At 72.2% G+C, this 55278-nt stretch carries 41 protein-coding genes (1 of these 41 cut by a window edge); 19 read left to right on the forward strand and 22 right to left on the reverse strand.

The genetic code is table 11. The features are described 5' to 3' along the window. The 3 genes from ACFSZT_RS27935 to ACFSZT_RS27945 form a co-directional block, all read left to right on the forward strand. A protein-coding gene (locus ACFSZT_RS27935; protein ID WP_377393009.1) for a Maf family protein crosses the window boundary here: on the forward strand, nucleotides 1-563 show its 3' portion. 58 nt of this gene lie to the left of the window's left edge; 563 of the gene's 621 nt are visible here — the last part of the coding sequence; the start codon falls outside the window, past its left edge; it ends in the stop codon at nucleotides 561-563. A gap of 330 nt (nucleotides 564-893) precedes the next feature. Then, on the forward strand, nucleotides 894-1148 hold the full coding sequence (locus ACFSZT_RS27940; RefSeq protein WP_377393006.1) for a hypothetical protein: 255 nt from the start codon (nucleotides 894-896) through the stop codon (nucleotides 1146-1148). Nucleotides 1149-1386: 238 nt separating this feature from the next. Further along, a complete protein-coding gene (locus ACFSZT_RS27945) occupies nucleotides 1387-2154 on the forward strand; it encodes a 2,3-dihydro-2,3-dihydroxybenzoate dehydrogenase (protein ID WP_377393003.1) in 768 nt (255 codons plus the stop codon). 19 nt (nucleotides 2155-2173) lie between these two features. Here the strand turns inward: ACFSZT_RS27945 and ACFSZT_RS27950 are convergent, their stop codons facing one another. From ACFSZT_RS27950 to ACFSZT_RS28005, 12 genes are all read right to left on the reverse strand, one after another. Continuing rightward, a complete protein-coding gene (locus ACFSZT_RS27950; protein ID WP_377393000.1) occupies nucleotides 2174-3562 on the reverse strand; it encodes a DHA2 family efflux MFS transporter permease subunit in 1389 nt (462 codons plus the stop codon). Next, a complete protein-coding gene (locus tag ACFSZT_RS27955) occupies nucleotides 3559-14124 on the reverse strand; it encodes an amino acid adenylation domain-containing protein (protein ID WP_377392997.1) in 10566 nt (3521 codons plus the stop codon). Before ACFSZT_RS27955 ends, ACFSZT_RS27950 begins: the two co-directional genes overlap by 4 nt. Before the next feature lie 49 nt (nucleotides 14125-14173). After that, complete coding sequence (locus ACFSZT_RS27960; protein ID WP_377392994.1) at nucleotides 14174-14947, reverse strand: ABC transporter ATP-binding protein; 774 nt, start codon at nucleotides 14945-14947, stop codon at nucleotides 14174-14176. Then, the gene (locus tag ACFSZT_RS27965) at nucleotides 14944-15975 is read right to left on the reverse strand and encodes a FecCD family ABC transporter permease (protein WP_377392991.1); all 1032 of its coding nucleotides are present in this window, start codon (nucleotides 15973-15975) and stop codon (nucleotides 14944-14946) included. Before ACFSZT_RS27965 ends, ACFSZT_RS27960 begins: the two co-directional genes overlap by 4 nt. Then, complete coding sequence (locus ACFSZT_RS27970; RefSeq protein WP_377392988.1) at nucleotides 15972-16985, reverse strand: FecCD family ABC transporter permease; 1014 nt, start codon at nucleotides 16983-16985, stop codon at nucleotides 15972-15974. The genes ACFSZT_RS27965 and ACFSZT_RS27970 overlap by 4 nt, the downstream gene beginning before the upstream one ends. Beyond that, complete coding sequence (locus tag ACFSZT_RS27975) at nucleotides 16982-17989, reverse strand: ABC transporter substrate-binding protein (protein ID WP_377392985.1); 1008 nt, start codon at nucleotides 17987-17989, stop codon at nucleotides 16982-16984. Before ACFSZT_RS27975 ends, ACFSZT_RS27970 begins: the two co-directional genes overlap by 4 nt. Nucleotides 17990-18075: 86 nt before the next feature. Continuing rightward, complete coding sequence (locus tag ACFSZT_RS27980; RefSeq protein ID WP_377392982.1) at nucleotides 18076-18942, reverse strand: siderophore-interacting protein; 867 nt, start codon at nucleotides 18940-18942, stop codon at nucleotides 18076-18078. After that, entirely contained in the window at nucleotides 18939-19214 is a 276-nt protein-coding gene (locus ACFSZT_RS27985) for a phosphopantetheine-binding protein (RefSeq protein ID WP_377392979.1), read from the reverse strand. The genes ACFSZT_RS27980 and ACFSZT_RS27985 overlap by 4 nt, the downstream gene beginning before the upstream one ends. Next, nucleotides 19215-19886 carry an isochorismatase family protein gene (locus tag ACFSZT_RS27990; protein ID WP_377392976.1) on the reverse strand — a complete coding sequence of 224 codons (672 nt, stop codon included), beginning with the start codon at nucleotides 19884-19886 and terminating at the stop codon, nucleotides 19215-19217. Next, complete coding sequence (locus ACFSZT_RS27995; protein WP_377392973.1) at nucleotides 19886-21535, reverse strand: (2,3-dihydroxybenzoyl)adenylate synthase; 1650 nt, start codon at nucleotides 21533-21535, stop codon at nucleotides 19886-19888. Before ACFSZT_RS27995 ends, ACFSZT_RS27990 begins: the two co-directional genes overlap by 1 nt. A gap of 73 nt (nucleotides 21536-21608) precedes the next feature. Further along, nucleotides 21609-22823, reverse strand: a complete 1215-nt coding sequence (locus tag ACFSZT_RS28000; protein WP_377392970.1) for an isochorismate synthase — start codon at nucleotides 22821-22823, stop codon at nucleotides 21609-21611. 334 nt (nucleotides 22824-23157) lie between these two features. After that, a complete protein-coding gene (locus ACFSZT_RS28005) occupies nucleotides 23158-23886 on the reverse strand; it encodes a hypothetical protein (protein ID WP_377392967.1) in 729 nt (242 codons plus the stop codon). Nucleotides 23887-23959: 73 nt separating this feature from the next. On the opposite strand from ACFSZT_RS28005, the gene ACFSZT_RS28010 reads away from it, so the two are divergent. From ACFSZT_RS28010 to ACFSZT_RS28030, 5 genes are all read left to right on the forward strand, one after another. Continuing rightward, nucleotides 23960-24250: an SAV_915 family protein gene (locus ACFSZT_RS28010; protein ID WP_377392964.1), complete on the forward strand. Its 291-nt coding sequence runs from the start codon at nucleotides 23960-23962 to the stop codon at nucleotides 24248-24250. Between the two features lie 70 nt (nucleotides 24251-24320). Beyond that, entirely contained in the window at nucleotides 24321-26096 is a 1776-nt protein-coding gene (locus ACFSZT_RS28015; protein ID WP_377392961.1) for an acetyl/propionyl/methylcrotonyl-CoA carboxylase subunit alpha, read from the forward strand. Between the two features lie 88 nt (nucleotides 26097-26184). After that, nucleotides 26185-26604 (forward strand): DUF1707 SHOCT-like domain-containing protein, encoded by a 420-nt coding sequence (locus ACFSZT_RS28020; protein ID WP_377392958.1) that lies wholly within the window; start codon nucleotides 26185-26187, stop codon nucleotides 26602-26604. Between the two features lie 9 nt (nucleotides 26605-26613). After that, a complete protein-coding gene (locus tag ACFSZT_RS28025; protein WP_377392955.1) occupies nucleotides 26614-27141 on the forward strand; it encodes a GNAT family N-acetyltransferase in 528 nt (175 codons plus the stop codon). Beyond that, nucleotides 27138-28583, forward strand: a complete 1446-nt coding sequence (locus tag ACFSZT_RS28030; RefSeq protein ID WP_377392952.1) for a class I adenylate-forming enzyme family protein — start codon at nucleotides 27138-27140, stop codon at nucleotides 28581-28583. The genes ACFSZT_RS28025 and ACFSZT_RS28030 overlap by 4 nt, the downstream gene beginning before the upstream one ends. Here the strand turns inward: ACFSZT_RS28030 and ACFSZT_RS28035 are convergent. Further along, on the reverse strand, nucleotides 28564-30273 hold the full coding sequence (locus ACFSZT_RS28035) for a glycerol-3-phosphate dehydrogenase/oxidase (RefSeq protein WP_377392949.1): 1710 nt from the start codon (nucleotides 30271-30273) through the stop codon (nucleotides 28564-28566). The genes ACFSZT_RS28030 and ACFSZT_RS28035 overlap by 20 nt on opposite strands. Before the next feature lie 199 nt (nucleotides 30274-30472). Here ACFSZT_RS28035 and ACFSZT_RS28040 point away from each other — a divergent pair, with 199 nt between their 5' ends. Together ACFSZT_RS28040 and glpK are read left to right on the forward strand one after the other, a co-directional pair. After that, nucleotides 30473-31480 carry an MIP/aquaporin family protein gene (locus ACFSZT_RS28040; RefSeq protein WP_377392946.1) on the forward strand — a complete coding sequence of 336 codons (1008 nt, stop codon included), beginning with the start codon at nucleotides 30473-30475 and terminating at the stop codon, nucleotides 31478-31480. A 22-nt stretch (nucleotides 31481-31502) separates the two neighbouring features. After that, nucleotides 31503-33014, forward strand: a complete 1512-nt coding sequence (gene glpK, locus ACFSZT_RS28045; protein WP_377392943.1) for a glycerol kinase GlpK — start codon at nucleotides 31503-31505, stop codon at nucleotides 33012-33014. A 49-nt stretch (nucleotides 33015-33063) separates the two neighbouring features. Here glpK and ACFSZT_RS28050 read toward each other — a convergent pair whose 3' ends face one another. Continuing rightward, nucleotides 33064-33831, reverse strand: a complete 768-nt coding sequence (locus ACFSZT_RS28050) for a VOC family protein (protein ID WP_377392940.1) — start codon at nucleotides 33829-33831, stop codon at nucleotides 33064-33066. Between the two features lie 102 nt (nucleotides 33832-33933). Between ACFSZT_RS28050 and ACFSZT_RS28055 the strand changes: the two genes are divergently transcribed. Continuing rightward, on the forward strand, nucleotides 33934-34788 hold the full coding sequence (locus ACFSZT_RS28055) for a phosphotransferase (RefSeq protein WP_377392937.1): 855 nt from the start codon (nucleotides 33934-33936) through the stop codon (nucleotides 34786-34788). 227 nt (nucleotides 34789-35015) lie between these two features. On the opposite strand, the gene ACFSZT_RS28060 is transcribed toward ACFSZT_RS28055, so the two are convergent. Next, a complete protein-coding gene (locus tag ACFSZT_RS28060; RefSeq protein WP_377392934.1) occupies nucleotides 35016-36416 on the reverse strand; it encodes an NAD(P)H-quinone dehydrogenase in 1401 nt (466 codons plus the stop codon). Nucleotides 36417-36513: 97 nt separating this feature from the next. Here ACFSZT_RS28060 and ACFSZT_RS28065 point away from each other — a divergent pair, with 97 nt between their 5' ends. Next, nucleotides 36514-36966 carry a gamma-glutamylcyclotransferase gene (locus ACFSZT_RS28065; RefSeq protein ID WP_377392931.1) on the forward strand — a complete coding sequence of 151 codons (453 nt, stop codon included), beginning with the start codon at nucleotides 36514-36516 and terminating at the stop codon, nucleotides 36964-36966. Nucleotides 36967-36999: 33 nt separating this feature from the next. On the opposite strand, the gene ACFSZT_RS28070 is transcribed toward ACFSZT_RS28065, so the two are convergent. The 6 genes from ACFSZT_RS28070 to ACFSZT_RS28095 all read right to left on the reverse strand — a co-directional run bounded on the left by ACFSZT_RS28070 (nucleotide 37000) and on the right by ACFSZT_RS28095 (nucleotide 45069). Beyond that, entirely contained in the window at nucleotides 37000-37353 is a 354-nt protein-coding gene (locus ACFSZT_RS28070; protein WP_377392928.1) for a DUF559 domain-containing protein, read from the reverse strand. Between the two features lie 822 nt (nucleotides 37354-38175). Beyond that, a complete protein-coding gene (locus ACFSZT_RS28075) occupies nucleotides 38176-39468 on the reverse strand; it encodes an amidohydrolase (protein ID WP_377392925.1) in 1293 nt (430 codons plus the stop codon). Nucleotides 39469-39701: 233 nt separating this feature from the next. Next, nucleotides 39702-39980, reverse strand: a complete 279-nt coding sequence (locus ACFSZT_RS28080) for a hypothetical protein (protein WP_377392922.1) — start codon at nucleotides 39978-39980, stop codon at nucleotides 39702-39704. 32 nt (nucleotides 39981-40012) lie between these two features. Beyond that, on the reverse strand, nucleotides 40013-41014 hold the full coding sequence (gene meaB, locus ACFSZT_RS28085) for a methylmalonyl Co-A mutase-associated GTPase MeaB (RefSeq protein ID WP_377392919.1): 1002 nt from the start codon (nucleotides 41012-41014) through the stop codon (nucleotides 40013-40015). Between the two features lie 12 nt (nucleotides 41015-41026). Further along, nucleotides 41027-43195, reverse strand: coding sequence for a methylmalonyl-CoA mutase (gene scpA / locus ACFSZT_RS28090; RefSeq protein WP_377392916.1), 2169 nt, complete (start codon nucleotides 43193-43195; stop codon nucleotides 41027-41029). Further along, nucleotides 43195-45069, reverse strand: coding sequence for a methylmalonyl-CoA mutase family protein (locus ACFSZT_RS28095; RefSeq protein WP_377392914.1), 1875 nt, complete (start codon nucleotides 45067-45069; stop codon nucleotides 43195-43197). The genes scpA and ACFSZT_RS28095 overlap by 1 nt, the downstream gene beginning before the upstream one ends. Nucleotides 45070-45186: 117 nt before the next feature. Here ACFSZT_RS28095 and ACFSZT_RS28100 point away from each other — a divergent pair, with 117 nt between their 5' ends. Next, complete coding sequence (locus tag ACFSZT_RS28100; protein WP_377392911.1) at nucleotides 45187-46911, forward strand: serine/threonine-protein kinase; 1725 nt, start codon at nucleotides 45187-45189, stop codon at nucleotides 46909-46911. A gap of 40 nt (nucleotides 46912-46951) precedes the next feature. Beyond that, on the forward strand, nucleotides 46952-47761 hold the full coding sequence (locus ACFSZT_RS28105) for a purine-nucleoside phosphorylase (protein WP_377392908.1): 810 nt from the start codon (nucleotides 46952-46954) through the stop codon (nucleotides 47759-47761). A 282-nt stretch (nucleotides 47762-48043) separates the two neighbouring features. Here ACFSZT_RS28105 and ACFSZT_RS28110 read toward each other — a convergent pair whose 3' ends face one another. After that, nucleotides 48044-49267, reverse strand: coding sequence for a helix-turn-helix domain-containing protein (locus ACFSZT_RS28110; RefSeq protein WP_377392905.1), 1224 nt, complete (start codon nucleotides 49265-49267; stop codon nucleotides 48044-48046). Between the two features lie 67 nt (nucleotides 49268-49334). Between ACFSZT_RS28110 and ACFSZT_RS28115 the strand changes: the two genes are divergently transcribed. The 5 genes from ACFSZT_RS28115 to hisS are packed head-to-tail and all read left to right on the forward strand — an operon-like array spanning nucleotide 49335 to nucleotide 55050. Beyond that, entirely contained in the window at nucleotides 49335-50981 is a 1647-nt protein-coding gene (locus tag ACFSZT_RS28115) for a phospho-sugar mutase (protein WP_377392902.1), read from the forward strand. A gap of 42 nt (nucleotides 50982-51023) precedes the next feature. Beyond that, nucleotides 51024-51476, forward strand: coding sequence for a flavodoxin family protein (locus tag ACFSZT_RS28120; RefSeq protein WP_377392899.1), 453 nt, complete (start codon nucleotides 51024-51026; stop codon nucleotides 51474-51476). Nucleotides 51477-51525: 49 nt separating this feature from the next. Beyond that, complete coding sequence (locus tag ACFSZT_RS28125; RefSeq protein ID WP_377392896.1) at nucleotides 51526-52206, forward strand: LppX_LprAFG lipoprotein; 681 nt, start codon at nucleotides 51526-51528, stop codon at nucleotides 52204-52206. Further along, the gene (locus ACFSZT_RS28130) at nucleotides 52203-53723 is read left to right on the forward strand and encodes an MFS transporter (protein WP_377392893.1); all 1521 of its coding nucleotides are present in this window, start codon (nucleotides 52203-52205) and stop codon (nucleotides 53721-53723) included. The genes ACFSZT_RS28125 and ACFSZT_RS28130 overlap by 4 nt, the downstream gene beginning before the upstream one ends. A gap of 34 nt (nucleotides 53724-53757) precedes the next feature. Further along, nucleotides 53758-55050 (forward strand): histidine--tRNA ligase, encoded by a 1293-nt coding sequence (gene hisS, locus ACFSZT_RS28135; protein ID WP_377392890.1) that lies wholly within the window; start codon nucleotides 53758-53760, stop codon nucleotides 55048-55050. Nucleotides 55051-55278 lie beyond the last annotated feature (228 nt).

Raw genomic sequence — 55278 nt, forward strand, 5'->3', positions numbered from 1 at the left:
GGATCGAACCGACGGTCATCGTGTCCGGGGTCGACGAGGACGCGGTCGCGGCGTCGCTCGCCGATCCGGCTCCCGCCGAGCTGGTGACGGCGCTGGCCAGGGCCAAGGCGCAGGCCGTCGCGGCCGACGCCGGCGGCGACGCCGTGGTGGTCGGCTGCGACTCGATGCTCTCGATCGGTGGCGAGATGGTGGGCAAACCCGGCACGGCCGAGGTCGCCCGCAAGCGCTGGGCAGGCATGGCAGGCGGTTCCGGTGAGCTCCTCACCGGACACGCCGTGCTCCGGGTCGAGGGCGGCGCCGTCACCGCCGAGGCCACCGGCGCCCAGGCGACGACGGTGCGCTTCGCGACGCCGAGCCAGCACGAACTCGACACCTACATCGGGACCGGCGAGCCGCTGCAGGTGGCCGGAGCGTTCACCCTGGACGGACTCGGCGGCTGGTTCGTGGAAGGCGTCGACGGTGACCCGTCGAGCGTCGTCGGCATCAGCCTTCCCCTCACGCGCCGGCTGCTCGCCGAGATCGGCATCAGCGTGGTCGACCTCTGGCGGCCCGGGCTCGCGTAAGCCTCCCCGAGGTCTGGTCCATTTCGTCCTTTGTGTACCTGAAATCGGCGTGTCCACAGCGGATAGCGCGGGCGGGTCACGATCACCTCTCCGTAGAACAAGGTCACGGACCGGCGCGCGAACTCAGCCGAAAGGTGACACCCCGCGAGAACCCTCGGTGAGTGCCGTTCACTCGTTATTGGTCACCGTCACCTCGATCGAATTGGTTTACTTCAGCGACTCCGCCGAATGGCGGATTTCCTGGGTACGCGGAGTTAACGCTGACTCGGCGCTCGGAAACACCACGCTGTGGCCGATCGAGGCCGCAGCCGACAAGAGGGAGACGAGAAATTGCGTAAGGCCCTGGCTCGTACCGCCGCCGCGACCGCGATCGTCTTCGGCACCCTGGGTGCCGGCGCCGGCGTCGCCTCCGCCGACCTCGTCACGCCGCCGGAGGTGCCGTCCAACCCGACCGGCGCCGACTACGTCAACGCGTGGAACGAGGCGGGCACCCACCTCGGTGCCGGTGCGGCCGGCCTGATCAGCTCCGCCTGGGCGGGCGCCATCCCGTCGATCGTGCAGGGTGCGCTCAGCCCGCTGGGCTGACCCGAACCCGGCGGGCCGTCCGGCCGGACGTCCCGTCGGGCAGCTCTCGATTGCTGCGCAAGGAACCCCGGGTGAACGCCCGGGGTTCCTTCGTATGTACGGCTTTGCGACGGCACGCTAACGAGGCGTTCGTCTCGACCGGGGTACGGGCGTCGCCCGAAAGGGTAATCTCGACTGGTCCCACCGAACTGACACCGCTCCCGACCACACTCCACGCCAGACCATATCGAGGAGATCTGTGGACCAGCAGGGAATCGCCGGCAAGGTCGCGTTCGTGACCGGTGCCGGACAAGGGATCGGCGAAGCCGTCGTGCGTGCGCTCCGGGCCGGTGGCGTGACAGTGGCCGCGGTGGACCGCTCAGCCGAGGTGCAGGCGAAGTACGCCGACGACCGGGGCATCACCGGATTCGTGGCCGACGTCACCGACTCGGCCCGGGTCGCGGACGTGGTGTCCGAAGTGGAGCATTCGCTGGGCGCGATCGACATTCTCGCCAACGTCGCGGGTGTGCTGCGGACCGGACCGGTGGCTGACTACGCGGACGAGGACTGGGCCCACACCTTCGGCGTCAACACCACCGGGGTGTTCACCGTGTCCCGGGAGGTCACGCGCCGCATGATCCCGCGGCGGCGCGGCTGCGTCGTCACCGTGTCCTCGAACGCGGCCGGTGTGCCACGGCACGGCATGGCTGCCTACGCGGCCTCCAAGGCGGCGGCGACCATGTTCACCAAGTGCCTCGGTCTCGAACTCGCCGGGTACGGCATCCGGTGCAACGTCGTGGCTCCCGGCTCCACCGACACGCCGATGCAGCGTGCGATGTGGACCGATGCCGGCGCCGACCCGGTGCTGCGGGGCGACCTGGACACCTACCGGGTGGGCATCCCGCTCGGCCGGATCGCCGACCCGGAGGACGTCGCGGCTGCGGTCGTGTTCCTCGCCTCCGACCAGGCACGGCACATCACCATGCACGACCTGTACGTCGACGGCGGCGCCACCCTGCGCGCGTGAGCGCCCGCGCCTGCCCGGGCTACCGCGGCGTCCGCCCGGGCAGGCGCAACGCACCCAGCAGGGCCAGCACACACAACCCGAGCACGCACCAGAAGGCGTCACCGAACGCACCGGCCGCCTCCGGCGCACGTGCCGAGAGCCGCGTTTCCAGCAGCACCGCCACCACCGCGGTGCCGATCGCGCCGCCGACGTAGTTCAGCATGCTCAACGCACTGGACGCGCGCGGCAGCAGATCACGGTCGACGCGGCTGTAGACGATGTTCATGACCGGCGAGGCGATCATGGCGGTGCCGAGTCCGCGCACGAGCAGGGCGGCCGCGAGCACGCCGTCCGGCAGCCCGCCGACCTGGGTGAACGGCACCGTGGCGACGATGATGAGCGCGAAGCCAGTGACGACGAGGGTGCGTGGCGCAAGCCGGTCGATCGTGCGGTTGACGATGAACGAGCCGAGCACCGCGCCCACCCCCTGAGGCGCGAGCAGCAGCCCGGCGTCCCACGCCGACAGCCCCCGCCCGGCCTGCAGGTAGAGCGGCAGCAGGAACATCGTGCCGAACACCGACGCGGCCGCCACGAACAACGCGAACGCCGCGGAACTGATCGGTGGTGTCGTGAACAGGCGGGGGTCGAGCAGCGGCACCCGCGCCGTGCGCAGTGCGTGGGCCGCGAACACGCCCAGCATGCCCACTCCCACGACGATCGCGCCGCCCGCGACGACGGCGCCCGCCGGTCCGGACGCCAGCTCGGTGAGTCCGAACACGAGCACGGCGAGCCCCGGCGAGAGCAGCAGCGCACCACGGATGTCGAACGGGGACACGGTGTCCGACGGCGGTACCGGCGGCACGAGCTTGCGGGCCAGCAGCAGGGCGACCAGCCCGACCGGGAGGTTGACGTAGAACAGCCACGGCCAGTCGGCCACGCGCAGCACCATGCCACCGACCAGAGGCCCCAGCACCGGCGCGAGCATGGGCACGATCCCGACGATGCTCATGACCCGTCCGGTGCGGGCACGACCGGCCGCCCGCGCCAGCAGCGCCTGCCCGGTGGGCGGCAGCAACCCGCCGCCGAGTCCCTGGATCACCCGGAACACCGCGAGGGAGGCCGCCGACCAGGCGAGCGCGCAGGCCGCCGACCCGGCGAGGAACAGCAGCACCGCGCCCAGCCACGTCCGTCGCGCGCCGAACCGCTCCGCGAGCCAGCCCGACATCGGTGCGGCGGCCACCACGGCGAGCAGGTAGGCCGTGCTCGTCCACTGCACCTCGGTCACCGAGGCGCCGAACTCGACGGACAGCGTCTCGAGCCCGACGTTGACGATCGTGGAGTCCAGCGACGCCATGAACGTGCCGAGCACCAGCACGAACGCCATGCCGAGCAGCCGGCCGTCGATCCGGTCCGCGGTCTGTTCGCTCATCGGCGCACTGCCGCGCACTCGTCGAGCAGGGTGCTCACCTCGGCGTCCAGCGCGCCGGGACGGCTCAGCACGCACAACGCGCGCTGCAGCGCCGTGGCGAGCTCCTCGGCCTCCTCGCCGGTCACCGCGCCGGGGCGGAAGCCGACGATGCCGCGCCACCCGGCACCCTCGGGCATGACGGTCACGGTCACCGGGTGGTGCGTGAACTCCCGGAACCGGGTTCCCACGACCCGCAGACCCGGTGCCGGCTCGGCCAGCGCTTGCGGATCGACCGGGTAGTTCTCGAACACCAGCAGGCTGTCGAACAGCCGGCGCACGCCGGTCAGCTCGTGCAGCTCGGCGAGCCGGACAGCGTGGTGCCCGGCGAGCGCCTGCTGCCTCGACTGCAGCGTGACCAGCGACTCGGCGACCGTGCCGGAGAGCCGTGCCCGCACCGGAACCGTGTTGGCCAGCAGCCCCAGGATCTCCTCGACACCGTCCACTTCGGGCGGACGACCGGACACCATGGCGCCGAAGCACACGTCGCGGCGCCCGGAGCGGGCCGCCAGCACGGCCGACCACGCACCCTGCACGAGCGTGTTCACCGTGAGCCCCGCCGCCGCGGCGGTCGCGGCCAGCGTGCGCACCAGATCGGGCTCGACGTCGAACAGCACGGGCTCCGGATGGTCGGGCACGACCTCGGGCACCGGCCGGTCGCCGGCGATGTAGCCACCCTCGCCCAGACCCGCGAGCTCCGCGCGCCACGCGGCGAGGTCGGTGTCCCGGTCGCGCCCGGTCAGCCAGCGCAGGTACCGGGTCACCGGGACGGGCGCGGGCAGCACGCGATGCGGATGCTCGCCGCGCACACGCGCGGTGTAGGCGGCGAAGATCTCCCCGAGCATCCGCGGAGCCGACCAGCCGTCGGACAGCACGTGATGGCTGGTCAGCACGAGATCCGCGCGCCCCGCGCCGCGGCGGATCACGGTGAGACGCACCGCGGAGCCCGCCGTGAGGTCGAAGCGCTCGGCGAGGTCGTCGGCCAGCACCCGGTCGACGGCCCGGCGCTGTGCGTCCACATCGGACACCGCGGAGAGGTCGACGTACCGACAGTCCGGTGCGGCGCCGGCGAGCAGCACCTGCACCGCGTCCAGGCCGGGCTCGTCCGGGAACGCCGCGCCCAGGTTGGGGTGGCGCGCCAGCAGGTCACCCGCGGCGGCGTGCAGGGTCGGCACATCGACCTCTCCCGCCAGCGAGAAGGCCGCCTGCACGGTGTACGGGTCCGCTCCACCGGCCGACGCACGGGTGTGCCGCAGCATGATCTCCTGCAGCGGGCTCAGCGGCAGCACGTCGGCCACCCGGTACCGACGTTCCAGTGCGTCCACACCGGACTGTCCGATCCGGACCAGCGGGAAGTCGGACGGCGTGCGGCCCGCTCCGGCGAGCACGTCCGGATCGGCCGCCAGCGCGGCGAGGCAGCCGCGGAACTCGTCGGCGAGCGCGGCGATGTCGGCGTCGGCGAACAGCGCCCTCGGCCACGTGAACCGCACCCGCAACGCGGCACCGTCGCCATCGTCCCAGGCCATCGCGTTCACCATGAGGCTGTGCGGCAACGGCAGGCCGTCCCCGCCCGAGCCGAACGGGCTCGCGCCCGGCGGCGCCTGCCACGGCCGCTCCTCGGCCGGGGCCGCGGCGAACTGGCCGAGGTAGTTCCAGCTGAGCTCCGGCCGGGCCGCCGCCCGCAGGCCGGGCTCGCCGGCCGCGGTGAGGATGCCGTGGCCCAGGCCGTCGCCCTGGGCACGCAACTGCTCCTTGACCGCCTTGAGCGCGGCCGCCGACGAGCCGTCCGGCGCGGTGATGCGGGCGGGATGCACGGCGGTGAACCAGCCCACGGTCTGCGACAGGTCCACCTCGCGGGTCTCGTCCGGGGTGTGCGCGGGCCTGCCGTGGCTCTCCAGCGCCACGTACAACTCCGGTGCCCGGCCGCGCCACCGGCCGATCGCCCGGGCCAGAGCGGTGAGCAGGACGGTGTCCGGTGTGCTGTGGTAGGCCCCGGGCACGGTCGTCAGCAGGGTGCGCGTGAGCTCGGGATCGAGCCGCAGCTCGTGGTGCGCGGCGGTGGCGCCGGTGTCCCGTGCCGGGTCGAACGCGGTCGCCGACAGCGGCTCGGGTGTGGCCTCTACGACCCGTCGCCAATGCGGCAGCTCGGCGCGCCGGTGCTCGGCCGCCGCGCGCAGCGCGCGGGCCCAGCGGAGGAACGGCTCCCCACGCCGCGCCGGTGCGCCCGTGCCGGACGTCGCGGCCTCGTAACCGGCGGCGAGGTCGTCGAGCAGGATGCGCCACGACACACCGTCGACCAGCAGGTGGTGCGCGATCAGGACGAGCCTGCCGAGCGCGTCCGGCCCGCGATCCACCCACACGGCCCGCAGCAGCGGACCGCTCCACAGGTCGAGTCCGGCCCGGGCGGCGGCGATCCGCTCGTCGACGAGCGCGCGCAGGTCGTCGCCGGGTGCCGCGGCCACGCGGGTGAGCACGTCGGTCGCGGTGACCGCACCGGCTTCCGGGATCCGCAGCACCGGCTCGCGCTCGCCGGGAGCCAGGTGCGCACGCAACACGTCGTGCCGGGCGAGCAGGCCGTCCAGCACGGCATGCCACACCTCGAGCGAGCCACCTCCGGGAACGCAGACCTCCGTCCACTGGCAGAAGTCCCGTGCGGCGTCCAGACCGCCGGGCGTGCCCGCGCACCGGTCGAGCAGGTCGAGCATCACCGGCGTCAGCGGTGCGTCACCGGTCGCCGGGACGTCGGCGTCCGCACCCGAGGGGTCGTCCTCGGTGCAGCGGGCGGCGATCCCGGCGATCGTGGCGCCGTCGAGCACGTCGCGGGGGCCGAGGCGCAGACCGTGCCTGCGGGCACGGGACACCACCTGCAGCGACACGATGCTGTCGCCGCCGATCTCGAGGAAATCGTCGTCGAGGTTGACCTCGTCGCTGCCGAGCACCTCGCGGACGATGCCGAGCAGCACCTCCTCGGCGCGCGTAGCCGGCTCCCGCGCCGGGGCGGCCGGACCGAGATCGGGCGCGGGCAGGGCGGCCTCGTCGAGCTTGCCGCCGGGCGTCAGCGGCAGCCGGTCCAGTGGCACGAACGCGGCGGGCACCAGGTGGTCGGGTAGCTCGGCGAGCAGGTCCTCACGCAGCCTCGCCGCGTCGAACGTCACACCCTCGGCGGGGATCACGTACCCCACGAGCCGGCCCTCACGGGCCACGACGGCGCAGCCGCGCACGCCGGGATGCCGGGCGAGCGCCGACTCGATCTCGCCGAGCTCGATGCGGAAGCCGCGGATCTTGACCTGCCGGTCGGCGCGGCCGACGAACACCAGCTGTCCGTCGGGGCGCCAGTACACGAGGTCCCCGGTGCGGTACATCCGCCCGCCCGTCGCTCGGCCATCGGCCCCCGGCTCACCGAACGGGTCGGCCACGAACGCCTGCGCCGTCTGGCCGGACCTGCCCAGGTAGCCGCGGGCGAGCTTCGGTCCCGCGAGGTACAGCTCCCCGACCACTCCCACGCCGACGGGCTGCAGTCCCTCGTCGAGGACATAGGCGCGGACGTTCGGGTCAGGCCGTCCGATGGGGACGGTCCCCGACTCCCCCGATTCGTAGCGCCACGTGACCGAGTTGACGGTGACCTCGGTGGGGCCGTAGGCGTTGAACAGTGCCCGACGGCCCTCACCCCAGCGCCGGGCGAGCTCCGGGTCGAGCCGTTCGGCGCCGACGACGAAGAACACGTCCGGGTCGACGCCGCGATCCTCCGGCACCGCCGCCAGGAACGACGGCAGCAGGTTGACGCCCGTGGGCTTGTGCTCGGTGATGTAGTCGAGCAGCTCGTCGCCGGGCACCCGCACCTCCTCGGGCGCGATGACCAGTGTCCCGCCCGAGGCGAGCGGCACCATCGTCTGCCAGAACGCCACGTCGAAGCTCGTCGACGCGAAGTGCAGGTACCGGTCGTGCTCGGTGACGCCGACGACCTCCTCCTGCAACGAGATGAGGTCGGGGATGCCGCGGTGCGTGACGGCGACGCCCTTGGGCTTACCGGTCGTGCCGGACGTGTAGATGATGTAGGCCAGCGCGTCCTCGGTGAGCCCGGCGCGCGCGGGCGCGGGGTCGTCGTCGCGATCGGTCGGCGCCCCCGGGTCGCCGAGCACGCCCGGGTCGTCCACCCGCAGCACCGCACCGTCCGGGTCGCCGGGCACCGTGCCGCCAAGCGACTCCAGCGCCGCGGCGTCGGTGACGTAGGCGGCCGGGCGGGCGTCGCCGACCATGTAGGCGAGCCGCTCTCGTGGGTAGTTCGGGTCGAGCGGCAGGTAGGCCGCACCGGCCTTGAGCACCCCGAACAGCGCCACGATCATTTCGACGTCCCGGCCGAGCAGCACGCCCACCGGATCCTCCTGCCCGACCCCGGCGGCGAGCAACGCGTGCGCGAGCCGGTTGGCCAGCCGGTCCAGCTCGGCGTAGGTGAGCCGCCGGTCCCGGCACACCACGGCCTCCGCGTCCGGCTTGCGCCGCACCCACGCGGCGAACGTCTCCAGCAGCGAGTCCCGCTGCTGGGCCGGTACCGCCGACGTCCCGAGGTGGAGCAGCCGTGCGCGCTCGTCGGCGTCGAGCATCGGCAGCCGCCCGACCGGGCGCCGGGCGTCGGTGACGAGCTCGGTGAGCAGCGTGCGCAGCCACCGGCCGTAGTCGCGGACGGTGTCCTCGCTGAACACGTGCGGCTGGTAGCCGAGCCCGATGGTGATCTCGTCGTCCGGGATCACCACGACCGTCAGCGGGTAGTGGGTGGCGTCGGTGATCCGCACGCCGGAGAGCTCCAGCCCCGGCGCGACGGGCATCGGCGCGCGCCCGGCGAACGGGAAGTTCTCCATCACCAGCATCGTGTCGAACAGCTCACCGACCCCGGCCGCACGCTGGATCTCGGGCAGCCCGAGGTGGTGGTGTTCGCTCAGGGCGACCGACTCGGCGTGCACGCGGGCGAGCAGGTCCTCCGCGGGCTGGTCGGGGGTGTAGCGCATCCGCACCGGGATGGTGTTGCCGAGCTGGCCGATCATCGACTCCACACCGTCCACTTCGGCCGGTCTGCCGGACACGGGGCAACCGAACACCACGTCACGGCGCCGGGTGAGCCTGCCCAGCAGCAGGCCCCACGCCGTCTGCAGCACGGTCGTCACCGTGATGCCGCGCTCGCGCGCGAACGCACGGAGCCGGTCGGAGAACTCACGGCCGAGGTCGAGGGTGACCCGGCCGGGCCGCTCCACGCGGGGACGGGTGGTGGCCGGAGCGAGCCGGGTGCCCTCGTCGATCCCGGCCAGGGCTTGCCGCCACGCGCGCAGCGCGGCGTCGCGGTCGCGGTCGGCGAGCCAGTGGTGGTAGGCCGACAGCGAGGGTGGAGCGGGCACGGCCGGTCCGCCGCCGAGTTCGGTGTACAGCCCGAGCAGGGTCCGTCCCACAAGCGGCATCGACCAGCCGTCCAGCAGCGCGTGGTGGTTGGTCATCACCAGCCGGTGCTCGCGCGCCCCGAGCCTGCACAGCCGGAACCGGATCAGCGGCGGTGTCTCCGGGTCGAACGGCCGGTCGAGCTCGGCGCGGCAGTGCGCGGCGAAGCTGTCCTCCGGCTCGCCCGCGGAGGTCAGGTCGACCGGTTCCCAGTCCAGGTCCACGTCGGCGGGCACCACCTGCACGACCTCGCCTGCCGCCGTGGTGGCGAGGTGGATCCGCAGTGCCGGGTGACGGCGCAGCAGTTCCCGCGCGGCCTCGGCGAGCCGGTCGGCGTCCAGCTCCCCGACCAGCGACAGCACCGCCTGCACGACGTAGACGTCGGTGTCGCCGGTGCCGCGGGCGAGCGTGTGGAACGACAGGCCCACCTGGAGTGCCGTCGCCGGCAGCACGTCGGCGACCGGCCGCAGGCGTTCCAGCGCGTCGATGTCGGTCTGCTCGAGGCGCACCAGCGGGAGATCGGACGGGGTGAGCCCGCCACCGCCGGGACCGATCCGCGTGGCGTGTGCGGCCAGTGCCGCGAGCGCCTCCTCCCAGGCGCGCTGCAGCTCACGCACCTGCTCGGCCGGAAGGAGCCTGCCCGCGGCGGTCCACTCGACCGCGATGCGCGGCGCGTCGTCCTCGTGCACGAAGCAGTTGAGCGCCAGCACCTGTTCCAGCGCCTTGCCGGGCGGCTCGATGACGGCGAACGGGTCGTCGTCCGGCAGCCGCCAGTCGTCGCCGTCCGGGGAGCTGAACCGGCCGAGGTAGTTCAGCAACACCTCGGGTGCTCCGGCCGTGGCCAGCTCCGGCGCGGTCTCCGGGTCGAGGTGCCGCAGTATTCCGTAGCCGATGCCGCCGTCGGGCACCGCCCGCCGGGCCTCTTTCACCGCGCGCAGCAGCCGCCCCGCGGCCTCGCCGCCGGTGAGGGCGTCGCGCAGGTCGGCGTCGCCGCGCACGGCGTCGGCGGGGACGCGCACCGGGAACTCGCTGGTGAACCAGCCGACCGTACGGGACAGGTCCGCGCCGGGCTCCAGGGTTTCGCGGCCGTGGCTCTCCACCGTGATCGTGAGCGCGCCCTGCCGGGCACGCCACGAGCGCAGTGCCAGCGTGAGCGCGGCGAGCAGCACCTCGTCGGTTCCCGCGCGGTAGGCGGCGGGGAGCGTGGTCAGGACCGCGTCGGACACCTCCGGCCCGGCCACGGTGACCGAACGCAACGCGGTGGCGGCGGTGTCCCGGGCGGGGTCGAGCGCGTCGCAGCGCAACGGGCGGCACTCGGGGTCCAGTGTCTGCCGCCAGTACGGCAGCTCGGCTCGCCGGGCGCCGGTCCGGCCCTGGTCGGCCAGCAGCGTCGCGTGCCTGCGCCACGACGTCCCTGACGGCGGCAGCTCGGCGGGCTTGCCGTCCCGGGCCGCCGTGCAGGCGGCGTGCAGGTCGGGCAGGAGCACCCGCCAGGACACACCGTCGATGACGAGGTGGTGGGCGAGGACGAGCAGCCGGTCGGGCACACCGTCGCCGGTGCGGATCAGCGCGACGCGCAGCACGGCGCCGGTGGCCGGGTCGAGCTCACCGGCGAGCCGCTCGGCGAGCCGTGCGTCATCCACAGTGGACTCGGTGAGCTCGCTGACGATCGCGTCGGCGTCCCCGTTCTCATCGGGCCGTATCTCGAGCTCGGTGCCGGTCAGGCGCAGCCGGAGTGCGGCATGCCGGTCCAGCACGGCCCGCACGCCCGCCACGAGATCGCGCCTCGACAGCGGCGAGGCCACCGACACGACGGTCCACTGGGCGTAGCCCGCGACCATCCGCGGATCGGGATGCGGGTCGAGCAGCCCGCGCACGATGGGCGGGGCAGGCACCGGGCCGACCGGGTCGTCGGTCACCGGCGCGACACCGCTGTCCAGTTCGGACAGCCGAGCGGCGAGGGAGCCGAGATCCCGCCGGGCCAGCAGATCCCGCGGGCGCAGCTCGAACCCGGACGACCGGAGCCTGCTGCTCACACTGATGGCCGAAATGCTGTCGCCGCCGAGGGAGAAGAAGTCGTCGTCGGGGCTGACCTCGTCGAGGCCGAACACCTCGGCGACCGTCGCGCACAGCAGCCGCTCCCGCGCGGTGGCCGGAGCACGGCCCCGGCCGGTGGCGCTCGGCACGGGCAGCGCGGCACGGTCGAGCTTGCCGTTCACGGTCAGGGGCAGCTCGTCGAGCACGACGACGGCCGCGGGCACGAGGTGGTCGGGCAACCGGCCGGCGAGCGCGTGCCGCACCGACTCCGCGGTGAGGGTCGCGTCGCGTTCCGGCACGACGTAACCGACCAGCCGGGGCGAGCCGGTCTCGTGCCGCACGAGTGCGGCCGCCGCGCTCACGCCCGGCAACGCACCGAGTGCCGCCTCGACCTCGCCGACCTCCACCCGGTAGCCGCGGATCTTGACCTGGCCGTCGGCACGGCCGAGGTACTCGAACCCGCGCCCCGGCAGCCAGCGGGCCAGGTCGCCGGTGCGGTACATCCTCGCGCCCGGCTCCCCGAACGGGTCCGCGACGAACCGCTCGGCCGTGCCGCCGGGGCGGCCGAGGTAACCGCGGGCGAGCTGCGGCCCGGCCAGGTACAGCTCACCCACCGCGCCGGGCGGCACCGGGCGCAACGCGTTGTCCAGCAGGTAGACCCGTACGCCGGCCAGCGGGTGGCCGATCACCGGCTCGCCCGCGTCCAACAGCGCACTCGCGCTGTCCACTGTGGCCTCGGTGGGGCCGTACATGTTTCGGGCGGCCACCCCGGATGCGGCGACTCGCCGCCACAGCGCGGGTGGCGCGGCCTCACCGCCGAGCACCAGCAGCGCGGGCCGGTGCGCACTGTCGAGCAGCCCCGCGTCCACCAGCGGGGCCGCCAGCGACGGCGTGGTGTCCACGACGTCGATCCGGTCCCGCCTGCACGCGGCGAGCAGGGCGTCGACGTCCTTGGTGACGTCGGCGTCGTAGAGGTGCAGCTCGTGCCCGCACAGCAGCCACAGCAGCTGGTCGAGGGCGGAGTCGAACGCGAACGAGTACGTGTGCGCGACCCGCAGCCGCCGCCCGGCCGCACGCGCCGTGTCGGCCACGAGCGTCGCCCGGTGGTGGTGCAGCAGGGCGTCCAGGCCGCCGAGGGGCACCTGCACGCCTTTGGGCCTGCCGGTCGAGCCGGAGGTGTAGATGACGTACGCGAGGTGCTCCGGGCGGCGCTCGGTGGCCAGCTCGTGCGGCGCCAGCGGCCCGTCCGCCAGGGCGGCGAGTTCGGCCTGGGTCGCCGGGTCGTCGAGGGCGAGACCCGGCGCCTCGGCGCCCAGGTCGGGCGCGCCGCCGGACGTGAGCACCAGCGCAGGCCGGGCGTCGGCCAGCAGCCCACGCAGTCGCTCGGCCGGATGCTCCAGGTCGAGCGGCAGGAACGCCGCACCGGCGTCGAGCGCGGCGAGCAGCCCGACGACGAGGTCGGCGGACCGGGGCATCGCGAGCGCGACCACGTCCTCGGCGCCCACCCCGCGTGCCCGCAGAGCCCGCGCCAGCCGGTGCACCCGGGCCGCCAGCTCGGCGTAGTCCATCCGGGAGTCCCCGTGCACGAGCGCGGTCTCGCCGCCGTGGGTGTCCACCAGCGAGGCCAGCGTGTCGGTGACCCCGGCGGGTTCCCCGGGAACCGCCGGCGGTGTCCACGCGGCGAGCAGCTCCTCCCGCAGGCCCGGTGCGATCAGCTCGACCTGGCCGACCACGGGCCGCTGCGGTCCGGTCAGCTCGGTGACGAGCCGGCGCACCGCGGCGAGCCGGGCGTCGACGGCATCTTGATCGTGGGTGCGGGCGTCCACCTCGAACCCGAGCAGCAGGCCGCCGTCCCTGGTGGGCAGCACGGAAAGCCCCATGTCCTCGGGCGGCCCGCCGGCGACGTTGCGCATTACGCCGGTCGCCCCCGCGAAGTCGAGGGTGAGGTCGAAGGCCTTGAGGTTCACCCCGCAGCCGTGCAGCAGCGCACCCGCCCCCGGCACGGCCAGGTCGCGGGGCAGGTTCTCGCCGCGGTAGCGCTGGTGCGTCCGCATCTCCCGCATCGCCTCGGCGATCCGGCGCGACAGCACCCTGAGGTCGTCCGAGCCGCGCACCTCGACCCGCATCGGGAGCACGTTCACCGCCATGCCGGGCGTGCGCAGCTCGGCCCCGCTCGTCCGGCACATCAGCGGCAGTGCGAACACCACGTCGGTCCGGCCGAGCACGCGGTGCAGGAACGCGGCATAGCAGGCCAGGAGGGCGTCGCCCCACGTGACGCCCTCCTGGTCCGCGAACGCGCGCAGTGCGGCGACCTCGTCCGAGGGCAGCACCGCCTGCGCGGACACCGTGTCGGTCGGCGCGCCGGACGCCGCGGGGGTGGACTCGCCCAGCTCGGGCAACGGGGTCAGCCGGTCCACCCAGTAGGCCCGATCACGCTCCGGCCGGTCGCTCGCCAAGTACTCCTGGTCGGCGGCGACGAACTCGGCGAACGAGCTGAACGAGCACTTCGGCGGCTCGGTTCCCGTGACCAGCGCCGTGTAGCGGGCCGCGGTCCGGCGGGCGAGCATCGCGGCGCTGTAGCCGTCGAACACCAGGTGGTGGCCGAGCTGGGTGTACCAGACCTCGGTATCGGAGAGCCGGATGATCATCTGCGAGTACAGCGGGCGGTCCACCATGCCGCGGCAGGCCTCGGCGGCGGCGAAGCGCTCGCGCACCACCTGCTGCTCAGCGGCGGCGACGGGATCGGCCGCGCCGGAGACGTCCACCACGGGCGGCGGACTCACCGGGGAGTCGTCCACCACCTGGCGGGGCCCGTCCGGCGTCTCGGTGAACCGCAGCCGCAGCGTCTCGGCGTCATCGACCGTGCCCACCATCGCCTCGGCCAGCAGGCCGACGTCGATCGGCTCGGTGCCGGAGATCTGCACGACGTCGCCGACGAGGTAGTACGGCGATTCGGGCTCCAGACGCTGCGCGTTCCAGATGCCCAGCTGCGCGCTGGTCAGCTCGAAGACCGTGCCGCCCGGCGTGCGTGCCGCCCGGTGCGCCTGCTCTCGGACCGTGCTCAAAACTCTCTCGCTCCCCACTGTTCAGCCTCGCCGGAACCGGGCGGCCCGCCTACTCGGGCACGACCATCGGGGTCCCGGTCACCGGGTCGCCGACGATGACGCTCGGCAGGTCGAAGACCTCCTTCACCAGTGCCGCGTCGACGATGTCGGCCGCCGCGCCTTCGGCGACGATGCGGCCCTCCTTCATCGCGATGAGGTGGTCGGCGAACCGGCAGGCCTGGTTGATGTCGTGCAGCACCGCGATCACCGTCCGGCCCTCCTTGCGCAGCCGCGCGAGCAGCGCGAGCAACCGGTACTGGTGCGTGATGTCCAAAAAGGACGTGGGCTCGTCGAGCAGCAGGTATGGTGTGCGCTGCGCGAGCACCATCGCCACCCAGACCCGCTGCCGTTGGCCGCCGGAGAGCTCGGCCACGGGCCGCTCGGCGAAGTCCTCGACCTCCGCGGTCACCATCGCCTCGGTGACGGCCTCCTCATCCTCCGGCGTCCACAGTGCCAGGAGCGACTGGTGCGGATACCGGCCGCGCGAGACCAGCTGGCGCACCTTGATGCCTTCCGGGGCCAGCGGGTCCTGCGGCAGGAAGGCCAGCTGCCTCGCCAGCTCCTTCGGCGGGTAGGCGCCGATCTCGCGCTCGTCGAACGACACGCTGCCCTGCGCGGGCCGCAGCAGCCGGACGAACGCCCGCAGCAATGTGGACTTGCCGCAGCCGTTCGGGCCGACCACCGCCGTGAAGGCACCGTCGGGCACGTCGAGGCTCAGCCGGGTCGAGACGACCCGCTCGCCATAGCGCAGGGTCACGTCCTGGGCACGCAGCCGGGCGGTCATGTCCGCCTCACCTCCTGGGCCAGCAGCCAGATCAGATAGCACCCGCCGATCGCCGTGGTGACGACACCGACGGGCAGGGACACCGGGGCGAGCAGCATCTGGGCGATCAGGTCCGCGCCCTGCAACAGCACCGCCCCGGTGAGCGCGGCGGGCAGCAGCGGGATGCCGGGCGCGCGCGCGAGCCTGCGCCCGATCTGCGGCGCGGCGAGCGCGATGAACGCGATCGGCCCCGTGACCGCCGTGACCGTCGCCGTGCACCCGACGCCGATCAGCACCATCAGCAACCGCTGCCGTTCCAGCCCGACCCCGGTCGACACCGCGACGGCGTCCCCGAGCGCCGACTGGTGCATCGCCTGCGCGCGCGACGCCATCACGGCCAGCAGCACGGCGATCACCGTGAACGGGATCGACAGGTCCTCCCAGTCGATCCCGTTGAGCGAGCCGGAGTTCCAGCCGATGGCGGCGATCGCGACCTCGAGTTCGGCGCGCAACACGATCCAGTTGTTCAGCGCGGTCACCATGGCGTTCACGGCGATGCCGATGACCACGAGCCGCATGCCGGACAACCCGTTCGACCGCGACAGCATGTACACCACGGCGGCCGCCACCAGGCCGCCCACCACGGAGCTGAGGGCCAGCTGCACCGACGCGCCCGTCAGCACCGTCAACGCGAACAGTGTTCCGGTGTAGGCGCCGGCGTCCAGGCCGATGACGTCCGGGCTACCCATCGGGTTGCGCGTGAGGGTCTGGAAGATCGCGCCGGCCACGCCGAGTGCGGCACCGAAGACGATCGCGGCGGTCACCCGCGACAGGCGCCATTCCAGGATGACGACCGTGGAGTCACCGGTGCCCGCCAGCGCAGCCAGCACCTCGGTGGGAGTGCTCCACGTGGAGCCGTAACACAGCCCGACGAACCCGAGCCCCGCCATGACGACGGCGAGCACGCCCACCAGCACGAGCGTTCGCCGCTCGACGAACCACGCCCGGCCGCGCACACGCAGCGCCACCGTGCTCGCTCCCGCGCTCACAACGACCCCGCCCCGTACCGGCGGACCGCCCAGATCAGCACCGGGCCGCCCAGGAACGCCGTGACGATCGCGACCGGCATCTCCCCGGTCGGCAGCAGCACGCGAGCGAGCGTGTCCGCGATCAGCAACAGGATCGGGCCTGCCACCATCGAGTAGACGACCAGCCAGGGCACCGAGCCCACGGTCAGCCTGCGCAGCAGGTGCGGCACGATCAGGCCGACGAACAGGATCGGCCCGGCCACGGCGGTGGCCGCCCCCGCCAGCACCGTGATGGCGACGAGCGTGAGGGTCCGGACCCGCGCGACGTTGGCGCCCAGGGTGTGCGCGACCGCGTCACCGAGGGCGACCGCGTTGAGCGACCGGGCGAGCAGCACCGCACCGATAAGGGCGAGCACGATCGCGGCCAGCGGCAGTGTCAGCTCCGTCTGCTCCCGGCCCGCCAGCGACCCGACCGCCCAGAATCGGTACCGGTCGAGCGTGTCCGGCGACATCAGCCGGATGCCCAGGGACAGCCCTTGCAGCACGGCACTGAACGCGACCCCGGCCAGCAGCAACCGCAGGGTCGAGCGGCGGCCGACCGAGTACACGAGCACCGTGGCCAGCACCGCACCGAGCACCGCGACGCCGAGTTCCCCGGCGGCCGTTCCCGCCAGGCCGAGCGCCGAGCCGACGGTGAGCGCGAACCCGGCGCCCTGCGTCACGCCGAGCACGCCGGGCTCCGCCAGCGGGTTGCGCGACAACGTCTGGATCAGCGCTCCCGCCACCGCGAGCGCGGCACCCACGGCGATCCCCAGCACCGTGCGGGGCACCCGCACGTCACGAACGATCACGTGGTCACCGGAGCCGTCGAACGCGACCAGGGCACGCACCACCTCGGCGGGCGCCACGGCGTGCGCGCCGACGGCGAAGCTGGCGACGCACGCGAGCGCCAGCACGGCCAGTCCCCCGGCGAGGACGGCCGCGCGAGCCGTCCTCGCCGAGGTCCGGGGAATTCCGGCTACGGTCGTCACTGGTTCAGCAGTGGTGCGAACGTCTCGTCGAGCGCGTCCAGTGCCTTCATCGCCTGCCGGTAGGTCGCGGCCTCGGTGTAGCGGACCGGGAAGGTCTTACCGGCCTTGACCGCGGGCAGGTTCTTCCACAGCTGGGAGTCCATCACGTACTTGACCGGCTCCGGCAGCGAGCCGTCGGCGTTCACGGTGTAGGTGATGGCGTCCGCCTGGCCGAGGGCCGACGGCAGTTCCTCGATGGACGGGTACTCGCTGACCGACTTGGAACCCGGGCCCTTCTCCTTGACCTGGCCGTAGTACCTGGCGCCGATGTCGTTGGCGATGTTGGTGCCCCACGACCCGTCGAACTCGCGCTGGAAGTTGCCGTTCTCGACCTGGCCGTAGCCGCCCACGTGCGCGAACTTCAGCTTCGGCAGCACATTCTTGTACTTCTCGGCCAGCTGCCCGGCCTTCTGCTCGTACTGGGCCTTCACGGCGTCGAAGTTCTCCACCGCGCCCGCGGCGTCGGCCTGCTTGCGGGAGAGCTCACGCCACGCCGAGGGCACCGTCGGGCCGATCGCGACCACCGGGGCGATCGACTCGAGCCGCTTGACGTCGACGTCCTTGAGCACCGGCGCAGGCACGCCGATGACGATGAGATCGGGATCGGCCTCGGCGATGGCCTCGTAGTTGGTCTCCGCGGCCGACTCACCGGCGACCTTCGGCAGTTTGTTGTAGGTCGCCAGGTCCTCCTTGGTCATCATGGGCTCGCCACGCTGCCACGTGGAGATGCCGACCAGCGGCGCGTCGGCCTCGATCAGCGCGGGCACGGCGTACCCCGTGGCGACCACGCGCTGCGGGTCGGCGGGGATGGTGATCCGGCCGTTGTCGGCCTCGAACACGCGGGTCCGGCCGTCGGCGGCCGATTCGCCTTCGGTGGACGCGCAGCCGCTCATCGTCACGGTGAGCGCGAGCGCGGTAGCCGCGATGACGCCCTTCGCCAGGCGTCGCGAGCTGAATAGTGACATCGGTTCTTTCCTCGGTTTCCGGGGCAGGCCGGGAGTGGCCTGGCAGGGGGTGGTACCTCAGACGAGCGGACCCGCCTTGTGAGCGGTCAGTGCCCGTCGTGGTGCTCGTGGTCCTCGTCGTAGTCGGCCACGCCACGTTTCCAGTAGCCGGTGATGTCGTAGTCGCGCCGGTCGAGCCGCAGCTCGTCGCGCACCCAGCGGCGCAGCGGTTTCAACGTCCCCGCCTCGCCGGCCATCCACACGTACAGCCGGTCCTGTGTGGACACCGGCAGGGCCCGGACGGTCCGTTCGAGGACGTCGCTGGTCCCGGGTGGACGTTCGCCCCGGTGCACCCAGCGCACCTCGAACCCGCTCGGCGCGACGAGCTCGATCTCCTCCGCGGGGCCGGACACCTCGATCACGGCCCAGCCGGCCGCGGTGGGCGGCAGCTCCTCCAGCCGGCGCGCGATCGCGGGCAGCGCGGTGATGTCACCCGCCAGCAGGTACCGGTCATAGGTGAACGGCACGATCAGACCACCGGGCGGGCCCGCGACGTGCACGCGCTCACCCGGCCGGGCCGTCTTCGCCCACTCCGCCGCGAGGCCGCCGTCGTGCAGGGCGATGTCGATGTCCAGCTCGCCCGCCGCCGGGTCGTAGGCCCGCACCGTGTACTCGCGCGACGTCGGCGACGGCCGCGGCCAGCGCAGCATCAGCCCGTCCGGCTCGGGCAGGCGCAGGATGCCGTCGGGGTCGGCGAAGATGAGCTTGACGTGCTCGTCGGGCGCGTGCGCCTCGAAGCCCTCCAGCCCGGGGCCACCCAGGGTCACCCGCAGCAGGCCCGCCCCGACCGGACGGGTGCGCAGCACCTCGACCGCGCGGACCCGGATCGGGTAGCCCACCTTCTCGGCGACGGTGCCCGCCCGCACCTCGGCGATGCGGTCGAGGTGCCGGTGCCGGTGGTCGACGCGGGTCACGCCTGCGCCTCGCCGGTGACCAGCGTGATCCAGTGCGCCAGCTCGGGACGTTCCGCGAGATCCGGGAACTCCACCTCGTTCGCGCCCGCCGCCCGCCAGCGCTCGATGAGGCTCATGATGCGGATCGAGTCCAGGCCGAGGTCCAGCAGGTTCTCCTCCATCCCGATCTCGGCCGGGTCGCGGCCGAGCAGCTCGGCCACGTCGGCGCGGATCCGCTCGGCGGACAGCGCGGTCGTGCCGTTCACAGCGGTCAGGTCGTTCGTGTTGCTCATTCAGCTCACTCCTGTGGGGATCGGGGCGGTCAGCCCGGCCAGCGTGGCGGCGGTGGTGGTGACCACGCCGCAACGCTGGGCCACGTACTCGCAGGCCTGGTCGTGGCGGGCGCGGGAGAAGTCGGCGACCGCGTCGGCGACCAGGAACGGCCGGATGTCGCGCATGAACGCCTCCAGCGCGGTCGCCTGGCAGCCGATGTGGGCGTAGACACCGGTGACGAGCAGCTGGTCGCGTCCGGCGGCGGCGAGCCGGTCGGCGAAGTCGCTGCGCTGGAAGGCGCTGTAGCGCCACTTCACCAGCACGGTGTCGCCCGGGCCCGGCGTCAGTTCGTCGACGATGTCGGCCGCACGCGGGTCGTCGTCGATCACCGCACGCATGCCCTCGCCCCAGAACTCGGTCTGCAACCCGCGCTCGGACTGGCGTGGCCTGCCCGGCTGCGCGGTGAAGTACACCGGCACCCCGCGGTCGCGGCAGGTCTCGATCAGGCGGGCGATGTTGGCCACGACCTCGGGCACGGGCGCGCCGGCGTAGGGCGCGAGGAAGTACCGCTGCATGTCGTGCACCAGCAGCGCCACCCGATCCGGCTCCACGCGCCAGTCGGCACGGCCGGCGGGCAGTTCGTCCGAAGTGGGCAGACCATAGGGCTCGATCTTCGGCAACGACAACGACATCACCCCTCCTTCGCCTGGGCCGCGAGCACCGCCCGCAGCTCCCGTTTGCTCGTCTTCCCGACGCCCGTCACCGGAAAGTGGTCGACCACGACGACGCGGTCGGGGATCTTGAACGCGGCGACCCCGCGTTCCCGGACGAACCGGCGCAGGTCCGCCTCGGCGGGCTTGGCATCCTCGACCGGCACCACGTAGGCGCACGTGCGTTCGCCGAGGTACTCGTCGGCCACGCCCACCACGGCGGCGTCCAGCACCTCCGGATGCGCCATGAGGTGGTTCTCCACCTCCTCGGGCGCGACCTTCTCGCCACCGCGGTTGATCTGCTCCTTCACGCGGCCGACGACCTCGACGTGCCCGGAGGGGTGGAACCGCACGAGGTCGCCGGTACGGTAGAAACCGTCCCGGGTGAAGGCCTTCGCGTTGTGCTCGGCGGCACGGTAGTAGCCGCGGATGGTGTACGGCCCGCGCGTGAGCAGCGCACCGGCCTGCCCCGGCTCGACGACATCGTCCGAGGAGGCCTCCGGGTCGTCCGGATTCACCACGCGGATCTCGTCGTCGAGCGAGATCGGCCTGCCCTGGGTGGAGAGCACCAGCTCGTCCGGATCGTCGAGCCGCGTGTAGAACACCAGGCCCTCGGCCATGCCGAACACCTGCTGCAGCCGGCAACCCAGCGCCGGACCGATCCGCTCGGCCAGTTCCCTGCCGCACTTGGCCCCGCCGACGAGCAGAACCTCCAAACTGGACAGATCACGCGTCGTCCGGCCCGCCGCCTGCACCCAGGCCGCGGCGAGCGGCGGCACGACCGCGCTGATCGTCACACGCTCGGCCTCGATGAGCCGGAACGCCGTGTCGGCGTCCGGTCGCGGCGAGAGCACCACGGTCGCACCCGCGTGCAGCACACCCAGCACTCCCGGCGAGCTCATCGGATAGTTGTGCGCCACCGGCAGCGCCACGAGATACACACTGTCCGGCCGCAGCCGGCAGATCCGGGCGCTCTCGCGGACGCTGTAGAGGTAGTCGTCGTGCGTGCGCGGGATCAGCTTCGGCAACCCGGTGCTGCCGCCGGAGAGCTGGAGGAACGCCACGCCGGCCGGGTCCGGGTCGGGCAGGTCGATCGGCTCGGCGGCCTCCATCGCCGCGAACTCGTCGGTGCCCACCACGAAGACGTCCCGCAGCGTCGGCACCTCGTCGGCGACCGCTCGGGCGGCCGCCGCGTAGTCGTGCCGTTCGTGCTCGCCGACCGTGACGATCGCCGCCGCCTCGGCGTGCTCGGCGAAGTGCTTGAGCTCGGTGTGCCGGTGCGCGGGCAGGGCGAACACCGGCCACGCGCCCAGCCGCCACAGCCCGAAGATCACCTCGAGGAACTCCGGGATATTCGGCAGCTGCACGATCACGCGGTCGCCCGCCCGGATGCCGCGGCCGGCGAACCCGGCGGCGAGCCGGTGCGCGCGTTCGTCCAATTCGGAGTACGTCCAGCGCACCTGGGTTCGGGTGGCGGGACTCTCCCCCACCACGGCGGTGCGGCTCGCGTACGCCGTCGCCAGCCCCGTCAGCCACCTGCCGAACGTCTGCCCCTGCCAGTACCCCAGCGCGCGGTAGCGGGCCGCGTCCTCGGCAGGCCAGGGCGTGTGGTCCGGGCCCGACCCGATCATGCGGCCTCCTCTGTGTCTTGTGGGACACCCACACCCGGTCGGCCTTCATGATCAAAAGCTTCGCGATGGTCGATCATGCGGCCTCCTCTGTGTCTTGTGGGACACCCAGCGCACGCAGGAGCGTCCGGAACTTCGCGCTCGTCTCGGCGAGTTCGGCCGCGGGATCGGAGCCCTCGACGATGCCGGCACCGGCGAACAACCGCACCGTGCGGTCGCAGACCTCGGCGCAGCGGATGGTCACCACCCACTCGCCGTCGCCGTTCTCCGCGGTCCAGCCGACCAGACCGGAGTAGTAGCCGCGGTCCTCCGGTTCGAGCTCCGCGATGGTCCGCCGCGCGGCCTCGGTCGGGACGCCGCACACAGCCGGGGTCGGGTGCAGCGCCTCCGCGAGCGCCAGCGACGACGAGGCGGGGTCGCCCGCATCGGCCAGGCGGCCGGTGATGCGAGAGGACAGATGCCACATGGTCGGGGTCCCGATCACCTCCGGCTCGGCCGGGACGTCGAGGTCGGAGCAGAAGCGGCCGAGCACCTCAGCGACCTGCGCCGCGACGTGCGCATGCTCGGCACGGTCCTTTTCGGACGCGCGCAGTTCCGCGATCAGCCGCCGGTTCTCCTGCTCGTCGGCCACGCGGGGACGCGATCCGGCCAGCGGGTTGGCCACGACGCGGTCCCCCTTGCGCGACACCAGCAACTCCGGGCTGGCGCCGAGCAGCGTGCGGGTGGCCGGATCGCCGGGCTCGGTGACGTCGACGGCGAACGCGTGCGCGGCGGGATTGGCCCGCACCAGTCGCGCCAGCAGCGGCGGCACGGCGACGGGAGCATCCGTGGTGAGCTCGAGTGCCCGTGCGAGCACGACCTTGCGCAGCTCTGCCCGGCCGATCCGGTCCAGCGCCTCCTGGACGGCCATGGTGTAGACCTCCGGCTCGGGCCGTGGCGTGACCGACCACGTCACCGGACCGACACCCGGCCGGCGTGGTTCTGCTTCCCCCTCCGGCGGCGCGGCGCGGCGCACCACCGCCGGCACGACGAGGGAAGCCTGCCCGTCCGGGCGGAAACCGATCGCCCCGACGGCGATCGGTTCCGGCACCCCGGCAGCCGCCGCGTCGGCCAGGGCCTGCGCCGTGGCACCCGCTCGCGACCCGGACTCCGCCCGCACGGACGTCACGACGCCGTCGGCGAGCAGGGTGCCACCGGCCGAGGAGTAGTAGAACGATCCGGGCAGGTAGGCGGTCAGCAGGTCGGCCGCCCGATGGCGAGGCCGGGGCCGGGTCAGGACAGGTGAGGACACGTCACATAACTCCCTAAGCACGCACGTCGATCACGGCAGGCGGGGAAGCGCTCCCCGCGGCACGACAAAGGGGTCGGTGGGTGCCGGGGACCGCGGAGAACCGCTCGATCGCCCACTCGACTTCATGGCTGCGATCTCACCGCCCGTGGTTGCATCGATCCCGAGTAACTCTATGGTTAGCCTTACCTAACGGCGAGTTCGTACCGTACGTTATGAGAAGTCGTCGCGAAAGCCGGTCGTATGAGACCCAGCTCACAGCCAACGTGACCGGGTTGGCGCAGTGTGGCGGCGCGGCGGCCGGCCCTTGCCGAGCGCCGGAGCCGTCAGCCTGCGTTCACGGGCACTCGGTGAGCTCGTAGGACTCCACGTCGACCTCCGGCCAGTCGCGCAGCGAGCCCGGCGAACCGTAGGTCTCCGTGCACCCGACCTGCCTGCCCCCGAGGTCGAACACCTCCCCGAGCACGGGCGCCTGCTGGCAGGCGGCGGCACTGTCCGTGCCGGCGCACTCGTGGCGCACCACGACCACCTCGGGCACCTCGTCACCGGTCGCGTCGTCGAGCACCACACTGCCCGCATCGGAGAAGTAGGGCCGCTGGTCGGACCGCCAGCTGTCACCACGCCAGACGTGCACCTCGCCCGCCATGCCGCCGTCATGCGGACCCCGCACGAGACACACGGGGGTGTCGCTCGGCGGGCAGCGCAGCGAGTCGCGGTTGAGCCGCACGCCCATGGCGGTGATCGTCACCTCCGCCACACTCCCCGACGACGGGCCGCCTGCGCGCAGCCGTCCGGTGCCGCCGTCGGCGTCCGCGAGCAGCTCCACCGGCATGCCGTTGACCGATGCCGACGCCACCACGCGGCACGGGTCGTCACCGCAGCCCGAGTTCGCCGTGGACGTCGGCATGGACAGCCCTCCGCGGGCCGGCCGGGCGGCGTCCGGGCGCAGCAGCGCCGCGGTCACCAGCGATCCCACGGCCACGACCACGGCCAGCACCACGGTGACCAGCACCGGCCTGGGCGGCCGCGCCGCCGAACGCGTGCGCGCGGACGACACCGAAGACACCGACGACCTCCTCCCTCGGTCCACCGCGTGAGCGTAGGGGAGGTGACGCTGCGTGCACGTCTATGTTGGCGGCGTGACGAATCCACACCTGCCGCCGGTCGTGTACCTGCCCACCGGCCCGCACGCCGGACCGGACACCGCCGAGACCCACGTCCAGCTGCGCCGGACCCGGGACGGCCGCCTCGCGCTGCTCGCGTTCTCCGCCGTCGACCGTCTCGTCGAAGGCTGCGGCGAGCACCAGCCGTGGATGCTGGTGCGCACCGAGCACCTGCCGAAATTGCACGAGTCCCAGCCCTACGACGTCATCCTTCTCGACGGGGCCATCCCCGAGGAACTGCGGCAAGCGGCCCCACCAGGGGCGTGAGCCTCCTCTCACCGATGGCGCACGGGCGGACCGTAGACTCCACGCCAGAGCAGCGAACAGGGAGGTAAGCGTGCCGGAGCCAGCCAGCGTGACGAAGGTGCTCATCGCCAACCGTGGCGAGATCGCTGTGCGCGTGATCCGAGCCGCGAAGGACGCAGGCATCGCCAGTGTGGCCGTCTACGCCGACCCCGACCGCGACGCGCCGCACGTCCGCATGGCCGACGAGGCCTTCGCCCTCGGCGGGAGCACCGCGGCCGAGAGCTACCTCGTGTTCGACAAGCTGCTGGATGCCGCGAAGCGCTCCGGCGCCGACGCGGTGCACCCCGGGTACGGCTTCCTCTCCGAGAACTCCGACTTCGCCCAGGCCGTCATCGACGCAGGGCTCACCTGGATCGGCCCGAGCCCCCAGGCGATCCGCGACCTCGGCGACAAGGTCACCGCCCGGCACATCGCCCTCAAGGCGGGTGCCCCGCTGGTCCCGGGCACCAAGGACCCCGTCCAGAACGCCGACGAGATCGTCGCCTTCGCCGAGGAGCACGGGCTTCCGGTGGCCATCAAGGCCGCGTTCGGCGGCGGCGGCCGTGGCCTCAAGGTCGCGCGCACCATGGAGGAGATCCCGGAGCTGTTCGAGTCGGCGACCCGCGAGGCCGTCGCCGCGTTCGGCCGCGGCGAGTGCTTCGTCGAGCGCTATCTCGACAAGCCCCGGCACGTCGAGGCCCAGGTACTGGCCGACAAGCACGGCAACGTCGTCGTCGTGGGCACGCGCGACTGCTCGCTGCAGCGCAGGCACCAGAAGCTCGTCGAGGAGGCGCCCGCGCCGTTCCTCACCGACGAGCAGCGCGCCACGATCCACTCCTCGGCCAAGGCCATCTGCAAGGAGGCCGGCTACTCGGGCGCGGGCACGGTCGAGTACCTCGTCGGTGTCGACGGGACGATCTCGTTCCTCGAGGTGAACACCCGCCTGCAGGTGGAGCACCCCGTGTCCGAGGAGACCACCGGCATCGACCTCGTGCGCGAGCAGTTCCGGATCGCCGAGGGCGGCACCTTGCCCTTCACCGAGGACCCGCAGCCGCGCGGGCATGCCATCGAGTTCCGCATCAACGGCGAGGACGCGGGTCGCAACTTCCTGCCCGCGCCCGGCACGGTCACCAAGCTCGTCTTCCCCGAGGGCCCCGGCGTGCGCGTGGACTCCGGTGTGGAGGAGGGCAGCGTCATCGGCGGCCAGTTCGACTCGATGCTCGCGAAGGTCATCGTCACCGGCGCCGACCGGCAGCAGGCCATCGAGCGCTCGCGGCGCGCGCTGGGCGAGATGGTCGCCGAAGGCCTGGCCACCGTGCTGCCCTTCCACCGCGCGATCCTCGACGACCCCGCGTTCGTCGGCGACGGCACCGGCTTCTCCGTCCACACCCGGTGGATCGAGACCGAGTTCGACAACACCATCGAGCCGTTCACCGCACCCACCGAGGCCGACGAGGAGCCCGAGGAGCGGCAGACCGTCGTGGTGGAGGTCGGCGGCCGCAGGCTGGAGGTATCGCTGCCTGGCGACCTCGCGCTCGGCGGCGGCAACGGTGGCGGCGCCAAGAAGGCCAAGCCTCGCAAGCGGGCCGGTGGCGGCAAGGCCGCCGCGAGCGGCGACGCGGTCACCGCCCCCATGCAGGGCACCATCGTGAAGGTCGCGGTGTCCGACGGCCAGCAGGTCGAGGCGGGCGAACTCATGGTGGTGCTCGAGGCGATGAAGATGGAGAACCCGGTCACCGCGCACAAGTCGGGCACCGTGACGGGCCTGGCCGCCGAGGTGGGCTCCGCCGTCAGCCAGGGCGCCGTGCTCCTCGAGATCAAGGACTGAGTTCACCGCCCGGTGACGGCCGGGCGAACTCTGAGAACCCGCTCAGCTGCCGTGGCCAACCCGGTCCGCGCCGACCTACCATCGACGTGTGCCCGCCGATCGACCGGAGTTGCGGCTCAGCGACGCTGAGCGGCAGGAGGCGCTGGACGCGCTTTCCGAACACGTGCGCACCGGGCGGCTCGACCTGACCGAGTTCGACGAACGCTCCCAGCAGACGAGCGTGGCGAAGTTCCGCCGGGACCTGGAGCCGCTGTTCGCCGACCTGCCGGACCCGAAGCCGAGCGTGCTCCTGCCCGGACGCGCGGTGCAGCGTCCGCGGCCGCCCGCTCCGGCGCCGGTGGTCCCGTGGCGCCAGCGCGTGGCGGCGAGTGCCGTGCCGGTCGCGGCGGTGCTGGCGATCGTCCTGTTCTTCACGGTCGCGCGCGGCGCCCTCCTCGTCTTTCTGCTGCCCGCCCTCGTCGCGCTCATCGCGGGCTCGCTGGCGAACAATCGCTGCCGGCGGTTCTAAGATCCCCGCGTGGAACCGGTCGAGCTCAACACGGGCGTCTACCAGCTGCGTCAGTTCCGCGCGGACGACCGCGTCGACGACCGGCCCGCCCTCGTCGAGGCCTTCGCCGACCCGCTGCACCAGCGTTTCGTTCCCGGCATCACCGTCGACACGCCCGAGGCGGCGGAGAAGTACCTGGCCCACCGCGCGAGTGGCTGGGCGCGCGGCGAGCGATGTTCGTGGGCGGTCGCGTCGGCGGCGACCGGCGCGTTGCTGGGCGAGGTCGGGCTGAAGGCGCTGGACCTCCACGACGGGCGCGCCGAGGCGGCGGTGTGGGTGCACCCGATGGCGCGGGGGCGCGGGGTCGCCGTCACCGCGCTGAGCGCGGCGCTGCGATTCGGCTTCGGCACGCTGGGCCTGCGCTCGGTGGACTACCTGCACGAACCGGGGAACCACCCCTCGGCGGCCGTGGCGCGGCGCTGCGGGTTCACCTACCGCGGGGCTGATCGCAACGGAGTGGACGTCCGCTGGACCCGGAATCGCGGCAGCGCCACATGACCACCGTCGGGCCCGGGCACAGCTACTTCCTCACCCGGATGCTCGACGTGCTCCGGCACGGCGGCGACACGCCCGCGTTCGTCCGGGAGGGGCGCACCACGAGCTACGCCGAGGCGTACGAGTTGCTGCTTGGCCTGCACGGCACGCTGGCCGCTGCCGGGATCGGCGAGGGCGACGTGCTGGCCGTGCTCGGCGGCAACCGGCCCGAGACGGTCCTGGGCCAGCTCGCCGCCCAGCTCCTCGGCGCCACCGTGCTGCTCGTTCCGGCGTCGGCGAGCACACCCGACCGCAACGCCGTGCTGCGCGCCGCCGACGTCACCGCGTACGCCGTGGCCGACGGATCGCCCGTGGACGGTCCACACCGGACTATCCGGCTGCGTCCGTCCGATGTGCACGCCGAGGTCCGGCTGCCTGCCGGCGTGCACACGCTATTCGCCTCCGGCGGCACAACGGGCGCACCGAAACTCATCAGCCACCGCGGCATCTACGATGGCATGGCGCACATCTTCCGGCCCGATCCGCAGGGTGCCCATCGGGTACTGCTCGTGGCCCCGCTGTCGCATCTCACCGGCAACTGCTCGGCACTCGGCGCGCTGCTGTGCGGGGACACCGTCGTGCTGCACGAGGGATTCGACGCGGAAGCCGTCCTGCGCTCGATCGCCGCCAACCGCATCACGCACCTGTCGCTGACGCCGCCGCGGCTGGCGCGCCTGCTCGACCACCCGGCGCTGGCCCGGACCGACACCAGCAGCGTGCGAGCGCTGTCGCTGGGCGCCAGTCCACTGCCCGCGCGCCGGCTCGAGCAGGCCCTCGCGGTGTTCGGGCCCGTCGTCGGGCAGGGGTACGGGCTCACCGAGGCCCCGATGATCGCGAGCATCAGCGCGGCCGAGTACGAGGGGCATCCCGAGCGGCTGCACTCGGTGGGCCGGATCGTGCCCGGCATGGAGGCCCGCATCGAGAACGGCGAGGTGCTCGTGCGCGGGCTCGCGCTCATGGACGACTACCACGGTGCCGCCGAGCTCACCGACCGTGCGTTCACCGACGGCTGGCTGCGCACCGGCGACCTCGGCCGCTTCGACGCCGACGGCTACCTGTACCTGCTCGACCGCGCCGACGACGTGATCGTCACCGGCGAGCACGGCACCAAGGTGCACTCGACCGTCGTGGAGGACGCCCTCACCGGGCATCCGCTGGTTCGCGAGGCCGCCGTGTTCGGCGTGCCCGGCCCGGACGGCATGCTCGTGCACGCCGTCGTGGCGGCGGACCCCGGCCTGACGGCCGGTGCCGTCCGCGACCACGTGCGCACCGTCCTGGGCGGCGAGCACTTCGTGCCCGTGCACGTCACGGTCACCGACGCGCTGCCCCTGACCCCGATCGGCAAGGTCGACAAAGCGGCACTGGCCGGGCGGCGCGGCCGGCGTGTCAGCCGACCGGCTCGATGAGCTTGCCTCGTGCCTCCGGGGCAGCCGAGCGCCGCTCGTCGGCGGCCTCGTCGTTCGGCTGCTCCTGGGAGGCCCGCTCGGCCTCCACCCGCGCCCGGTAGACCTCGACCTCGCGGGCGACGGTCTCCGGCGACCAGCCCAGCACCTCGCCCACGAGCTCGGCGACCTGCTGGGCACAGTCCACTCCGCGGTGCGGGTACTCGATCGAGATCCGCGTCCGCCGCGCCAGCACGTCCTCGAGGTGCAGCGCGCCCTCGTGGCTGGCCGCGTACATCGCCTCCACGCGCAGGTAGTCGGGGGCGTGCTCGATGGGTTTCAGCAGCTCGGGCCTGCCCTCGGCCAGGCCGAGCACCTCGCCGACGAGCGAGCCGTACCGGTCGAGCAGGTGCCGCACCCGGTACGGATGCAGCCCGTGCGCCGTGGCCAGCTGGTCGGCCTGGTTCACCAGCGCGTGGTAGCCATCCGCGCCGACGAGCGGCACCTTGTCGGTGATCGACGACTGCACGCGCGTGGGCAGGTCGACGGCCGCGGCGTCCACGGCGTCGGCGGCCATCACCCGGTAAGTCGTGTACTTGCCGCCCGCGATGGCCACCAGTCCGGGCGCCACCCGCGCCACGGCGTGCTCGCGGGACAGCTTCGAGGTCTCCTCGCTCTCCCCCGCCAGCAGCGGGCGCAGGCCCGCGTAGACGCCCTCGATGTCGTCGTGGGTCAGCGGCGTGGCCAGCACCGCGTTGACGTGCTCGAGGATGTAGTCGATGTCGTGCTTGGTGGCGGCGGGGTGCGCGAGGTCGAGGTGCCAGTCGGTGTCGGTGGTGCCGACGATCCAGTGGTTTCGCCACGGAATGACGAACAACACCGATTTCTCGGTACGAAGGATCAGACCGGTCTCCGACACGATCCGGTCCCGCGGGACGACGATGTGCACACCCTTGCTCGAGCGCACGCGGAACCGGCCGCGGCTGCCGGACAGCCGTTGCAGCTCGTCGGTCCACACACCGGTGGCATTGACGACGGCGTCCGCCCTGACCTCGGTCTCCCGCCCGTCCTCGACGTCTCGCACCCGGACCCCGGACACGCGGTCGGCCTCGCGCAGGAACTCCACCACCTGCGTGGAGGTGCGCACGACAGCGCCGTAGTGCGCGGCCGTCCTGGCGACGGTCATGGTGTGCCGGGCATCGTCGGCCTGCGCGTCGAAGTAGCGGATGCCGCCGATGAGTGCGTCCCGTTTCAACGCGGGCACCATGCGCAACGCCCCCGCCTTGGTGAGGTGCTTCTGTCCGGGCACCGACCGGGCGCCGCCCATCGTGTCGTACAGCAGCAGACCCGCCGCGGTGTACGGCCGTTCCCAGACCCGGTGGGTCAGCGGATACAGGAAGCTCACGGGCTTGACCAGGTGCGGCGCGATCCGGGTCAGCATCAGCTCCCGTTCCCGCAAGGCCTCCCGCACCAGGCCGAACTCGAGCTGTTCCAGATACCGCAGCCCGCCGTGAAAAAGCTTGCTCGACCTGCTGGACGTTCCCGAAGCGAGATCACGCGCCTCGACGAGCGCCACCCGCAGGCCCCGCGTGGCCGCGTCGAGCGCCGTTCCCGTGCCCACCACGCCCCCGCCGATGACGACGAGGTCGAAGCTCTCGCTGCTCAGCCGCTGCCACGATTCCTCGCGGTTCGCCGGTCCCAACGACACAGTCACTGTTCGCCTCCTCGCCACGGCAGATGCCCGTCGTGAAACCGCGACGGCCTCCTGAAAGGAGCTTCCCACGCCGGGCGGTATGCAATCACCCCGGTGTTGCCGCCCTGAACGAGGAGCTCGGTTCAGATCTTGTCCCAATTCGAGGCGCGGAGCACGATGAACTCCAGGGACAGCGAAGTCCTGAAACCGGAGGTGCGGCATGAGTGCGACAGACACCCGAACCCGGACGAACGGCTTGGCCAGGCTACGTCAAACCACCGGCGGCGAGTTGATGGCCGAGTTCCTGGGGACGGCGATACTTATTCTCCTCGGCTGCGGCTCCGTTGCCGTGGCACTGGCAGGCCTGCCGGGATCCGGCAGGCAAACCGCGGACTTCGGTCCCGCCAACTGGCTCATCATCGCCTTCGGCTGGGGTCTGGCCGTGGTCTTCGCCGTGTACGCCGCGGGCGGCGTCAGCGGCGCGCACATCAACCCGGCGGTCACCCTGGCCATGGCGGTACGCCGAGGATTCCCTTGGGTAAAGGTGGTGCCCTACTGGATCGCGCAGGTGGTCGGCGCGTTCGCCGGCGCCGCGGTGGTCTACGCCGTGTACTACGACGCCATCAACGCGTTTCTCACCGAGGCGGGGACACCGAAGTCCGGCGACGTACCCACGTTCTCCATCTTCGCGACATTCCCGGCGGAATACTTCGGTAGCGGAATATGGGGCCCGCTGGTCGACCAGATCGTCGGCACCGCGATTCTCGTCATGCTGGTGGCGGCGCTGATCGACAGCCGGAACCAGGCGCCGCAAAGCAACTTCGGGCCGTGGGCGGTCGGTTTCGTCGTCGTGGCGATCGGACTGAGCTTCGGCACCAACGCCGGGTATGCGATCAACCCCGCTCGCGACTTCGGCCCCCGCATGCTCGCCTACATCGCCGGATGGGGTGAGGCCGCATTGCCCGGCAACGGCGAATGGTTCAGCAACTACTGGTGGATCCCCATCGCGGGTCCCCTGGTCGGTGGTGTCGTCGGCATCCTGATCTACGACTTCTTCATCGGGCAGGTCCTCACGGCCCGCGAGACACTGACCGGTGTGACGCCGCCACCTCCGGGACGCGTCCCCGAGGACACCGACGAGGCGATGACCCGGACCTCGTCCGAGGGCCGGCCGACGGAGGGCACGACGTCGGAGACAATGCCGCCGCGGACAGGCGCGTCGGAGTAGAGAGCCGGAGAAGGGAAGCAGCATGGCTTCATATGTGGCCGCGGTCGACCAGGGCACCACCTCGACCAGGACGATGATTTTCGACCACTCCGGCAACGTCGTCTCCGTCGACCAGCGCGAGCACGAGCAGATCTTCCCGAAGGCGGGCTGGGTCGAGCACAACGCCGAGGAGATCTGGGCCAACACCAGGGCGACGGCGGCAGGCGCCCTCGCCAACGCCGACCTCACGGCTGCCGAGATCGCCGCGGTCGGCATCACCAACCAGCGCGAGACCACGCTGGTGTGGGACCGCAAGACCGGCAAACCGGTGTACAACGCCATCGTCTGGCAGGACACGCGGACCGACCGCATCGTCAACGAGCTGGGCGCTCTCGGCGGTGGGCAGGAGCGGTACCGGGAGAAGACGGGCCTGCCCCTGGCTACCTACTTCTCCGGCCCCAAGATCAAGTGGATCCTGGACAATGTGGACGGTGCACGGCAACGTGCGGAAGCCGGTGACCTGTTGTTCGGCAACATGGACACCTGGGTGCTGTGGAACATGACCGGCGGGCCCGACGGCGGTATCCACGTCACCGATCCGACCAACGCCTCCCGCACCATGCTCATGGACCTCGACACGCTGTCGTGGGACGAGAGCATCGCCGCCGACATGGGCATTCCGCTGTCGATGCTGCCGGAGATCCGGTCGTCGTCGGAGGAGTACGGCAAGGTGCGCGAGCGTGGTGCGCTCGCCGGCGTGCCCATCGCGGGCATCCTCGGTGACCAGCAGGCGGCGACGTTCGGGCAGGCCTGCCTCTCCCCCGGCGAGGCGAAGAACACCTACGGTACCGGCAACTTCGTGCTGCTCAACACGGGCACGGAGAAGGTCCTGTCGCAGAACGGCCTGCTCACCACGGTGTGTTACAAGATCGGCGACAAGGACACGGTGTACGCGCTCGAGGGCGCCATCGCGGTCACCGGTTCGCTGGTGCAGTGGCTGCGGGACAACTTGCAGATGATCACCTCGGCCGCCGAGATCGAGGAACACGCCCGCACCGTCGAGGACAACGGCGGCGCGTACTTCGTCCCGGCGTTCTCGGGCCTCTTCGCGCCGTACTGGCGCTCCGACGCGCGCGGCGCGATCGTCGGCCTCACCCGGTACGTCAACAAGGGACACCTGGCCCGCGCGGTGCTGGAAGCCACGGCCTTCCAGACCCGTGAGGTGATCGACGCCATGAACGCCGACTCCGGGGTGCCGCTCAAGACGCTCAAGGTGGACGGCGGCATGGTCGTCAACGACCTGCTGATGCAGTTCCAGGCCGACATCCTCGGCGTGTCCGTGATCCGGCCGAAGGTCGCCGAGACGACCGCGCTGGGTGCCGCGTACGCCGCGGGCCTCGCCGTCAAGTATTGGGAGAGCGAGGAGGACATCCGCAGCAACTGGGCCAAGGACAAGCAGTGGGAACCGTCGATGGACGAGAGCCGACGGGAGCACGAGTACCACAACTGGAAGAAGGCCGTCACGAAGACCTTCGGCTGGGTGGAGACCGACTGACCTGCCCGGAGCGGAAGCACGGGGAGCTCGGCGCCGTGCTCCCGCTCCGTCAGGACGTCTCCGGTGCCGTGATGAGGTGGAAGCCGGCGCCCTGGTTGTCGCCGACCAGGGCGATCCGGCCGAACGGCGAGTCGCGCGGCTCCCGCACGAGCCGGCCGCCGACCTCGGTGACCCGGGCGACGGTCTCGTCGGTGTCGGCCGCGGCGAAGTAGACCGACCAGTGCGGGTCCTCGGCGGGCGCGTGGACGATCCCGCCGACGACGTTCTCGCCCAGCTTCAGCACGGCACCCCTTATGCCACCCGCGGATACGTCGTCGAAGGCGTAACCGAACGTGCCCGCGTAGAACTGCTGCGCGCGTTCGAAGTCGCGTACGCGGCACTCGTTCCAGCAGACGGTGCCTGCCACGTTCGCCACCCCGACGCCCCGGTGCTCGCCCGCCTGCCAGAGCCCGAATGGGGCGCCGTCCGGGTCGGTCGCCATCGCGAGCCTGCCCGCCGACCACACGTCCATCGGCGCCACCGTCACTCGTCCACCGTTCTCACTGATCCGGGAGACGGCCCGGTCGACGTCGGACGTGGCGAGATACGTGGTCCACGCGGCGGGCGCGTCCTCCTGTCCCGCCGGCATGCTGCCGACTCCGGCGACCGACCGTCCGCCGAGCGAGGCCAGGAGGTAGTTGCCGGTCTCGTCGCCCTGGTCGGCGAAGTCCCAGGCGAACAGCGCGCCGTAGAAGTCGATGGCCATCCGTGGGTCGGGCGCCGCCAGCTCGACCCAGCACGGTGTCCCATCGGGCCACGGGGTGTCGCGAGTCACCATGGCCGTACTCCCCTCGCCGGCGGTCTCCTGTCCAGTGTCGCCCGGACAGCAGTGGCACGCGCGGCTCGCGCTGCCGCGCGCGGGTGACCCTACGATCACCGCGTGCCCGACGCCTTTCAGCGCCTGTCGCACCGGCAACGCTCGCTGGTCGCCGAGTGGCTGCCGGGCGCCGTCGTGGAGGCGGACCTCGGCTGGGGCCTGGTGGAGACCACCGTGCTCGCCGTCTCGGCACGCGGTGAGCGGTTCGTCGTCAAGGCCGGCGGCCCCTCGGACCGGTCTGTCGCGCGGGAGATCGACGCCCACCGGAACTGGCTCGGGCCGTGGACCGCGATCGGCCGGGCTCCGGCGCTGGTCCACCACGACGCCGGCGCCAAGCTGCTCGTCACCGAGTACCTCCCCGGCACGTTGGTCCTCGATACCCCGCACGCCGCACAGCCCGGCATCTACCGGCAGGCGGGCGAGCTGCTGGCCGCCTTCCACGCACAGACCGCCGTCGTGGACGACCGGCACGAGCAGCAGGAGAACGAGCGGGTCCTGGCGTGGCTGGACCGTCCGCACCGGATCTCCCCGACGACCGCCCACCGGATCCGGGCGATGATCGAGCGGTGGCCGACCCCGCCCGCCGTGCTGGTGCCTACGCACGGCGACTGGCACACGCGCAACTGGCTGGTGGACGGCGGCACGCTCAGCATCATCGACTTCGACCGGGTCGCCCTGCGCCCGGCCGCCACCGACGTCGCGCGCCTGGCGGGCAACGAGTTCCGGCGGTATCCCGGTACGGAGGGGGCATTCCTCGCGGGGTACGGCCGCGACCCCCGGGAACCCGAGGCGTGGTTCCGGCTGCGGGTGCGCGAGGCGGTGAGTACCGCCGCGTGGGCGTACCGGGTCGGCGACGAGGCCTACGAGGCACACGGCCACCGGATGATCGCCGAGCTGCTGGCCGAGCACCCGGCCTGACCAGCCGCGGGGCCGTCAGGTAGCCGTGTCCGCCGCCCACGTAGCCGTGTCCGCCGCTCGCGTCACCGTGTCGGCCGTTCCCGTAGCCGTGTCGGCCGTTCCCGTAGCCGTGTCCGCCGCCCACGTCACCGTGTCGGCCGCTGGCGCTCCGAAACGACGTCGGGCCTAGGGGCGTACCGTCCACGTCCGAGCCACGGGAGCGGCCGGGATGCCGGCCGGTGCCCGGGTCAGTCCAGGTCGTCGTGGCGCATGAGCTGGCGGCCCGCCTCGGTGATGGAGCCGGACAGCGACGGGTAGACCGAGAACGTCAGCGCCAGGTGTTCCACCGTGAGCTGGTTCTGCACGGCCAGCGCGATCGGCAGGATCAGCTCGCTCGCACTCGGCGCGACCACGACTCCGCCGACGACCACACCGGTCGCGGGCCGGCAGAACAGCTTCACGAACCCCTGGCGCAGGCCCTCCATCTTGGCGCGGGCGTTGGTGGCAAGCGGCAGCATGATCGTGCGCGCGGGCACCTCGCCGGAGTCGATGGCCTGCTGGCTGATGCCGACCGTGGCGATCTCCGGGTGGGTGAACACGTTCGCGGCGACCGTGCGGAGCCGGATCGGGGCGACGCCCTCGCCGAGCGCGTGCCACATCGCGATGCGACCCTGCATGCTGGCCACCGACGCGAGCATCATCACACCTGTGCAGTCACCCGCCGCGTAGACGCCGGGCGCGCTCGTGCGAGACACGCGGTCGACCGGGATGAACCCGCCGGGGCCGGTCTCGATACCCACGCGGTCGAGGCCGATGTCGCTGGTGTTCGGCACCGATCCGACGGTCATCAGCGCGTGGCTGGCATCGATGGTCCGACCGTCGGTGAGGTGGATGGTCACGCCCTTCTCGGTGCGTTCGACCCGGTCGGCACGGGCGTGCTTGACCACCGTGGTGCCACGCTTGGAGAACACCTCCTCCAGGACGGCGGCGGCGTCGGCGTCTTCGTGCGGGAGCACCCGGTCGCGGCTGGAGACGACGGTGACCTTGACGCCCATCTCGGTGTAGGCCGAGGCGAACTCGGCACCCGTGACGCCGGAGCCGATCACGGCCAGGTGCTCGGGCAGTTCCGGCAGGTCGTAGAGCTGACGCCAGTCGAGGATGCGCTCGCCGTCGGGCACAGCGCCCGGCAGCACGCGTGGCGTGGCGCCGGTGGCGATGAGGACGACGTCGGCGTCGAGCACCTCGTCGACCTCCTTGCCGGTGACGCCCACCTTGTGCGTGGCCAGGCCGGGCTCCGAGTCACGGAAACGAGCCTCGCCCGTGATGACCCGCACACCCTCGCGCTGCACGCGGGCGCGGATGTCGGCGGACTGGGCGAGCGCGAGGCCACGCACCCGGCCATGGACGGTGGGCAGGTCGACCCGCGTGTCGGCGAGGTCGACGGCGATGCCCAGCTCGCGGTATCCGTGCAGGCTGGCGCGGGCGCCCGAGGAGGCGATGAACGTCTTCGACGGCACGCAGTCGTAGAGCACGCAGGCGCCACCAAGACCATCACGCTCGACGACCGTCACGTCGGCTCCGTGTTGCGCCGCGACCAGTGCGGCCTCGTAGCCGGCCGGTCCGCCGCCCATGATCACGATCTTGGTCACCCTGTGTCCCTCCTCGTCCAGGCCTCCGCGCCCACTTTAGGCCGCGACTTGCGGAGTGGGACCGTTCGGGGGAGGACGCGGCAGTTACGCTGTCGCCGTGCCCCTGTATGCCGCGTATGGGTCCAACATGGAACCCTCCCAGATGGCGGAGCGAGCCCCGCACTCGCCGATGGCGGGAACCGGTTGGCTGGAAGGCTGGCGGTTGACCTTCGGCGGCGAGGACCTGTTGTGGGAAGGCGCTCTGGCGACGATCGTCGAGGATCCGAACTCCCGTGTGTTCGTGGTGCTCTACGACGTCACCCCGCTGGACGAGGCCGCGCTGGATCAGTGGGAAGGCGGCGACCTCGGCCTGCACAACAAGATCCGGTTGCGGGTACAGACCATGGACGGCTCGGTGCTGGCGTGGCTGTACGTGCTCGACGCCTACGAGGGCGGCTTGCCGTCCGCGCGCTACCTCGGTGTGCTGGCCGATGCGGCGGAGGCCGCGGGCGCGCCCGCCGACTACGTCGACGACCTCCGCACCCGCCCGTGCAAGGGCATCGGCCCGTAACGCAGGCGAACGTCACCGTGTGCGCGACCCGCGTCAGCGTGTCTGCTGTCCAGGTCGCCGTGTCCGCCGATCCCGTAGCCGTGTCGGCGGTTGCCGTAGCTCGACGTCGCGGCCACGCCTCCTGAACGCCTCGCGCAGCTGCTCGAGTATCACCGCCGGGTCGGCGAAAGCGTCCTTGCGGACACGGACCGTGATCCATCCCCGGTCGGCCATTCGCCGGTCACGCTCGGCGTCGTATGTCGCCCGGTCCTCGTGGGCCTCGTACCCGTCGTATTCGAGGCCGACGCGCACCTCCGGCCAGGCGAGATCCAGCACGTACAGTAGCCGCCCGTCCAGGGTCGTGATCTCGTACTGCGGCGTCGGCAGCGGAAATCCCGCGTCCACCACCAGCAGACGCAGCCGGCTTTCCTGCGGTGACTCCGATTTGCCTGTCGCGAGCCGCAGCAACGCCTCGCCGGTCGAAACCCCTCGGCGATCATCCGCACGGCCAGCCGATTCGCGATGTCCGCGACGAGGTCACGACCCTCGGCGTCCGTCAAACCCGCCAACGCCTGGTCGAGGCAGGCCAGCGCCACCCAGCGGGTTTCGACGCACAGCAACTCGGTCAGCGTCGCGGGCAAGGACAGCAATGGCAGCCCGTGGCGGTACTCCACGTCGTCGTCGGAGAACCGATCGCGGTGCACGACGAGGCCCGGTTTCGACCGCACCGAGCTCGTGTACGGCGTCGTGACATGCACATCTGCGCATTCAGCCGCACTGCAGCCATGCAACGACGCCGCGGTGTTCCGCGAAAGCACGGCCGTCGGTCCGGACGCCAGTAGCCCGGCTGTCGCGCGGGTGACGAGGTTGAGCGCCCGCCGGCCGTCCATGACGACACCCCGCCACGGCTGCACGAGCACGCCGTTGCGCAGCGCGGATCGGAGCGCGTGCTCCCCGATGGCCTTCGCGATGTCTTGACGGCGAGCCACGCCGCATCTCGCCCATGTCGGTTCCAGCATTCACTCAGCGTGCGCCGCGTCGACACGCCGTTGCGGCCTGTGGGGAAATCTGTGGATAACCACAGGCGCTGTGGATAACTCGGTGTGGTAACCCACATTGGCTCGGGCATGGCTACCGGAACCGCACACACGCCTACCGGAACCGCAGACACGCCTACCGGAACCGCAGACACGGCTACCGGAACGGCAGACACGACCCCCAGCCCGGGTCTCAGGACGCCAGAGCCGCCAGAGCGGTGTGCACCAGCACGCGGGCGCCGGTCAGCAGGGCGCGCTCGTCGGCTTCGAAGGTCGGCTGGTGCAGGTCGCGCATCGGGCCCTCACCAGGCCAGACGCCCAGCCGCGCGAACGCACCCGGCACGTGCTCCAGGTACCAGCCGAAGTCCTCGCCACCGGACGACTGCTCCGTGCCGGCCAGCGCTTCGGTGCCGAGAGCGGCCTCGATGCCGGCGCGCATCACCGCCGTGCTCTCCTTCTCGCTCACCACCGGAGGCACACCGCGCCGGTAGTTGAGCTCGTAGCCGACACCCAGCGGCGCGAGCAGCGACTGGATCGACGACTCGACCAGCGGCTCCAGCGCGGTCCACGTGTCGTGGTCGGCGGTGCGCAAGGTGCCCCGCAGCACGCCCTCCTGCGGCACGGCGTTGGCCGCCTCGCCCGCGTGCACGGCTCCCCACACGAGCACGGTCCCCGAGCGCGGGTCGACCCGGCGCGAGAGGAGCGACGGCAACGACGTGATGACGGTGCCGAGCGCATGCACGAGGTCGGCCGTCAGGTGCGGGCGGGACGTGTGCCCACCGGGGGAGGTGAGCCGCAGTTCGACGAGGTCGGCGGCCGAGGTCAGCGCACCGATGCGCGTGCCGACCTGGCCGACCGGCAGCCTCGGGTCGCAGTGCAGGCCGAAGATGCGGTCCACGCCGTCGAGCACCCCGACCTTGATCGCGTCGAGTGCGCCACCCGGCATGACCTCCTCGGCGGGCTGGAAGAGCAACCGAACCCGGCCGGGCAGCTCGTCCGCCGTGGCCAGCGCCATCCCGGCCGCCAGCAGTGCGGTGGTGTGGACGTCGTGGCCACAGGCGTGCGCGACGCCGTCGACGGTCGAGGCGAACGGCAGCCCGCTCGCCTCCGTCAGCGGCAGCGCGTCCATGTCCGCCCGCAGCGCCACGCAACGGCAGCCCTCGCCGATGTCGCACACCACGCCGGTGCCGGTGGGCAGGACGCGCGGCTTGAGCCCGGCCGAGCGCAGCAGGCCGACGACCAGCTCGGTGGTTCCGTACTCGCGACGGGCCAGCTCGGGGTTGGCGTGGATGTGCCTGCGCCAGGCGATGACGTCCGATGCATGCGCGGCGAGCCAGGTGTCGAGCCAGCAGGGGCCCCTGCCCGCGCCCAGGTCGACCGCCGGCGCCACGCTCACACCCGCCTCGGTGAGCAGAGCCTCGGATGAACCGGCCGACGAGCCATCGGGCTCACCCGGCACTTCGGGTCGCGAGTCGAGAACCGTCACGCCACACCTCCGCACGAGCCCAGCGCGCCATCCGTGTGCACGACTGTCTCGCACTGGGAAATCGTTGCTGTACGCATTTGCTTTACAGTTTTGCACCAAACAGGTGAGCGGCAGACCCGGATGTCGTAGCGACGAGACCGACGGTAGCCGCCTTGCGCTGAACGGCTACGCAGAGTTCGGCGTCACTGTTCGCCGCGCTACAGGCCGGCGGCGCATCGTCGACGAAGCGAGCGTCACTTGCCCTTCGCGCGCTTGCTCCGGACGTGCCTGCCCCATACCACGATACCCAGCAGCACCGCGGCGGCGACGCCCACGACGAGCTTGCTGCGCGAGTTGCGCGCGTCGGCCTCCGTCTGGGGGTCGAGCTGGGGGCCCGGTGCGGGCTCCTCCTGAGCGAGCACGGGCGTGGCCGCGGCCACCGGCTCGGCGGCGCCCGCCTGCGCCGGAACACCCAGGATCAAGGCGCCGACCAGCACGGTCAGCACGGAGACGAGGACGGCGTAGGCGCGCACGCGTTCAGTGTGCCCTGCCGGGCCCGTCGCCGTCAGGCGCCACGCGGTGACTCTCCGCCGAAAGCGGCCAGGATTCGCTCGGCGGCCAGCGTCGCGGTGAGCTTCCCTTCCCGGACGTCCCGCTCGACGTCGGGCACGATCGCCCGGACGTCGGGATGCTCGGCGAGCCGGTCGAGCAGCTGGTCGCGGACCATCGCCCACGTCCAGTCGATGAGCTGACGCTTGCGCTTGGCCTCCAGCTCGCCGGATTCCGCGAGGGTCTCGCGGTGCCTGCGGATCTGCTGCCAGACGCCATCCAGCCCGGCCCCCGTCAGGCCGCTGCAGGTCAGCACGGGTGGCGTCCACGCGGCCTCGGGGCCGTAGATCATGCGCAGAGCGCCGGAGAGCTCGCGGGCCGCCCGGCGCGCCTCGCGTTCGTGATCGCCGTCGGCCTTGTTGACGGCGATCACGTCGGCGAGCTCGAGCACGCCCTTCTTGATGCCCTGTAGCTGGTCGCCGGTCCGCGCGAGGGTGAGGAACAGGAAGCAGTCGACCATGTTGGCCACCGCCACCTCGGACTGGCCCACGCCGACGGTCTCCACCAGCACGACGTCGTAACCCGCCGCCTCCATCAGCACGATCGTCTCCCGCGTGGCGCGCGCGACGCCGCCGAGGGTGCCGGACGTCGGCGACGGCCGGATGAACGCCGACGGGTCCACCGCCAGCTTGGCCATGCGGGTCTTGTCGCCAAGGATGCTGCCGCCGGTGCGCGTGGACGACGGGTCCACGGCGAGCACGGCGACCCGGTGCCCCGACCCGGTCAGCGTCGTGCCCAGCTGGTCGATGAACGTCGACTTGCCGACCCCGGGCACACCGGTGATCCCCACCCGCTGCGCGCCGCCGGAGTGCGGCAGCAGCTCCACCAGCAGCTCCTGCGCCTGCCTGCGATGTTCGGGCCTGCTGGACTCCACCAGCGTGATCGCCCTGGACAGCACGCCGCGGTCCCCGGCCCGGACACCCTTGGCGTACTCGCGAACGTCGATGCTGCGCGCCATGCCGTCGGGTGCCTACGCGTGCCGGGCTTCGAGCTGGTCGAGCAGGCCCACCGCCGCGTCGGCGATGACCGTGCCCGGACCGAAGATGGCCGCGGCGCCCGCCTTGCGCAGGTCGTCGTAGTCCTGCGGCGGGATGACGCCGCCGCACACGACCATGATGTCGTCCCGGCCCAGTTCGGCCAGCTCCGAGCGCAGCGCCGGCACCAGCGACAGGTGCCCCGCGGCGAGCGAGGAGACGCCGACGACGTGCACGTCGGCCTCCACCGCCTGGCGAGCCACCTCGGCCGGCGTGGAGAACAGCGGGCCCACGTCGACGTCGAAGCCGAGGTCGGCGAACGCCGTCGCGATCACCTTCTGGCCGCGGTCGTGGCCGTCCTGGCCCATCTTGGCGACGAGGATGCGCGGCCTGCGGCCCTCGGCCTCGGCGAACCGTTCGACCCGCTCGCGGACGGCCTCCACGTTCTCCGACTTGCCGACCTCGTCCCGGTACACACCGGAGATGGTACGAATCTGGCCGGAGTGGCGGCCCCAGACCTTTTCGAGCGCCTCCGAGATCTCCCCGACGGTCGCCTTGGCCCTGGCCGCGTCGATGGCCACCTCGAGCAGGTTGTCTCCGCTGTCGGCGGCGGCGGTCAGCCTGCGCAGCGCGTCCTCGACGGCACCGGCGTCCCGCTCCTCGCGCAGCTTGCGCAGCTTCTCCAGCTGCTGGGCGCGCACGCCGGCGTTGTCCACCTTGAGCACGTCGATCTGCTCTTCGTCGGTGACGCGGTACTTGTTCACCCCGATCACCGGCTGCCTGCCCGAGTCGATGCGCGCCTGCGTGCGGGCGGCGGCCTCCTCGATCCGCAGCTTCGGGATGCCGGCGTCGATGGCGCGCGCCATGCCACCCGCCGACTCGACCTCCTGGATGTGCGCCCACGCGCGCCGCGCCAGGTCGTAGGTGAGCTTCTCGACGAAGGCTCTGCCGCCCCACGGGTCGATCACGCGCGTCGTGCCGGACTCCTGCTGCAGCAGCAGCTGCGTGTTGCGGGCGATCCGCGCGGAGAAGTCGGTGGGCAGCGCGAGCGCCTCGTCGAGGGCGTTGGTGTGCAGCGACTGGGTGTGGCCCTGCGTGGCCGCCATCGCCTCGACGCAGGTGCGCACGACGTTGTTGTAGACGTCCTGCGCGGTGAGCGACCAGCCGGAGGTCTGCGAGTGCGTGCGCAGCGACAGCGACTTGTCGTTCTTCGGCTCGAACTGCTTGACCAGCTTCGCCCACAGCAGCCGGGCCGCGCGCAGCTTCGCGACCTCCATGAAGAAGTTCATGCCGATCGCCCAGAAGAACGACAGGCGCGGCGCGAACTTGTCGATCTCCAGGCCGGCGTCCAGCCCGGCGCGGATGTACTCGACGCCGTCGGCGAGCGTGTAGGCGAGCTCGAGGTCGGCGGTCGCCCCGGCCTCCTGCATGTGGTAGCCGGAGATGGAGATCGAGTTGAACCTCGGCATGTGCTGCGAGGTGTAGGAGAAGATGTCGGAGATGATCCGCATCGACGGCTGCGGCGGGTAGATGTAGGTGTTGCGGACCATGAACTCCTTGAGGATGTCGTTCTGAATGGTCCCCGTGAGCTGCTCGGGCTTGACGCCCTGCTCCTCGGCCGCGACGACGTAGAGCGCCATCACGGGCAGCACCGCGCCGTTCATGGTCATCGACACGCTCATCTTGTCGAGCGGGATGCCGTCGAACAGCTGCCGCATGTCGTAGATCGAGTCGATGGCGACGCCGGCCATGCCGACGTCACCGGACACCCTCGGGTGGTCCGAGTCGTACCCGCGGTGGGTGGCGAGGTCGAACGCCACCGACAGGCCCTTCTGCCCGGCCGCGAGGTTGCGGCGGTAGAAGGCGTTGGACTCCTCGGCGGTGGAGAACCCGGCGTACTGCCGGATGGTCCACGGCTGGTTGACGTACATCGTCGGGTACGGCCCGCGCACGAACGGCGCGATACCCGGATACGTCCCGAGGAAGTCCACATCGGACAAGTCCTCGGCGGTGTAGAGCGGTTTGACACCGATGCCCTCGGGCGTCTCCCACACCAGCGCGTCCGCGCCCTTGCCGGTGCCGGCGTGCAGTGCCTCCGCCCAGTCCGCCTGGCTGCCGGGGCGCGGTTCGCCCAGCTCGACGTCGGAGAAGTCGGGGATGCTCATCAGGAGACTCCCAGCTTGTCGAGGGTGGCGGTCAGCACGGCGAGCGCGTCGCATCCGGTGTGGACATACCCGGTGACGCCGTCGTGGTCGGCGGGCTTGCCCGCAAGCAGGACCTCGGTGGCCCCGGCCTCCCGCAGCGCCTTCGCGGCGCCCGCGGCCTGCTCGGCGTAGGTCGCGTCGCTGCCGCACAGGCACGCGACGGTGGTCCCGCTGTCGCGGAACGCCCGCACCAGGCCGTCGAGACCGTCGGTGACGCCCGGGTTGACGGGCTCGATGCCGCCCGCCTGGAACAGGTTCGACGCGAACGTCGCCCGCGCCGTGTGCGCGGAAAGCGGGCCGAGCGTGGCGAGGAATACCTTCGGCCTGCTGCCGTGCTCGGCGAGGTGCGCGTCGGACCGGTCGCGCAGCCGCTCGTACGCCTGGGCGTAGCGCACCCGGGGCAGGCCGCCACCGTCCACACCGGAAGGCAGCGGCGGGCGTTCGACGGGCTTCTCGTCGAGCAGCGGGAACTCGCTGACGCCCGTGATCGGGTCCTGGCGGGTGGCGATCCGCCGCGAGCGGGCATCCCAGGTCTCGGCCAGCCGGGCGGCGAGCGCGCCGGAGGACAGCTCGGCGACGATGCCACCCGCCTTCTCGATGGCCGTGAACTCCCGCCACGCCGCGCGGGCCAGCTCGTCGGTGAGGTTCTCGACGTAGAAGGAGCCACCCGCCGGGTCGATGACCCCGGCCAGTTTGGACTCCTCGAGCAGGATGGTCTGCGTGTTGCGGGCGAGGCGCAGGGAGAAGTTGTCGGGCAGCCCGATCGCGCCGTCGAACGGCAGCACGGTCACCGCGTCGGCCCCGCCGACCCCGGCGGAGAACGCCGCGATCGTGGTCCGCAGGATGTTCACCCACGGGTCGCGCTGGGTCAGCATCGCGGGCGAGGTGACCGCGTGCTGTGACATGCCCACGCCGGGGGCACCGGAGACCTCCAGGACACGCGCCCACAACCGGCGCGCGGCACGCAGCTTGGCGATCGTGAGGAACTGGTCGACCGTCGCGGCGTACCGGAACTCGAGCTGCGACGCCGCGGTCTCGACGTCCAGTCCGGACTCGGTGAGCGCCCGGAGGTAGGCCACGCCGGTCGCGATGGAGGCGCCGAGTTCCTGGGCGTCGGACCCGCCGGCCTCGTGGTAGGGCAGGGCGTCGACGGCGATGGTCCGCAACCGCGGGTACTGGCCGGCGATCCGCGCGGCGAGCGCCGCGGCCGGGCCGACCTCGTGCGCGCGCCCCGTCTGTGCGTGCAGGCCGATCGGGTCGGCGCCGATGTTGCCGCCGACCTCCCCCGCGGGCACACCCCGCTCGGAGTGGACGGCCAGTAGTGCCTCGGCGGCGGCCTCGTAGTCCTCGCCCGCGTCGAGCACGACCGGCGCCAGATCGAGGTAGACCTCGTTCAGCGCGTCGGCAAGGCCCTCGAGCGGCAACGCGTCCGCGCCGAGCCGCAGCCAGACGGAGTTGACGCCGTTCTCCAGGTCGGCGAGCACGGCCTTGTTGACGGCAGCGGGGTCGGCGTGACCGTGGCGAGACCGGACATCCCACCCGGTGATGACGTTGCCCTCGGGTTTGCGCCCCCGCACGAACGGCGGGAGGCCCGGGAAACCCGCCGGCGGCGCGGCGTCCTCGGCGGTGTAGAGCGGCTGGATGTCGATGCCGTCGTAGGTCCGGGTGGCCAGCAGGCTCTGCGGCGGGCCGGAGAAGCCCTCCGGCAGCGCGCCGCTCTTGGCGAGCACCCCGGCGACGAGGCGCTCCCAGTCCGCCCGATCCGGTGTGCCGAACTCGGCCGCGAGCGACAGCTCGTCCGGCGCGGACTTCGGCGTCCCAGCCACTTCGGTCATACCCAGTGATGGTAGGCGCAGCAAGGGGGGCGCGGATGTGAGGCTGATCGCGACTCCCTCCCGGCGGGCATCGGCGGGCGGAGACCGGCGCGCCCGCGGCTTCGCCACAATGGTGTGGTGTCCGCGCCACCCGAACAGCCCCGAGTCGTCGCAGGCCGCTACCGGCTGCAGTCCGTGCTCGGCTCCGGCTCGATGGGCACGGTCTGGGCGGCCTACGACGAGTTCCTGCAGCGCCAGGTGGCCGTCAAGGAGGTCCGGATTCCGCCGGGCGTGCCCACCGAGCAGGTCGCCGAGCTGCGCGAACGGACCTTGCGCGAGGCGCGGGCCATCGCGGTGCTGTCGCACCCGAACGTGATCGTGCTGCACGACGTCGTGCGCGAGGGACACGACCCGTACGTCGTCATGGAGCTGCTGCCCTCCCGCAGCCTGGCCGGGCTGCTGCACGGCGGCAGGCGGCTGACGGTCGTGCAGGCCGCGGTGGTGGCCGACGCGGTGGCGGCGGCGCTGGCGGCCGCCCACGCCGAGGGCATCACGCACCGCGACGTCAAACCCGGGAACGTGCTGGTGGCCCGCGACGGGCGCATCAAGCTCACCGATTTCGGCATCGCCCGCAACATCTCCGAGGTCACCATGACCCACACGGGGATGATGCTCGGCTCGCCCGCGTTCATCGCGCCCGAGGTGGCCTCCGGCGGGGCCGTCACCTACGCCGCCGACCTGTGGGGACTCGGCGCGACCCTGTTCGCCGCCACGGAGGGCAGGCCGCCGTACGACGTCGACGGCGATCCACTGGAGACGGTCAGCAGGGTGGTGCACGGCGAGGTCCCCGCGCCGTCACCAGGACCGCTCGCACCGCTGATCCGCGGGCTGATGGCGAAGGACCCGCCCGCGCGGATGGCGTTGCCGGAGGTGCGCCGCAGGCTGTACCCGCTGCTGCCGCAGCCGGCCAGGCGCGTGTTCGGCCCGGAGCTGTTCACCCGTGCCGACGGCAGGCCGGCGGGCCCCGAGGCCGACGTGACCCAGGTGATCCCCCGGCTGCCGCCGACTCCGCCGCCTGCCTCCGCTGATCCGCAGCGGGACGAGCTCGCCGACGGCGGTGGTGCGCTTGCCGCCGACCCCGGCCCGTTGCCGTTCGACATCTCCGAACCCGCTGCCGAGCCCACCGCCGAACCCGCCGCGCCGGCACGCCGCACGACCGCGCGGACCGTCGCGATCGTCGTCGCCGTGATCCTGCTGTTCCTGCTCGCCGCGGCGGGCGGGTTCCTGCTCACCCGGGTGCTCGCGGGACAGGAGGTGGGGCCGCCCGGCGACACCGGCAACACCCACGCCGCCGCCGCGCCGCCGACTCGGCAGGCGCTCGTGACCCGGGAGGGCGACGCCACGAACCTGCGGGGCGCCAAGGGCGGGCTGTTCGCCGTCGACGTCCCCGCCGACTGGACGCGGTTCGTCACCCAGCGGCCCGCGGACGAGTTGCCGACCAGCACCCGGGTGCAGTTCGTCTCCGCCGACGGGGCACGGGTGCTCGGGGTCGAACGGTTCGCGCACTATGCGTCCACCGTGGACGCCTATGTCCAGGCACTGCACACCTACTGGGCGCCCGGCGACTTCACGCTGGTGCGGTCCGAGCCGTTGCCCGGGCGCGACGGCAGGCTCGTGATCTACCGGACGGCCGAACGCGGCGCCGACGGCGAACGGGCCATCAACCGCAGCACCATCGCGGAGGTGTTCCCCAGCGGCACGAGCCTGTGGGTGGTGAGCGTGACGGTGCCGGTGGAGCAGGAGCGGCTCGGGCGCAGCGAGCTGTTCGACCGCATCGTGCCGACGTTCCGCAAGACCGACTGACGGCCGGGCCGCCCGCGGCCGCAGGCTAGGCTCCCACGTCGTGAGCAACACCAACGACACCCAGCCCAGCGAACTCGCCGCCACCGCGGCCTCGGTGCTCGCCGAGCGCACGGGGGCCGAGCGGCACGACATCGCGATCGTGCTCGGCTCGGGCTGGCGGCCTGCGGCCGATGTCATCGGCGACCCCGAGGCGGAGGTCCAGCTCGGCGAGCTGCCAGGATTCGAGACCCCGAGCGCCGTCGGCCACGGCAGCACGGCCCGGTCGGTGCTCGTCGGCGGCAAGCGTGCGCTGGTGCTGCTCGGCCGGACGCACCTGTACGAGGGCCGCGGTGTCGCACGCGTGGTGCACGGGGTGCGGACCGCCGCCGCGGCCGGGGTCAAGACGGTGCTGCTCACCAACGCCGCGGGCGGGCTGCGGGAGGGCTACCGGGTCGGCCAGCCGGTGATCATCTCCGACCACCTCAACATGACGGCCACCTCGCCCATCACGGGCGCGAACTTCGTGGACCTCGTCGACCTCTACTCGCATCGCCTGCGTGCGGTCGCCAAGGAGGTCGACCCGTCGCTGGACGAGGGCGTCTACGCGGGACTGCCCGGTCCGCACTTCGAGACCCCGGCCGAGATCCGGATGCTGCGCACGCTCGGCGCGGACCTCGTGGGCATGTCGACCGTGCTGGAGGCCATCGCGGCGCGGGCCGCGGGTGTCGAGGTGTTCGGCCTGTCGCTGGTGACGAACCTGGCGGCGGGGATGACGGGCGAGCCGCTCAGCCACGAGGAGGTCATCGAGGCCGGGCGCGCCGCGGCGGAACGGATGGGTGGCCTGCTGCGCGAGCTCGTCGTCCGCGCCTGATCACTTCGAGGTGGTGACCGGTGTGGTCGTGATGGGCACGTCGGCGATCTCTCTGCGCGGCATGAAGGCTCCCTTCCGGCTGCCGGACGATGTCGGTGAACGCGATTCCCGCGACGCGGACAGCGCACGCCCGAGGCGCTCAATCCGTTGCGGTAGAGCCAATTTGACCGATGACCGACAGGGCGACAATAACCCGATCGAGTACACCGGATCCGTGTTCACAGGAGCTGTCACACTCCTGACAGAACTGCACGTTGCGACACTCACGCGGGTGCGGGATCGCTAACCCGGCCGGGTCCGCAGCAGTGCCCGGGCCCGCAGCGCGACAGCCAGCGCGAGCCGCTCGTCCGCGTCCCGGAGCCGGTCGCCGTAGTGCTGGTCGAGCTGATGCAGGCGGTGGCGCACGGTCTGCGGGTGGACGTCCAGCCGAGCGGCGACGTCGGGTGCGCTGCCCGTGCTCTCCAGCCACGCCGAGAGCGTCTCGGCGAGGAGGTCCCGCCGGCGTCTCGTGAGCCCGGCGAGCGGGTCCAGCGCCCACGCGACGAGGCGGCGGGCCAGCGGCGGCTCGGCCAGCAACCAGAGCGTGAGCAGGTGATCCTCGCCCCGCAGCACCGGCCGGTCGGCGACCACGCCGTCGTCCCGCAACGCGGCGAGCTGCCGCGCCCAGCGCAGGGAGTGCCGCGCCTCGCCGAGTGGGACGGCCGGGCCGACCACCAGTCGCGTGCCGGGCAGCGCGGAACCGACCTCGGCGACCTCGGCGACCTGGGCGGCCTCGGGGACCTCGCCGGCACGCACCGGTAGCACCAGGCACGGGGTGTCGCTCTCGAGGTCCACCAGGATGTCGTCGGTCAGCTCCGGATCGTCGAGGACACCGTCGGGGGCGTCGACCACGGCGACGGCGACCTCCTCGGGCAGCGGCCAGCCCGCGGCGAGCGACTGGTCCAGTAGCACCTCCAGCGGCGCGGGCACCTCGGCCAGCAGCAGTTCGAGCAAGCGCTTGCGGCGGCGTTCAAGAGCACCGGCGGCGCGGGCCTGCGCGGCGGCGTAGCCCTCGTGAGAGAGCTCGGAGAGCTCATCCATGTAGGCGAAGAGCGCGGCGGCCAGCTCGCACATGGTGGCCACCGGCAGTCCCGCCCGCAGGCCGATCTCGCTGAGCCCCTGCCAGCCGATCCGCGCGCCGATCCGGAACGCCGAGTGCAGCACCTCGATCCCGCGGCCCTCGGCGACCTCGTACTTGCCGAGCTGCCGGAACAGCTGGCCGGTGCCCTCGGGCGGCGCGGGGTCGCCGAGCAACCGGTCGAGGAACTCCAGCACGCCCTGCTCCACGCCGTCGCGGATGGCCTTGCCGAACGTGCCCTCGAGCGGCCTGGCGTACTCCGGGATGGTCCGTTGGATCTGCTGCAGAATGCGTTGCGCAACGTGCCCCGCGCTCTGCCGGAACACCGGAGCCAGCCTGGCCAGTTCCTCGCGAGCGGACGGCCCGATCAGCGCGGCTCTCCGCGTCACGTCGCTACCCCCTTGGACAAGCGGGGGCGACGGTAGCGGGGCGTCGTCACGTTGACAACATGGAGCGGTGCCCGAGCAGACCACACGGCTCACGCCCGACCTGCGTGACGCGGCGTTCCGCTGGATCGCCGACGACCCGGATCCGGTGACGCGCGACGAGCTCCAGGCGGTGCTGGCGCGGGCACTGGGCGGCGACCCGGAGGCTGTCGCCGAGCTGGCCGACCGGATGGCGGGCCCGCTGACGTTCGGTACCGCGGGATTGCGCGGCCCCGTGCGTGCGGGACCGAACGGCATGAACACGGCCGTGGTGGTCCGGACGACGGCCGGCGTGGCGCAGTGGCTGACCGAGTCGGGCCACGCGGGCGGCACGGTGGTGGTCGGCCACGACGCGCGGCACGGATCGGACCGGTTCGCGGCGGCCGCCGCGGAGGTGCTCACGGCGGCCGGGTTCGCCGTGTCGGCACTGCCGGGACCGTTGCCGACGCCGGTACTGGCGTTCGCGACCCGGCACCTCGGCGCGGTCGCGGGCATCCAGATCACGGCGTCGCACAACCCGCCCGCGGACAACGGCTACAAGCTCTACGACGACACCGGCACGCAGATCGTGCCGCCCGCCGACCGCCGGATCGAGGCGGCGATCGCGGCCTCGCCCGCCGCCGTCTCGGTGCCGCGGGGAGGCGGCGCCACCGTGCTCGGTGCCGACATCGTCGAGGCGTACCTGGCGAAGGTCCACGCCCTGCCGCGGGGCCGGGCACGCGACGTGCGGGTGGCCGCGACGGCCCTGCACGGGGTGGGCGCCGACGTGCTCGAACGCGCGTTGCGCGGCGCCGGGTTCACCGACGTGCATCTGGTGGCCGAGCAGCGGGAACCGGACCCGGACTTTCCGACCGTCGCGTTCCCGAATCCCGAGGAGCCCGGCGCCACCGACCGGCTGCTGCAGCTTGCCGCCGACGTCGGCGCCGATCTGGCGATCGCGCTCGATCCCGACGCCGACCGGTGCGCACTCGGCGTCCGCGACGGCGACTGGCGCATGCTGCGTGGTGACGACACCGGGGTGCTGCTCGGCGAGTACATCCTGTCCGGTGTGGACTCGGCGGACCCGCTCGTGGCCACCACGATCGTGTCGTCGTCGATGCTGGCGAGCATCGCGCGGTCGCACGGCGCGCGCTACGCCGAGACGCTCACCGGCTTCAAGTGGCTGGCCCGCGCGGGCGAGGGCCTGGTCTACGCCTACGAGGAAGCGCTCGGCGTGTGCGTCAACCCCGGTTTCGTCCGGGACAAGGACGGCATCGCGGCGGCGGTGCTGGCGTGCGACCTCGCCGCGTCGCTGAAGGCCGGCGGCCGCACCCTGCTCGACGTGCTCGACGACCTCGCCGTCCGGCACGGCGTCCACCTCACCGACCAGGTGTCCCTGCGGATCCCGGACCTGCGCGCGCGGGCCGAGCTCATGGACCGGCTACGCGCGCACCCGCCCGCCACGCTCGCCGGCACGGACATCACCGCCGAGGACCTCCTGCCCGACGCCGACGTGCTGCGCCTGCGTGGCGAGGGGCTGCGGGTCGTGATCCGCCCGTCGGGGACGGAGCCGAAGCTGAAGGTGTACCTGGAGGCGACCGCTGCCGTGCCCGGTCCCACGGAGTTGCCGGACGCGCGCCGCCGGGCCGCGGACCTCCTAGCCGCCGTCCGCACCGATCTCGACCGGCTGCTGGCCTAGCGTGGTTGCGGCTCGCCGTGGCGGCGGGCACGCTGGGCCACTGTGGCCACCCTGCTGATCGTCCACCACACACCCTCACCGCACCTGCAGACCATGTTCGAGGCGGTGGTGTCCGGCGCGACCGATCCGGAGATCACCGGCGTCGACGTCGTGCGCAGGCCCGCGCTGTCGGCCACGGCGGCCGACGTGCTCGCCGCCGACGCGTTCCTGCTCGGCACCCCGGCCAACCTCGGGTACATGTCGGGCGCGCTCAAGCACTTCTTCGACACCGTCTACTACCCCTGCCTGGACGCGACCCGCGGCCGCCCCTTCGCCTACTACCTGCACGGCAACCAGGGCATCGAGGGCGCGGAGAAGGCGATCGCGACGGTGACGACCGGCCTCGGCTGGGAGCAGTCGGCGCAACCCGTGGTGGTACTGGGCGAGCCGGGCAAGGACGACCTGGCGGCCTGCTGGGAGCTCGGCGCGACGATGGCCGCACACCTCATGCCGTGATCCGCGACGCGGCCACGGGCACGAGCGCGGTGGGCCATACGATTCCGACATGGTCATCCGCCGAATCCTCGCGGGTCTGCTCGCGCTCACCGCGGTGGTCGCAGCGGGCTGCACCTCGGGCGAGGCTCCCAGTGAGCCGCTTCCCGACGGCCGCACGCTCATCGCCGACGCGGCAGCCGCGGCCGCCGACCTCCGGAGCACGCACTTCTCGATCCAGGTGGACGGGAGCATCCCCGGCCTGATGGTGCAGAGCCTCGAGGGCGACCTCGACAGGTCCGGCCAGGCCAAGGGCAACGGCACGCTGAACCAGCTGGGCCAGCTCGTCGAGGTCGAGTTCGTGCTGGCGGACGACACGCTCTACCTCAAGGGCCCCACGGGCGGGTTCCAGAAGATCCCCGCGGCGCTGAGCTCCACTGTGTACGACCCGTCCGCGGTGCTCGACCCCGAGCGCGGCATCGCGAAGCTCGTGTCGAGCCTTCAGGACCCGGCCACCGAGGCCAGGGAGGAGGTCGACGGCACGCCGGCGTACAAGGTCACCGGCAAGCTCGACCGGAACGTGCTCTCCGGCCTGCTGCCCGGAATCCCGTCCGCGGCCGACGTGACGTTCTGGCTGCGCGCCGACGGCAAGCCCCTGCCGGTGAAGGCGACCGCCGCGTTCCCCGACAACGCCACCGTGGACGTCCGGCTGTCCGATGTGGACAAGCCGGTCACGGTCACCCCGCCCGCGTGACCGCGCTCGGCACGTCCCGGCGCGGCCGGTCCATCGCGATCGGCGCCGGCGGGCTCGCCGTCCTGCTGGGCGCGCTCGACACGTACGTGGTGATCGGTCTGCTCCGGCAGATCATCGAGGACCTGCAGATCCCGGTGAACCGGCTGGAACAGGTCACGCCGATCGTCACCGGCTACCTGCTCGGCTATGTCGCCGCGATGCCGCTGCTGGGTCAGGCCTCCGACCGGTTCGGCCGCAAGGCGCTGCTGCAGGCATGCCTGGCGGCATTCATCGCCGGCTCGGTGCTCACCGCCCTCGCGGGGACCCTGGCGCTGCTGGTGGCAGGCCGGGTGCTGCTGGGGGTGGCCGGTGGGGCGCTGCTGCCCGTGACACTGGCACTGGCCGCGGACCTGTGGTCCGAGCAGAAGCGAGCCTCGGTCCTCGGCGCGGTCGGCGGCGCCCAGGAGCTCGGCAGCGTGCTCGGCCCGGTGTACGGGATCGCGCTGGCCGCCCTCGCGGGCTGGCGCAGCGTGTTCTGGGTGAATGTCCCACTGGCGCTGCTTGCCATGGTGGCCGTCCACGTCTCCGTCCCCGGCGGCCGGGTGACGGGACCGCGCGCCAAGGTGGACGTCGTCGGCGCGAGCCTGCTCGCGGTGTCGCTCGCCCTGCTGGTCGTGGGCCTGTACAACCCGAACCCGCGGGAGGACGTACTGCCCGGCTGGGGCCTGCCGTTCCTCGGCGCTGCCGCGGTCGCGCTGGTGGCGTTCATCGTCTGGGAGTCTCGCGCCCGGACGCGTCTCCTCGACCCCACCCGGGTACGGTTGCGCCCGTTCTTCGCGGCGCTCGGCGCGAGCCTGGCGGCCGGGGCGGCCCTCATGGTGACGCTCGTAGACGTCGACCTGTTCGCTCAGACCCTCCTCGGCCGCGACGACCAGGGCAGTGTCGTCCTCCTGCTCCGGTTCCTGATCGCCCTGCCGATCGGCGCCGTCGCCGGTGGTCTGCTCGCGAGCCGGCTCGGTGAACGCGGGGTCGCCTGCGCCGGCCTGCTCATCGCCGCGGGCGGGTTTCTGCTCATGTCGTTCTGGCCCGCCGACGTCCTGGCCAGCCCCCACCACATCGGGCCGCTGACGCTCCCCCGCCTGGACACCGACCTCGCGCTCGTCGGCCTCGGGCTCGGCCTCGTCATCGCGCCGCTGTCGGCGGTGGTGCTGCGGGTGGTGCCCGCGGAACAACACGGTGTCGCCTCCGCGGGCGTGGTCGTGGCGCGGATGACGGGCATGCTCGTCGGCATCGCGGCCCTGTCGGCGTGGGGCCTGCACCGCTTCCACAGCATGACGGCGTCGCTGAACGTGCCGATCCCGGTGCTGTACCCGTCACAGGAGGCGTTCGATCGTGCGCTCGACGACTACGTGGGCGCGCTGCGTGACGCCCTGCTGACGCAGTACACCGAGATCTTCGCGATCACCGCCGTCGTGTGCGTCGTGGGTGCGGGCCTCGCCCTGCTCAGCGGTTCGCGCCGGGTCGTTAGACTCGATTGAGCAGCCGAATCAAATCAGTGAGGACCATTCGACCGTGCCCGAATACCTGCCGACCGCGCCGTACCGGGGTACCCGGGACTTCCTCCCGGCGGAGATGTCCGTCCGTACCCAGGTCTTCGGCAAGCTCTACGAGGTCATCGAGCGGTACGGGTTCCAGCGCTACGACGGTCCGATCCTGGAGTCAGCTGAGATCTACGAGGCGAAATCCGGCGAGGAGATCGCCAACCAGCAGCTGTACACACTCACCGACCGGGGCGGCAGGCGCCTCGCGTTGCGTCCCGAGATGACGCCGTCGGTGGCCAGGATGATCGCCGGCAACGCCGGTTCCCTGCAGTTCCCCGTGCGCTGGTACAGCCACCCGAACTGCCACCGCTACGAGCGTCCTCAGCGCGGGCGGGTTCGTGAGCATTGGCAGATCAACGTCGACATCTTCGGCTCCACCAGCCCGAACTGCGAGCTCGAGATCTTCGAGCTCATCCACGACATGCTGGCCGGGCTGGGCGCGAGCGAGGACATGTTCGTGGTGCGCGCCAACGACCGCAACCTGCTGTCCTCGGCCCTCACCGACGTCGTGGGCGTGCCCGCCGACCAGCTCTCCGACGTGTTCGCGCTGGTGGACCGCTGGGAGAAGTACGACCGGGACAAGCTCGCCGCCGACGCCGGGGAGATCGGGCTGTCGGACAAGCAGTTCGACCGGCTGGGCGACGTGCTCGGCGCCGGCACCGCGTTGCTGGACGACCTTCCCGCGGAGGTGAAGGAGGCGTCGAACCTGGTGACGGTGCTCAAGAGCAGCGCCGCCGACCTGGTGCGGTTCGATCCGATGATCGTACGCGGGCTCGCCTACTACACGTCGACGGTGTTCGAGGTCTTCGACACCTCGCCGGAGAACAACCGCGCACTGTTCGGCGGGGGCGCCTACAGCGACCTGGCCTCGTTGTTCACGCCCAAGCAGATCCCCGGCATCGGGTTCGGCATGGGTGACGTGACACTGATGGACTTCCTCGGCACCCACGGTCTCCTGCCGGAGCCGAAGCCCGAGGTCGATGTCGTCGTCCTCCCCGTCACCGAGGATCTCGGCCAGGAGGCGCGCTCAGTCGCCACCACGCTCCGGCGAGCCGGTATCCGCACGTCGGTGCCGCTGGAGTACCGCAAGCTCGGTAAGGAGCTGGGTCGCGCCGACAAGTCCGGCGCCCGCGTCGTGGTGATCGTGGGCCGCGAGGACTGGGACGCCGGCAACGTCACCGTGCGCAGCCTGGCCACGCGCGAGCAGCACCAGGTATCCGTGGACGCCGCGGCCGAAACGGCGTCGCGCCTGCTCGCCGGCTGACCAGACGCAAAAGAAGGTGGGCCGGTCGCGATTCGACCGGCCCACCCTTCTGTATCCCCGCGTGCTTCCCGAGCGGGAAAGCTCACCACAAGGGCTCGCCGCACTCGGCAGGACCTCGTCAATCCCCAGGACTGGCAAGTCTGACGAAGCCCGGAATGGGTGCACAAACGGAGCAGGGCCCGTCACCCTGAGGGTGGCGGGCCCTGCCCTTTACGTTTTGTTCGGCGG

Source organism: Prauserella oleivorans (assembly GCF_042685745.1).
Taxonomy (GTDB): Bacteria; Actinomycetota; Actinomycetes; order Mycobacteriales; family Pseudonocardiaceae; genus Prauserella_A; species Prauserella_A oleivorans.

Bases quoted from the DNA above. Each gene is read 5' to 3' on its own strand.
- ACFSZT_RS27950 (WP_377393000.1), bottom strand. From the start codon at position 3,562: ATGAGCGAACAGACCGCGGACCGGATCGACGGCCGGCTGCTCGGCATG.
- ACFSZT_RS27960 (WP_377392994.1), bottom strand. From the start codon at position 14,947: ATGACCGCCCGGCTGCGTGCCCAGGACGTGACCCTGCGCTATGGCGAG.
- ACFSZT_RS27975 (WP_377392985.1), bottom strand. From the start codon at position 17,989: ATGTCACTATTCAGCTCGCGACGCCTGGCGAAGGGCGTCATCGCGGCT.
- ACFSZT_RS27985 (WP_377392979.1), bottom strand. From the start codon at position 19,214: ATGAGCAACACGAACGACCTGACCGCTGTGAACGGCACGACCGCGCTG.
- ACFSZT_RS27990 (WP_377392976.1), bottom strand. From the start codon at position 19,886: ATGTCGTTGTCGTTGCCGAAGATCGAGCCCTATGGTCTGCCCACTTCG.
- ACFSZT_RS27995 (WP_377392973.1), bottom strand. From the start codon at position 21,535: ATGATCGGGTCGGGCCCGGACCACACGCCCTGGCCTGCCGAGGACGCG.
- ACFSZT_RS28030 (WP_377392952.1), top strand. From the start codon at position 27,138: ATGACCACCGTCGGGCCCGGGCACAGCTACTTCCTCACCCGGATGCTC.
- ACFSZT_RS28040 (WP_377392946.1), top strand. From the start codon at position 30,473: ATGAGTGCGACAGACACCCGAACCCGGACGAACGGCTTGGCCAGGCTA.
- glpK (WP_377392943.1), top strand. From the start codon at position 31,503: ATGGCTTCATATGTGGCCGCGGTCGACCAGGGCACCACCTCGACCAGG.
- ACFSZT_RS28050 (WP_377392940.1), bottom strand. From the start codon at position 33,831: ATGGTGACTCGCGACACCCCGTGGCCCGATGGGACACCGTGCTGGGTC.
- meaB (WP_377392919.1), bottom strand. From the start codon at position 41,014: ATGGCGCGCAGCATCGACGTTCGCGAGTACGCCAAGGGTGTCCGGGCC.
- scpA (WP_377392916.1), bottom strand. From the start codon at position 43,195: ATGAGCATCCCCGACTTCTCCGACGTCGAGCTGGGCGAACCGCGCCCC.
- ACFSZT_RS28095 (WP_377392914.1), bottom strand. From the start codon at position 45,069: ATGACCGAAGTGGCTGGGACGCCGAAGTCCGCGCCGGACGAGCTGTCG.
- ACFSZT_RS28125 (WP_377392896.1), top strand. From the start codon at position 51,526: ATGGTCATCCGCCGAATCCTCGCGGGTCTGCTCGCGCTCACCGCGGTG.